Consider the following 57,259-nt stretch of genomic DNA (forward strand, 5'->3'; position numbering starts at 1 on the left):
CATCCAGACGCCGCCGACGCCGATCGACAGCTTGTCGCGGTCCGCCGGTTCGCCGGCCTTGCCTACCGCCATGACGATGCGGCCCCAGTTGGCGTCCTCGCCGGCAATCGCGGTCTTCACCAGCGGCGAATTGGCCACCGCCATGGCGATCCGCTTGGCCGAGCGCGGGGTGGTCGCACCGGTGACGTCGATGCGCACCAGCTTCTGCGCCCCCTCCCCGTCGCGCACCACCTGCAGCGCCAGGTCCATCAGCACCTCGTCCAGCGCGCGGGCAAAGTCACGCAGCATCGGCCCGCCCTCGGCCGGCACGCGCGCATGCTTCGTCGCACCGGTGGCGAACAGCAACACGGTGTCGGAGGTGGAGGTATCAGAATCCACCGTCGTGCTGTTGAACGAGCCGTCCACGCCCTTCTTCAACAGCGCCTGCAGCACGGGCGCGGGAATCTTCGCGTCGGTGAACACGAAGCACAGCATGGTCGCCATGTCCGGCGCGATCATGCCGCTGCCCTTGGCGATACCGCTGATCCGGACGGTGGCATCGCCGATCTGCGCGCTGCGGGACGCCGCCTTGGGGAACGTATCGGTCGTCATGATGCCGCGCGCCGCCGCCTCCCAGGCATCCTCGCTCAAACTGTCCCGCAGGCCCGGCAGCGCGGCGACCAGCTTCTCGTGCGGCAGCACCTCGCCGATCACGCCGGTCGAAGCGACGAAGACCTGTTTCGGCGGACATCCGGCCAGCTTGGCCGCCGCCGCCGCGGTGGCGGCACAGGCCTCTCGCCCGGCCTTGCCGGTGAAGACATTGGCATTGCCGGCATTGACGATGACCATGCGCGCCCGACCGCTCTTCAGCGCCGCTCGGCACCAATCCACCGGCGCGCCGGGACACTTGTTGGAGGTGAACACCCCGGCGACCGTCGAGCCGCTGGGCACCTCCATCATCACCACGTCGGTGCGCCCCTTATAGCGGATTCCCGCTTCCGCGGCGGCCAGCCGGACCCCGGCCAGCGGCGGCAAAGCTGGCAGCGGAACGGCCAGCGGCGAGACCTTGCCCGTCATCTTCATCCCCCCTTCCTGAGCGAGCCCGCCCGGCACCGCAGGCGTGGATCGCGCATTGAACACAACGCGGATGGCACGAGGCCGGAAGACCGGACGCGAGTCCGCCCGGCCCCGCCGGGGACCGGTCCGGCTTCCGGGCCGTGCGGCTATTTCGCAGCCGGTGGCGGCTCCGCCGTGTCGGTCGCCTTTACCGGTGAGCCGTCCATGTTGAAAGTCTCGATCTTCACGCCGGCCCGAGCCTTGTTGACGGCCTGCTGGATGGCGTCCTGGATCATCTTCTGGCGCAGCTCGTCCTTCACGTCGTCAAACTTCGGCGGCGGCGCGGTGCGATGTCCCAGCACCTGGATCACGTGGTAACCGAACTGCGTCTTCACCGGAGTCGGCGAGATCTCACCATCCTTCAGGGCGAAGGCGGCGGTGGCGAATTCCGGTACCATGTCGGTCTTCTTGAAGAAGCCCAGATCGCCGCCCTGCTGGGCCGCGCCGGGGTCCTTGCTGTACTGCTTCGACAAGGCGGCGAAATCGCCGCCCTTCTTCAGCTCCGCGATGATCTTCTTCGCGGTGGCCTCATCCGGCACCAGGATGTGCCTGGCGTGCACCTCCTCCTCGCCCTTGGCGTTGGCATTGTCCTTGTCGAACTTCGCCTGCACGGCGGCGTCCGTGACCTGCGGCCGGACCTCCTTGCCCAGCATCGCGGTCACCAGGGCGCGGTCCGCCGCCGCCTGCATCTGCTTCGCCACCGCCGGGTCCTTGTCGAGACCGGCCTTGCGCGCCTCGATCAGCAGGGCCTTGGAGTCGACCAGCTGCGACAGCAGCATCGGGTAGAGCTGCTGCGGCGGCAGCTGGCGCGCCTGCGCCGGCAGCGTCTCGGCGGCCATGTTCAGGTCGCTCATGTGGATCGGCTCGCCATCGACGGTCGCCAGCACCGGGTCGGCGGGTGCCGTCGCGGTCCCGGCGGCGGGCGGCTTCGCCGGGGTTTGCGGGGTGGGAGCCCGCAGGGTGGGCGCCTGCTGTGCGGGCGTCTGCTGTGCGGGCGTCTGCTGTGCCTGGGCCTGTGGCGGCAGCACCGGGACGGTCCCGACGGCAAGAATGAACGCGAGTGCGCGAGCCGGGGCCCGCAGAGAGCAGTCCGGACGGAGTGCCATGCATACCTCTGGAAAAACTGCGGCCTTATGACCGAAGCGCCACACTGTCACAAGGCAGGTTGGGCATTTGTCATACGGCCTCCATCAATGCGGCAGGATCGTCGTCGCCGCGGTATCGCCCGGCCCGGTCATCGGCATTTCCGTTCCGTCGACGTTGTAACGCCGTATCAGTGCGTCCTCGCGAGCCTGACGGATGACGGAACGAACCGCCTCGGCCAGAAGTTCCCGCCGGATATCCTCCCGCACGTCATCCAGGTTCGGGGTCGGCGCCAGCCGCTTCTCCTCCACCTTGATCACGTGCCAGCCGAATTCGTTCTTCACCGGATCGGGGCTGACCTGGCCGGGAGCCAGGCTGAACGCGACATCGGCCAGGCTGGGCCAAAGGTCGCTGCGCCGCACGAACCCGATATCGCCGCCGCGATCGGCATCCGGGTCCTTGCTGTCGATCCGGGCCAGGGCGGCGAAATCGGCCCCCTTGCGCAACTGCTCGATGATCGAGCGGGCCTCGGCCTCGGTGCCGACCAGGATGTGGCGGAGATGAACTTCCTCGGTCACCGTGCGGCGGCCATAGAGCTGCTCATAGCGCTTGCGGATCGCCGCCTCGGTCACCATCGGCACCGCCTTCTGCGCCAGATAGGCGCCTTCCAGAATCCGGTCGGTCGCCGCCAGGATGTCCCGCTGCACCTCCGGCCGGCTTTCCAGCCCCGCTCGGCGCGCCGCCATCGACAGCGCCGCGTGGTCGATCACCCGGTTCAGCAGGTCCGGGTACAGGCGGTCGAACGGCAGGGCGCGCAAGGACGGGGGCAGCGTCTGCACCACCCGGCCGATATCGCTCATGCGGATCTGGCGGCCATCGACGCTGGCCACAATCGTGTCGTCGCCACCCGGTGGCGCGGCGGGCGGCGGAACGATCGTCGGCGGCGGCACCGCCGGCTTCGGCTGCGCCAGCGCCACGCCGGCACCGACACCCCAGCCACCGGCACCCCAACCCCAGCCACCGGCACCCCAGCCACCGGCACCCCAGGGGGCGGGCGCCATCCAGACCTGGACCGCCACCGCCGCCGCCAGCACCCGGGCCAGCACCGTCGGAGCCGCGAAGATCGGGGCCGCAAATATCCGGGCCGCCGACGCCGAACGCGCGCGCCGCGGCAGGCGCCAACGGCTCATCCGAGCAGCGCCAGCAGACCCTGCAGCAACTGCCTGGGCGTCGGCGGGCAACCGCGAATCACCAGGTCCACCGGGACCACGCCGGACACGCCCCCCGCCACGGCGTAGCTGCCGGCGAACACCCCGCCATCGGCGGCACAATCACCGATCGCGACAACCCATTTCGGATCGGGGATCGCCCGCCAGGTGCGCTCCAGCGCTTCCCGCATGTTCTTCGTCACCGGCCCGGTCACCGTCAGCACGTCCGCATGCCGCGGCGAGGCGACGAAGCGGAGCCCGTACCGTTCCAGGTCATGGAAGGCGTTGTTGAGCGCGTGGATCTCCAGCTCGCAGCCATTGCAGGAGCCGGCATCGACCGCGCGGATCGACAGGCTCCGCCCCAGCCGGCGGCGGGCGGCCTGGTCCAGCGTGGCCGCCATCGCCGCCAGCTCCGGGTCGGGCGGCGGCGGCGGTTCGGTCAGCGGCGGGCGCAGCCCCTGCAGCAGGTGGCGCAGCATCGCCTACAGCATCCGCTGCAGGATCAGCTTCTGCACATCGGATGTACCCTCGTAGATCTGGCAGACACGGACGTCGCGGTAGATCCGCTCCACCGGGTAGTCGGCCAGGAAGCCGTAGCCGCCCAGGGTCTGGATCGAGGCGGTGCAGACCGCCTCCGCGGCCTCCGAGGCGAACAGCTTCGCCATGCAGGCCGCCTCCAGCGCCGGCTGGCCGTCGGCCTTCAGCCGAGCGGCGTGCAGCGTCAGCTGGCGGGCCGCCTCCAGCCGGGTCTTGGCGTCGGCCAGGCGGAAGCCGACCGCCTGCATGTCGATGATCGCGGTGCCGAACGCCTTGCGCTCCCGCGCATAGCCAATCGCGTATTCCAGCGCCGCGCGGGCCATGCCGACGCTCTGCGCGGCGATGCCGATGCGGCCGCTCTCCAGGGTGGACAGGGCGATCTTGTAGCCCTCCCCTTCGGCGCCGATGCGCTGGTCCTCGGGGACCTCCACATCCTCGAAGGTCAGGGCGCAGGTGTCCGATGCCTTCTGGCCCAGCTTCTCCTCGGTGCGGGCGACCTGGAAGCCCGGCGTGGCCTTGTCGATGACGAAGGCGGACAGGCCGCGCTTGCCGGCCGATGGGTCGGTGACGGCAAAGAACACCAGGCTGCCGGGGTGGGTGGCATTGCTGATGAACTGCTTGGCGCCGTTGACGATGTAGCGGTCGCCCTTCTTCACCGCCCGCGTGCGCAGGTTGGACGCATCGGACCCCGCCTGCGGCTCGGTCAGCCCGAAGGAGCCGACATGCTCCGCCGTTGCCAGCTTGCGCAGCCAGCGGTCCTTCTGCGCGTCGGTGCCGTAATTGTTGATGACGATGCAGGTCGGTGAATTATGCACCGAGATCATGGTGGAGATCGAACCGTCGCCGGCGGCGATCTCCTCCAGCGCCAGGGCGTAGGTGACGGGATCGATCTCCGCCCCGTCCCACTCGGCCGGCGTGGTCGCACCGAACATGCCCAGCCCACCCAGCTCGCGGATGACCTCGGGCTCGATGCGCTTGTTCCTTTCCCGCTCCGCCGCCAGCGGGGCGAGACGCTCCTGCGAGAAGCGGCGCACCATGTCGATGATCATGGTATCGCCGTGCGGAGAGATGCTGTCGGCCATGGCGGCTAACCCTCGGTTGCGGACCTTGCTGGGATGGCCCGTTTACACCCGCCGGGGCCGGCCGGTCCATGGCGCAGGTGGCGGCGATTTCCTAGCGGGGGTGGGAGTCGCGGGCCGGGGAGTGGCGGGCGGCCATGGGGCGGAAGCCGCAAGGCGGCGGCCCGCGCATCGATGGCCGCGCACGGTCCGTTGCGAAAGCGGTATGGACCATGCCGCACCAGCCTGTCATGGCACGCCCGGCGCCGGGTCGCGCACCCGCCGGTCAGGCAACGGCCGGCAGGCTCTCCGCCGCCGCCGAGGTGGCATTCTGGCGCGCCTGCCGGCGGAGCTGGGCCAGCTTCATCCGCGTCGTGTCGACGATGCGCTGCTGCGCGCGGATCTGCTGGGCGGCGGGGCTGTGTGGTGACGGCGCGCCCTTGTAGCGCGCCTTCATCGTGGTGAGCAGGTGCTCGGCCGCGGCCGCCATGGCCTCGGCCCTGGCGAGCGCCGAGGCGGGACAATCGTCGCGATCCTCGGCGGCGTCGGCGCCAGGCGTTGCGGCGGGGCTGGCCTGGCCGGCTTCCGGATCGGCGGCGGAGTGTGCCGCCGAGGCGTCACATCCCTCCCCCGCTGCCGCATGGGCGGACTGGCCGCCAGCCTCTGCCGTGTCAGGCACGGCGGGGCTGGTGTCTGCCGGCGGGGCCGCCATCGGCCGCGCCGGTTCAGGGTCCCGCCCAGGAGCGATCGCCGACGGATGCGATGCGGCGGCGATATCGCCGGCGGGTTCCGGCGTCGCCCGCCGCGCCTGGCAGAACTGACGCTCCGCCGACAATCCGGCGCGCACCACGCCGGAGACCCAGCGCCGAACCTCCTTCAGGCTTCCCGCCGGATCGTCCTGCTGATGCGCGGCATCGGCCAGCGCCCGCAAGCCGTTCAGGCTCAGCCCGATGGCGGTCCCGGCGAGACGAAGCTCCCGCCCGCTGCGCGGCTGGTAGTCGGCGAGCATCCGGATCGCCGCGTCGCGCGCGGCCGCCCGATCGAGAGCCAGGATCGGCATGATCATGCGGACCAGGAGGCCGACGACCATCTCCACGACGGGTGCAGGCAGGGCGGCGGCCAGGGCGGCGGGCAGAGCGGCGGTAAGAGACATCGGCATGGTCGCTTTTTGTTGCTCAAATGTTCTTTCCTTCATACGCGGGAAGCCGCCCTGGGTCAAACTTATTTTCCTAGAAAACGGCTGCGCCGCCGCCTGACCCCGCCGCCCCGCCCCCATGGGCCGGCGCGCTTGCCGTGTCCCGCCATCGAAGCCTCGGTGGCGTCAGGCGACCTGTCGCAGGCAAGGGCGGACCAGCCGGCTGACCGACCGCACGCCCACCACCTGCCGCAGATTGCCCTCGACCAGGTGCACCATGTCGGCCGGCATCGCCTCCATCGCGATCTCGACATGCATCGTCTCGCCGGAGCGGTGCGACCACATGCGGTCGGGTGTCAGGTCGCGCTTGGCATAGGGCTGCAGCAGGCGCGACAGCAGCCCGGGCGAACTGTCAGCGTCGAGCAGGAAACGGACGGCCATATCGGGTACCGCCGTTTCAGGCATGGCTGTCACGGGTGCGGAATATGCGGACGAAGCATCGGACATCGATCGGAACTCCAGGCAGGCAAACGGAAAAAGCGGGACGACTCCCCGGCTGCTCAGGCAGCCGGGCCACTAATTCGTTTGCTGCGGGTTCCCGTGCGCATGGGCCCTCATAACATCATTGATGCGACCAGTCGAGTTCCGGCAGCCGCAAAAGCGGCACCTGTCGCATCGACAAAGTGCGGTACTGCAATGTCAGCGGCACATCGACGGAGCTGGGCTCGTCGCCGGCGGCGCTGCCCGCCAGCAGGGACAGCACCGCCTTCGCCGCGGTCGCGGCGGATTTCGTCATCACCCCGCCGGCCGCCAGACGGTCCAGCGCCTCGGCGAAGCCCAGCAGCCGGACAGTGCCGCTGCCCATCGGCTGCAACTCCTCATCCAGCGCCAGGGTCGCCCCGCCGGTCACGCCCAGCGGTCCCCATCCCATCGCGAAATGGGAAATCTCCAGCGACCCGCCATTGTCGCGCCACGCCGCGGCCCAGCCGGCCATGTCGCGTTCGGACCGGTCGGCGGGCACCGACCCGCTGAACTTCCCATCCGTCGCCAGCGAGGACAGCGTCGGACCCAGCGCCCAGCGGACCGAGCTGGGAAGCCCGATCGCCTCGGCGCTCAAGGAAAAGCGCACCGGCGGGGTAGTCGGGTCCGGCGCCTCCGCGATCTCGATATCCATGCTCAGCAGCCCCGCGGTGGCATGCCAGCCCCCGCCAGCCGGCTCAAGCCGCAGGCCCCGCGCGCGCAACGTCAGCGGCAGCGTCGTGCGGGTGGCCAGCAGGTCGACGCTCCAGTCCAGCGCCTCCCCCGTGATCACCATGTCCTGGGCGTCGCCCAACTGGACATGCTGCGGCCCCTCCAGCCGGATGGTCAGGCCGGTGGGCTGATACAGCGGCATCGACAGCATCACCGACGCCGAGGCCCAGCGGACGTCGCCCGGCATCGCCGGCCCCCGGTGCCGCAGCGACAGGTTCGGCACGGTCAGGCTGGCGGCATAGGGCCAGCCGCCCCTGGACGGCTGACCCATCGCCACCTCCCACCCCTCGGCCCGGCGCGCGGCGACCCAGTCTCGCAGCCCGGCGCGCAGGCGGGAGACGCCGTATTGCCAGTAGGCCAGGTCACCCGCCAGCAGCAGCACGGGAATCGCCGCCAGAATGATCCAGGTCTTCCGCCTCATGACACCTCAGGGATGGAGATCGTGCCGTCGAGTCGGCGGCGTGGATCATAGACCGGCGGCAATGGGATGCCGATGCCGGGACGATGGGGCAGGTCGGGCCGGAAACCGTGGAAGCGCGCCGATCAGGTCCGCCAGCCACAGCCGGAGCGAGAGTTTTATTTTCTTAATACAACCGAACTTTTTGCAAGATTTTGTTATCCCCAAACGGAATATTCCTATTTCGTCTCCCAGCCCGCCCTTGACAAGAAGGGATTTCAATATGTTATGCTGCCATGCTGATGCGTGGCACGAGCATTTGCCCACATTGTCCCACAGAGTTATCCACACCCCTGGTCAAACAGCAGATTTCGACGGCGCGTCCAGCACGCTCATGCCTTGCGCAAGACTCCGCATGAGGGCAGCCCTGGGCGTAGAAGCGGGGATCGGCTCGCCGATCACGATGCGGATCACGCCCGGTCGCTTGCGGAAGGCGCGGCGGCCCCAGAACAGGCCGGAATTGGTCGAGACCGGGATCACCGGCTGGCCAAGCCTGGCTGCCAGGGCCGCGATACCCGGCTGCAGTGATCCGATCCGGCCCGGCGGCGCCCGCGTGCCCTCGGGGAAAATGACGATCTGGCGCTGCTCGCGCACCGCCCGCTCGCCTTCCCGCAGCAGGCTGCGCAGCGCAGCGCCGCCAGCCTCCCGGTCCACCGCGATCATCCCGGCATGCAGCATCAACGGCCCGAACAGCGGGATGCGCAGCAGCTCCCGCTTCAGCACGTAGCAGCATTTCGGCACCAGGGTCAGCCAGACGAAGATGTCGAAGGCCGATTGGTGGCGCGACGCGATCAGCGCCGCGCCGGGCGGGACGTTCTCCAGCCCCGTCACCTCCACCCGGATGCCGCAGATCCAGCGCAGCAGGCGCAGGTTCAGCCTGGCCCAGAACATCGGCACGACCAGGCCATGGGCCGGACCGCGCAGCCGCATCGCCTCGGCCACGAAGGTCAGCAGGAAGGTGATGGTGAAGAAGACGATATTGAACAGGATCGACCGAAGCAGAACCATTCCCGGACTCAGACCCCCGCGGACAGCGCCGCTTCGCGGTGCGGGAACCAGGACGACAGTCCGGCCACGACCAGCAGGTATTTCGAATACTCTTCCGCGCGCAGCCGCAGACTGGGCTGCGCGGCGTGCGCGTCCACCTCCTCCACGCCGACCGGCAGCGGATACAGGGCCACGTCCGGCAGCGCTCGGCGCAGTTCCACGAGCGCGCGGGGCATGTGCCACGCCGCGGTCACCACGATCAAGGAGCGGATGCGGTTCTGGGTCGCCCAGGCCGCGGTTTCCACCGCATTGCCGTAGGTCGAGGCGGCGAAGCGCCCCAGCGTGATCCGTGTGGCGAGCGGCGTCAGGTCCACGCCGGACAGGTGCGCGATGGCGCCGAGATCGGCATTGCCGCCGATGCCGGTGATCAGCAGCTTGCCGGCGCCGCCGTCGGCCAGCAGATGGACGGCGGCCCCGACCCGGCCGGCACCGCCGGTCAGCGCCACGACGCCGTCGACATGCGGCGGCGGCGGCGGCGGGACGCGCTGGATGTCGCCAAGGAACCAGGCGAAGCCGGCGCCCCAGGCCAGCACGACGAGCAGCGGGGCCGCGAGCAACAGACGCAGCAGCGCATGGCGCCTGGTCGTCGTCGCACCGCCGGTCACGGCAACCGCCGCAGCCACCGCCGCACCGTACCCTGCGCGGTCAGGAAGCCGATCGCCGCCGCCAGGACCGGCAGGCACGGCAGCGAGGCCCACATCGCCGCCGGCACCGTGGTCAGGGCGGTGGTCCAGTCGCCGAGATCGGCCGACTGGCTGCCGAACGGCGCCGCCAGATTGGCCAGCACCAGCAGGACCGGCAGCGCGACCAGCCCGCCGCCCGCCGCACCCGCCGCCGCCAGCCAGGTGACGCGGGACGCAAAGCGGCCGGCGATGTAGGAGTCGCTGGCGCCCAGCCCGTGCACGATCTCGATCGCCTCCCGCCGGCGGGTCAGCCCGGCCCGTGTCGCCACCGCCACCACCGCGGCCGCCACCGCGGCCACGATCACCAGGGCAAGCCCGGCGCAGGCCTGCAGGCTGCGGGTCAACAGGGTCAGGCGGCGAATCCAGACATTGTGGTCCTCCACCATCGTGCCGGGCGCCGCCTGCTCCAGCCGCCGAGCCATCGGGCCGACATCGAGCGCCGGCTGGTTGAGCCGCACGGCGATCACCGCCGGGACGGGCACCGCGAGCTGAGTCGAGGCAGCGGCGTTGCCAAGCCAGGGACGCAGCAGCGCGGCGAGCTCCTCATTGGTCAGGGCATGGGCCGAGGTCACCCCAGGCGTGCCGGTCAGCAGGTTCAGCACGGCGGCAAGGCGGGTGGTGTCGCCATCCGCCGCCTTGTCCTGGGCGTCCGGCACCTGGACGGTCAGCGCCGATCCGGCACCCTCGCGCCAGTGCCGCGACAGCGCGGCGATCCCGAACCAGCCAGCCAGCGCCAGCGCCGCCAGGAAGGTCATCGCCGCCACCAGCAGCGGCAGCATCCGGTCGGACAGCGCTCGGCGCAGCCCCAGCTCATCGAAGCCGGATGGGCGCAGCGAAATCACCGCGGACGCGTCCCGGCGCGGCGGCGCGGCCAGGGATGGCACATGCCGCCGGCTCCCGGTACACGCGGACCGGCGGTGCCGATCGTGGCATCGGTCACGGTTTCATTCATGCGCGACCGGCCGCAGGTCGTACGCGTCAGGCCGCATGTCGCGATCCTCGCGGTCCATGGAGATCAGCCGGCCCTCGGACAGGCGCAGCGCCGGCGCGGGATGGCGGGCGACCAGAGCCTCGTTATGCGTGGCGACGATGACGGTGGTGCCGATCCGGTTCAGCTCCTTGAACAGGTGCATCAGGCGCTCCGCCTGCACATCATCCAGGTTGCCGGTCGGTTCGTCCGCCAGCAGCAGCGCCGGACGGGTGATCACGGCCCGGGCGATGGCGACACGCTGCTGCTCGCCGCCTGACAGCGACGCCGGCGACAGATGCAGGTAGCGGGACAGGCCGACCCATTTCAGCAGCTCCGTGACATCGGCGCGGATCTGGCCCTCCGGCCGTCCGGCCAGGCGCAGCGGCAGCGCAACGTTGTCGAACGCGGACAGGTGCTGCAGCAGGCGAAAATCCTGGAAGACCACGCCGATGCGCCGGCGCAGGGCCGGCAGCGCGGCACGCGGCGCTGTGGTGACGTCGGTGCCCAACAGCGTCAGCCGTCCGCGCGTCGGCCGCACCGCCAGATACATCAGCCGCATCATGCTGGATTTGCCGGCACCGGACGGACCCAGCAGCCAGCGGAATGCGCCGGCATGCAAATGGAAGGTGATGTCGTGCAGCACCTCGGGGGAGGCACCACGTCCCATGCGACGCCCCTCCTCCCGCCGGTCGCCCTTTCCCGGCTCGCCGCGGCCGAAGACGGCGCCGCCACGCCCGGTCCGCACCGAGGGCATGAAGCCGACCGGTGCGTAGCGCAACCCGACCATGTCGAATCGAAGCATGACATCATGTCTAGCCGAGGCGGCGTCGCCTTGTCATACGCCCGCTCGCCGCATGGCTGCCCGCCACTCGGACCGCCCGCTTCAGGCCGAGCGGCGGGGTAAAAGCATTGCTGTGCGCACGGGCCGAGAGAATTTCGTGATTCGGCCGGCCGCGACGCCTGATCCCTGTTGCACCGGCCGGGGTCGATCGCCGATATGACGCACTCTGTCCAATCGTGTCGATCATGCATCTGACCTGCCCGCATTGCGCCGCCGTCTATGAGGTCCCCGAGGGCAGCCTGCGGCCCGGGCGGCGGGCGCAATGCGCGCGCTGCGGCACGCGTTGGGTGCCGGCACAGGATGAAACGCCGTCGCCGCAGGCAGACGCCGAACTGACACTCGCGGATCCTCAGGCCGAGGAGGTCCCCGCCCATGACCCCGCGCCACAGGCGGCGGCCGAGTCGCCTGCCGCCACGCCGCCGAGCGCGCCGCCGGAGACGGCGGTGACGGTGCCGGCGGCGACGGTGCCGGCGGGGCCGACCGCCATGGACCGGCTGGTCGCGCAGGCGCCGCATACGTCCCAGGTGGGGCTGCGCGCCGCCTGGATGGCGTCGATCCTGGTGCTGGCCGCCGCCGTCGCCGCCGCCTTCATCTGGCGCGCCGACATCACCACCGCCTGGCCTCCGGCCGTTCGGGTTCTCGGCGGCGCGGCCGCTTCCGCCGTGGAGGCGCCGCGGCCGGGCATCGATCCGCCGGCGCCGGCATCCGGCCAGGCAGCCGATCCACGGCATGCCGGCACGCAGCCCCCCGACTCGGAGCGTACTGGCGCGCCACGCCGTTGATTGGCCGGCGACACTTGCTTATTTTAACGACAAATAGACCAAAATGTAATCATTTGGAGCCGTCTGCCATCGCAATAAGCAGCCATACTTCACGAATGGTTGAGCGGTGGTACGGACTATGCTTTCGTCCACGCTCCCGATGATTGAAGAGAGAAGGTGACCAGCGTGGTGCTCGAACTGGAGATGGCGGCGAGGACCGAGGATGACCTGGGGGGTCTCGTCGGCGGCGGCGATGACGCGGTCGCGCAGCTTCAGACCGCCATCCTGGACAAGCTGCGCTACGCCGTTGGTAAGCGCCAGGCCATCGCCACGGAGCGGGACTGGCTGATGGCCACGGCGATCGCGGTGCGGGACCGGATCGTCGATCGCTGGCAGGCCGGCAACGAGCTGACGTACCAGAAGGGCCAGAAGCGGGTCTACTACCTGTCGCTGGAGTTCCTGATCGGGCGGCTGCTGTTCGACAACCTGAACAACACGCAGACTCTGGAGACGATGCGCGCGGCGCTGGCCGGGCTGAACGTCGACCTGGACAAGTTGCGGGCGCTGGAGCCGGATGCCGCGCTGGGCAATGGCGGCCTGGGGCGGCTGGCCGCCTGCTTCATGGAAAGCATGGCGACCCTGGATATCCCGGCCTATGGCTACGGAATCCGGTACGACCACGGCCTGTTCCGCCAGGTGATGAAGAACGGCTGGCAGCAGGAATACCCCGAGGACTGGCTGTCGCTGGGCAACCCGTGGGAGTTCCACCGGCCGGAGGTGGTCTATGACATCGGCTTCGGCGGCTCGATCGAGGTCGTGCCGATCTCGGAAGCGGCGGTGCGGCATGTCTGGCATCCGGCCGAGACGATCGAGGCGGTGGCCTATGACACCCCGACCGTGGGCTGGCGCGCCAACCGGGTGAACACGCTGCGGCTCTGGTCGGCGCACGCCGCCGACCCGTTGCGGCTGGACGCGTTCAATCGCGGCGACCATATCGACGCGCTGGCGGACCAGGTGCGCGCGGCGTCGATCTCCAAGGTCCTGTACCCGTCGGACGCGACGCCGGCGGGCCAGGAACTGCGGCTGCGGCAAGAGTATTTCTTCGTCTCCGCCTCCCTGCAGGACCTGGTCCGGCGGCACATCCGCACCTTCGGCCATGTCGCCACCCTGGCCGACAAGACGGCGATCCAGCTGAACGACACCCACCCGGCGATCGCGGTGGCGGAGATGATGCGCATCCTGCTGGACGTGCACCACATGGCCTGGGACGACGCGTGGCGGATCACCTGGTCGACCTTCAGCTATACGAACCACACCCTGCTGCCCGAGGCGCTGGAGGTCTGGCCGGTCCCGTTGATGGAGCGCCTGCTGCCGCGCCACATGCAGATCATCTACCTGCTGAACGCGCTGCATCTGGGCGCGGTGCGGCGGCAGTTCCCGCACGACGACCGGCTGCTGTCCTCGGTGTCGATCATCGACGAAAGCCAGGGCCGCCGCGTGCGCATGAGCCACCTGGCCTTCCTGGGCTCGCATCACGTGAACGGCGTGTCCGCGCTGCACACCGACCTGATGCGGGAGACGGTGTTCCACGACCTGCACGCGGTGTTCCCGGACCGGATCGTCAACGTCACCAACGGCATCGCCTTCCGCCGCTGGCTACATGAGGCGAACCCGCGCCTGACCCGCCTGCTGGTCGACGCGGTCGGACCGTCGGTGCTGGACAATGAGGCGAAGCTGACCGATCTGCGCGCCCTGGCCACCGATATCGGCTTCCAGAAGCGCATCGCCGCCGCCCGCTATATGAACAAGCTGGCGCTGACCGAGGTGATCCGGCGGGAGCTGGAGATTCGCGTCGACCCGGCGGCGCTGTTCGACGTGCAGATCAAGCGCATGCACGAATACAAGCGGCAATTGCTGAACATCCTGGAAGCGATCGCGCTGTACAATGCGATCCGGGCGCGGCCGATGGACGACTGGACGCCGCGGGTGAAGGTGTTCGCCGGCAAGGCGGCGGCGAGCTACCACCAGGCCAAGCTGATCATCAAGCTGATCCACGACGTCGCCCGCGTCGTCAACAGCGACCCGACCGTGCGGGACACGCTGAAGATCGTCTTCCTGCCGAACTATTCCGTCAGCCTCGCCGAGGTGATCATTCCGGCCGCCGATTTGTCGGAGCAGATCTCGACCGCCGGCATGGAGGCGTCGGGCACCGGCAACATGAAGCTTGCCCTGAACGGCGCGCTGACGGTCGGCACGCTGGATGGCGCGAATGTCGAGATCAGTGAGCGGGTGGGCGAGGACAATATCTTCATCTTCGGCCTGACCGCCGACCAGGTGTCGGACCGGCGGGCGCACCAGGGCATCGATTCCAGCGACATCATCGCCCGGTCGCCGGTGCTGGCCGAGGTCCTGTCCAGCGTCGAATCCGGCGTGTTCTCACCCGACCAGCCCGACCGCTACCAGGGCCTGGTGAACAGCCTGCGCGGCCATGACTACTTCATGGTTTGCGCGGATTTCGACGACTACTACGCGACCCAGCGGCGGATCGCGGAGCTGTGGCGCCAACCGGAGCACTGGTGGAAGGCATCGATCCTGAACACGGCGAATGTCGGCTGGTTCTCCTCCGACCGTTCGATCCGGGAATACGCGGCGGAAATCTGGAACGTCCCGACCCGCGCGCCGGGCTGAGGGGCGCCTGAAGCATGGCAGGGCCAGGTTGACCCTGTCATGCTCTATCACTTCTTTGATCCAGGAATGCGATCCACGCCCTCCCGCCGCCGGCTTCAGGCGATCGCGTTCTAGAAGCGCTGGGTCAGCCCGGCCAGCACCGTCCGCCGCAACCCATATTGCGGCGCCCCGACGCCGACGCCCGTGCCGTTCCGGATCTGGTACACCGTGTCGCCGACATTCAGCACGTCCAGCCGCAGCTCCGTGCCTGTCGGCAGGCGCTGAACGACCGAGAGGTTGACGACGCCATAGGCCGGCAGCGCCACGCCGTTCGGTACGGCGGCGGTGCTGGCGCGCAATCCGCTTTGCAGCAGCGCGTCGACCGAGAAGCGGGTCGGATGGTCGGTATCGTGGTTGAGCGCATAGGCGGCGCCGGCCGATCCGGTCCAGGTCTGATTGTGGTCCAGGTAGATGTAATTGCCGGCGATATAGGCCAGCTCGTCCGGATCGAAATTGAACTGCGCGGAAACGATCCGGGTGCCGATCGCGCGTGCCCAGGCGATGTTGCCGTACAGGGACAGCGGCCCGCGTTCATAGTTGACGCTGAGCTGGGTGCCCAGCTGGCGGCCATGAGCATAGTTGAAGGCGGTCAGGACGACCGGCGCGCCGAACTGGCCTTCATCCAGCAGGTGGTTGCTGATCTTGTAATACGTGTCGACGCCGATGGTCAGCCCGGGAATCACCACCTGGTTCAGCGCCACATCGAAATAGTTCGATCGCTCCGCCCGCACCGGATCATTCCGGGTCACCGCCGGGGCAGCGGTGGTGCCGGCGAACTGCTGTACGACATCGGGGGACACCAGCTCGAACGGCGGCGGGACGAAATAGCGGGCGTAACCCGCGGTCAACGTGGTGGTCGGGGCCGGCTTCCACACCACGTTCAGCCGTGGGCTGACCTGCGTTTCGTTGGTGAACTCGGCGACGCCGTCAAATCGCAGCCCGCCGTTGATCGTCACGGTCGGCAGGACGCGCCACTCGTCCTGCACATACATCCCGTACAGGCCGCCGGTCTTGCTGAAGCTGTTGGCCACCCCGATCGGCACCTCCGTGGTCGGGCTGCCGTCGCTGTCCGTCGGCAGCACCTGGGCATAGGACTTGCCGCCGGCGATCGCCTGCTGCACCAGGAAGCCGGCGCGCAGCGTATGGGAATCGTTGATGCGCCAGCTGCCGTCCGACTGGATGCCATAGGCGATGTTCGACCGACGGGCCTGCTGCGCGATCCCGTTGAACAGCAGGTCGCCCAGCCAGTCGGGTGAGAAGTTCAGCCAGCTGTAACGGGTATAGGCCGAGACCTGCAGATCGACGTCGTTGACGTGCTTCTGCAGTGACAGGATGGCGAAATCGTTCCGCTCCCACTGGTTTTCGTCCAGCCTGGCGCTGTTGAAGCTGGAGACGCCGTTGACCGGGAAGCCCAGCGTCTGCTGACCGGGGTTGTTGGGGATCTGGAACTGCCCCTCGAAGCTGCCCAGGATCATGCTGATCCGGGTGTCGGGATCGACGATGCCGGAGACATAGGCCAGCCCGTGCCATTGGTTCGTGGTGTCGTGGATGGCGTCCCGGGTGGGTGCCGGGTTCTCGATCCCGCGGGTGTTGTGCATGACGTCGCCGGTGATGTACCAGTCCACCGGCCCCGCGTGGCCGCCGTACTCGAAGGACGGCTGCAGCCAGCTCGATTGCCCGCCATACATGCTCACCGCCAGGCCGGGGTTGCCGAGACCGGTCTTGGTCTGGATGTCGACCACGCCCGCGGTCTGGAACCCGTACTGCGCCGGCAGCGCGCCGGTGACCAGCGACATGCTTTGCGCGAAGCGGGATTCGATCGCCTGGCCGAACATCGACAGCCCGTCCGGCAGCTGCACCCCGTTGATGCGGTATTGCAGGTTGGCGTGCTCCCCACGGACATGGATCTGGCCGAAACTGTCCTGCACCACGCCGGGCGCCTGCAGCAGCACCTGGTTCAGCGGTGCGTTCTCCCCTTGCGGGACGGCCTGCAGCGCGTCCGGCGAAAAACGATACACGCTGGCGCCCAGGCTGGGTTGAATCCGCTGGCGCGCCTCGTCCAGCCGCTTGGACACCACGTCGATGTCGATGATGAGGTCATTGCCGTCGGGCCCGTTGTCCGCATGCGCGGACGGATTGGACCCGTTGTCCGCATGCGCGGACGGGGCGGCGACGGCGACGGCAAGCCCGACGGCGCCCAGCAAGGCGGCTCGATTCAAACCCATGAATTCCCCCTTTGCAGAACCGCGCCGATCCGCGAGACTGCCAGTAATGTTATGTTATAACGTACCAATTCGACCAGGGGAGCAAGACAGGAATCGTTGGCGCGGCCCGGCGCCGACCCGCATGCCGGTCGCCGCCTGGATTGTCAGCCTGGGTCTGCATGCGTCCCTGCTCGGACTGGCGCTCGCAGGGGTCTCGGGCACCCGGCCGGTCGCAACGCCAGCAGAACAAGCCGTCGCGATGGCGTTTGCGCCATCCACCCCCGCCGGCATGGCGAACGGACCGGGACCGGCTGCGGAGGCGCCAGCGGAACCGCACCCACCGATCGAACCGCCCCCACTAATCGAACCGCCCCCACCGGCGGCCGGTGCGGCGCCGGAACATGCGCCAGCGATGCCGCCGGCGCCGCCCGTCGAACCGGCCGCGGAACCGGCTCTGCCACCAGCCCCCGCCTTGCCCGCGGGGCTGGAGGTCGCGCGCCCCACCCTCTTCGCGGAGCCCGAGTCCGCGCCGGATACCTCACGGTCAGCCCCGCCACCGGAGCCCGCCGCCATGCCGCCACCAAAGCAGGAGCCGCAACCGGAGCCGGATCGAGCGCCGCGCTCCACCGCCGCTCAACCACCCCTCACACGCCCCACTGGCACACGCCCGACTGGCACACACCCGACTGGCACACACCCGACTGGCACGCGTCAGGCGCCCATCCGCCAGACAGCCGCCCGCCAGACAACCGCCCGACAAACACCTGCCCGAGAGACACCTGCCCGAGAGACACCTGCCCGGCCGGCGCCGGAACGGGCCGCGACCGGAAGGCCGCCCCCACGCGGGGGCGGAATGCCGCCCGCGGCCGGGACCCCTCGGTCCACGGGGCCGGCGGCGGCCGAACCGGGCGCCGCCTCCGCTTCCGCGCCGTCCCCATCCGCCGTGCCCGCGGCCGCCGGCGCGCCGATGCCCGCCGCCGCGTCACCCGATCCGGCGGCCGCAGCGGCCTGGCGCCGCGCCCTCGCCGCCTGGCTTGCCCGGCATAAGACCTATCCCGAAACGGCACGGCGAGACGGCGCCGAGGGCACCGTGGAACTGCGCTTTACCCTGGACCGTTCCGGCCGTGTCCTGGCGGTGGCGGTGTCGCATGGTTCCGGCTTCGCCGTGCTCGACGAAGCCGCCGCGGCCCTGCTGCGAGCCGCGCTGTTGCCCGCACCGCCGAACGGAGCGGAGCCGATCACGGTGACGGTGCGGATACAGTACGTCCTGACCGATTGAACAGTACGTCCTGACCGAGTGAAGCGATCGGCCGACGCCGCGCGCCACGGCCGCTGCCGACCTCTGCTACCGGCCCGGCGGCAGTGTCCCCAGTGCAGTGTCCCCGGTATGGACCGATAAGCACCGACGCCGGCGATCCGCGGCCACGCGGCCATGCCGCACGCCATCCAGACCGGCCGCTCTGGAGGCAGCGGGCCCGCCGGCGGAGCGCCGAGCTTATTCGCTGACCGTATCGATATCCGACCCGCCGGCGGCGGACAGGATCGCGCGCGCCCGCGCCGCATCCTCGGGCGTCAGGGTCCGTACCGTCAGCATGAGATGGCCGCGATCGGCCTCCTCCTCCCGCGACTCCTGCTCCGCCTGTACGCCGGCATCCGCCGCGGCGTAGGTTGCCCCGCCCGCCGCGGCGCCGGCGGCGACCGCGCCCGCCACCGCCGGAGCCGCCGCGCCACCGGTCGCCACGATGACCCCGGCCGCCGCGAGGGCCGCCGCCGCCGCGGCCGTGCTGGTGCCCAAGGTCCGCGCCTGCCGCGCATCGTCCTCGGTCGTCGCCGGCTTGCCGATGCGGGCGCTGGTCTTCTCGTCCAGCGAATGGCCCGGCAACGGCAGCGTCAGCGCCGCCCTGTCGAACCCGGCCTGCATCAATGTCTGAACTGCCTCGTTCATCCGATCCGGATCCGGAAATCGTGCCCGTACCTCGTGCAGATGACTGAGGTCGCCTGCGTGCCCGCTCATCAGCCAGCCTCCTGGGTCAGTGGGAATGCGAGGCCTGGACCACCCTTGCGGCCCGCCTCGGTAGTTTTCTGCCGGTCCTGGGCATGCCGGGGCTGCCGTCATGCTTGCCACCACTCCGGACTCGGGTCGCCATAACCGAACCTCCTTCGGTCGCGTGGGCCGTCAGGCGCCGCTCCGAACCGTTGGTCGACGCGGCGCTCCGGACTCAACGGCCAATGAAGGGGCGAGGTTGCCTTCACGACTGTCGTGACAGCGGCGATGAGCCGTCGCGCTATTTCATGACATGCGCTTCCAGGAACCACAGGGCCTTGTCCAGCGACCTGGACGCCGCGGTGAAGATGTCGGCCGCATCGGGATCGCCGGCCTCGTCCGCCTGCTCGATCGCGGCGCGCACACTGTTCGCGGCCTTGCCGTAGCGCTCGATCAGCGCCTTCAGGTGATCCGGGACGGCGTAGATATCGGTGGGATACGGCGCCAGCGAGGTCGCCTTCTCGGTCGTCTGCACCGTGCCCAGCGCGGTGCCGCCCAGCTGGATGATCCGCTCCGCCATCGTATCGACATGGATGTCGATCTGGGTGCGGAAGCCGTCCAGCATTTCATGCACCGCGATGAAGTCGGGCCCGCGCAGGTTCCAATGGGCCTGCTTCGTGATCAGCGCCAGATCGATGCAGTCGGCCACGCGGGCGTTCAGCAGGTCGATCACCACGGATTTTCCGTTGGCGGGCAGGTCGTTCCTGGTCGCATGCAGCTTCATCCTGTGTCTCTCCATTGACAGGGGTCCGAGGAGAACATGGGGACGGTGCCAGGCGGGCGGGGCCGCGCCGTGTTCACCAACGGTTTACGCGGCGTCGCCTCGCGTATCGTTGATGCGCGGGCTCAGGCGTGGATGCGCGGGCTCAGGCGTGACCCCGCTTCTCCGCGACCTGGTAGGCCGCGCCGGCGAGCCGCAGGTGATCGCGCTCGACCGCCTGGGCGAGATGGTCCTGCGGGTTCACCGCCAGGAGACGGGCCGGCCGCTCCACGTCGTGCTGGAACACGGTCAGCGCCGCCAGCAGCCGCTTGTCGTCCTCCGACAGCCGGACGACCTCACGCAGATGCTCCGTCCAGCTTTCCATCGACCAGACCTCGACCCAATGCTCCGGATGCGCAACGTCGCTGTATAGCTGCCAGAATGTCGCGCCGGTCCTGCCGCGCAGCTGATGCACCTCATTCATCAGGCGCAGGAACTCGGTGCGCTGGCCGCCCTCCACCCGGTAATAGGCCATCTCCATCACCGACCCGCGGGCATGCCGCAGGATCGGAACGAATTCCGGCGCCGGCGCTTCGGGAAGCGGCGCGATCACCTCGGACGGCTTCGGCGCGGCCCGCACGATCGCCTCGATGCTGAAGAAGCGGACCAGCAGCATCAGCACGATCCCGACGGCGGCCGAGGCCAGGAATGTCTGCGACAGGCCGATCTGGTCGCCGATCCAGCCCCAGGCGAAGGACCCCACGGTCAACGCCCCGTTCTGCGCCAGCTGGAAGATCGACAATGCCCGCGCCCGTACCCAGGGCGGGCACACGAGCTGCGCCGCCGCCTGGATCGTGGCGAAGGCCGAGGTCCAGCCCAGGCCGAACAGCAGCATGCCGCCCGCGGTGGGCAGCCAATGATGCGACAGCCCGACGATGACCATGCCGATGCAGGACAGCGTGGTACAGGCCATCACGGTGCCGCCGCGCGACAGCTTGCCACGGACCTTCGGCAGCAGCAGGCCGGAGGTGACGCCGCCGATCCCCATCGCCCCCAGGATGAGGCCGTACATGCCGGCGCCCAGTTGCAGGTCGTGGCGCACGAACAGCGGCAGCAGCGCCCAGGGCGCCGAGGCCGGGATCGAGTAGGCCATGGTGCGCACCATCGCCGACTGGATCGCCGGCGTGTTGCGCACGAACCGCATGCCGGCCCGCATCGCGGGCAGAAAATTCTCCCGCGGCAGGCCGGTGAAATGGCGGCTGTTGCGTTGCCAGAAAAGCAGCGCGGCGATCGGTGCCAGGATCGCCAGCGCATAGGCCGAGAAGGTCAGGCCCGATCCGCCCACCAGGATCAGGAACCCTGCCAGCGCCGGTCCCACCGCTCTGGTCAGGTTGAAGCCGATGCCGTTCAGGGCGATCGCCTGCACCAGATCCTCGCGCGGCACCAGCTCAGGAATCACCGCGTTCCAGGCCGGGTTGACCAGCGCGTTGCCGATACCGATCGCGAAGGTCAGCGCCAGCAGCCACCAGGCCGTCATGGACCCGGTGATGGTCAGCACCGCCAGCAGCGCCGCGGCAGCAAACGTCCAGCATTGGCACGCCGTCAGAAAGATTCGGCGATCGACGATGTCGGCCAGGGCGCCGCCGGGCAGCGCCAGCAGGAACACCGGCATGATCGTGGCGGCCTGCACCGCCGCCACGATCACCGGGTTCGGCGCCAGCGAGGTCATCAGCCAGCCGGCGCCGGTGTTCTGCAGCCAGGTGCCCAGCCAGCCGATGACGGTGGCGACCCACAGGTGGCGGAAGACACCGTTGCGCAGCGGAACGAGAGCGGTCGGAAGCTGCATCACGGAAGCCCCGCGGTCGTCCGGAGTCTGGATGGCGGGCGGCCGGTCATCGCAGGATGCGCCTCAAGCATTCGCAACGCGGCCGCCGATGCAACCGCCTTGCGCTTCATAGCCCATCGCGCCGGCAGGCTGGGGCGATTTTTTCATGGCAGGCGGTGGCGGCATCGCGATCGTTCCAGGCCGTTGCGTCGTGCGGGACCGATCCCGTTCTGCAAGCGGTTTCAGGCGGTTTCGTGGGCGTTCCATTGGGGCGTTCCATTGGGCCGTTCCATTGGGCCGTTCCATTAGGCCGTTCCAGCGGCCCTTCTATCGGGCCGTTCCATTGGGCCGTCGCTTTCGGGCTGCCTGTCGGGTCGTGCATTCCGGCCGCCCGCGGCACCTGGCCGGCGGCTGGTCAGGCCGGCCGCTTTCCCGCATGATCGGGGTGACCGAACGCATGTATGAGGGCGGAGCCGTGGCTGTCGAAAAGCAAGCATATCGAGAGGCGATGGCGCATCTGGGCGCGGCGGTGAACGTGATCACCACCGATGGGCCCGCAGGCAAGGCGGGCTTCACCGCCAGTGCCGTCACCAGCGTGACGGACTCGCCGCCAACCCTGCTGGTCTGCGCCAACCGGACCAACGACTCCTATCCGGCGATGAAGGCGAACGGCGTGCTGTGCGTCAACACGCTGCGTCAGTCGCAGCAAGACCTGTCACCGGTCTTTGCCGGCATGACGGAGCATACCATGGACCAGCGCTTCAGCGGCTACACCTGGCACCAGCTGGAAACCGGCGCTCCCGCCCTGGACCAGGCCGAGGTCGTGTTTGATTGCCGCATCACCCAGGTGGTGGAATGCGGCACCCACGACGTCTTCTTCTGCACCGTGGAGGCGGTCCGCACCTCCGAGGAATATGAGGGTCTGATCTATTACGGCCGCGACTACCACAAGGTCGCCATCAAGAAAGTGACGATCGACAAATAATCGCCTGCCGAAAACGATACCGATCGGCACCAAGGTTGACCGGTACCAGGGTTGACTGGTCACGCACTGCGCCTGAGGCCCGACAGGGCCGACCCGATTTAGCCTTTCCCCGCGCGTGATCGGGCGGAAGGGTTGCCGGTCCGAGCGTTTCTTGCGTTCGAATGAGGCCGGTCAGCCGCCGGTCACGCTCATGTGCCGCGGCACCGCGGGCTTGTCGTGCCGGCGGTCGATGATGAAGTCATGGCCTTTCGGCTTGCGGGCGATCGCTTCCTGGATGGCCGCCTCCAGCGCCGCATCGGTCGCCCCGGCCCGCAGCAAGGTGCGGAAATCCGCGGAATCCTCCTGCCCGAGGCACATGTACAGCGTGCCGGTACAGGTCAGGCGGACCCGGTTGCAGCTTTCGCAGAAATTATGGGTCATCGGCGTGATGAAGCCGATCCGCCGGCCGGTCTCGGCGACGTCGAAATACCGGGCGGGACCGCCGGTGCGATAGTCGGTATCCTGCAGGGTCCAGGTCTTGCGCAGGCGGGCACGGACGATCGACAGCGGCAGATACTGGTCGGTGCGGTCGCCGGAGATGTCGCCCATCGGCATGGTTTCGATCAGGCACAGGTCGAACCCGTGTTCGCCGCACCAGGCCAGCATGGCGTCGAACTCGTCCTCGTTCACGCCCTTCATCGCCACGGCATTGATCTTCACCGCCAGCCCGGCGGCCTTGGCGGCAAAAATCCCGTCCAGCGTCTGCTCGATCCGGCCCCAGCGGGTCATCCGGGTGAACCGCGCCGGGTCCAGCGTGTCCAGCGAGACATTGATGCGCTTCACGCCGCTGGCGGCCAGAGCCTCGGCGTGACGGGCGAGCTGGGTGCCGTTGGTGGTGACCGTCAGCTCCTCCAGCCCCTGCCCGATGCGGCTGCCCAGAGCGCCGAACAGGCGCATGACGTCGCGCCGCACCAGCGGTTCCCCGCCGGTGATGCGCAGCTTCGTGGTGCCCAGCCGGATGAAGGCGGCGCACAGGCGCTCGAGCTCCTCCAGCGTCAGCAGATCGCGCTTGGGCAGGAAGCTCATGTCCTCGGCCATGCAGTAGACGCAGCGAAGATCGCAGCGATCCGTGACCGACACGCGCAGGTACGTGATCTTTCTGCCGAACGGATCGATCATCGTCGCGTCAACGTCCTTTTCATCACGGGGACTCCGGCGTTCGCGAATCCCGCACCGCACGAGCGTCGCGGCCGGTTCCGTCCATGCACCCTATATTGCCCGTATCGCCGTCAGTTGCACCCTCCGGCTTCCGTGTTCAAGGCAGGCATTCCTGATTTCGGCGCAACCTGCGGTCGCTCGACAGAGTCGACCGTTCCGCCCATCGTGCCGCCCGCCCGCCGTCCCTCCGCCGTGGAGACCCGCCTTGCCTGTGAGCGAGACGCGCCGCCTGATCAACCTGACACTGGCGCGGCTGCGCGAGATGGAAGGGGCCGGGTCCGCCTTGTGCCAGGCGGCATGGGGCGCATGCAGCGACGGGCTGCCGGCGGATCACCTGCCTGCGCTGGCGGCGGAACTGCCGGGGCCGGTCCGTCTGGACCTGTCCGGCCTGGCGCCGGGATGCCGGTTCCCGCCGGACCGCGGGCGCATCCTGCTGAATTTGCTGATCTTGGCGGCCGCCAGCCTGCCCGCGGGCGGCGTGCTGCGGCTGGCCGGGTCGGATCGGGACCTGTTCCTGCAATTGGATGGGACAGGCGCGGCATGGCCGCCGGGCCTGGGCGGCTACCTGGTGGATGAGGCCGCCGCATGCGCGGCGCTGCGGGGCGGCGATGCCGTGCTCACGCCGCTGACGGCGCTGCTGGCCCATGACGCGGGCGTGCGGCTATCGCTGCTGCTGGGCCTCGGCGACCGGCCCGGACCGGCGATGCTGCGGCTGGGCGGATAGAGTGCGGCGGCGGGTGCACCCCGGCCGCTACGCCGGGCCAGAGAATCTGCCGGTTCCGCTCAGCGCGGCTCGGGTCGCGACGGGCGCGACGTCGCCCAAGGCCGCGATCGCCGTGCGCGCGGCACGCTGGCCGCTGATCCAGGCGCCGGCGACGGTGCCGGCAAAGCCGACATGGCAGGCTTCCCCGGCGAACATCAGATGCCCGCCCGATACCGGCGCCGCCAGCGTGTGCCGCGCATCCGCATGGCCCGGCGTCGCATAGCAATAGGCGCCGCGGATCCAGGGATCCTGGTCCCACTGCGTCACCAGGCTGGCGCCTCCGCCGAACAGCCGGTCGACGCGACCGCCGAACAGCCGCCGCAGGTAACTCACCGCGAAATCGACGCAGGCCGCCTGGCCTAGCCGCGCCAGCTCCCAGGCCGGCGACCCGCCGATCCAGCCCTGCACATAGTCGCGGCCGAACGGCCAGCATTGCACCGGCATCAGCACATCGCCGCTCTGCCCCACCCGCCGGTCCACCGAGGTATGGGAGGCCAGCCCCAGCCGGTCGGGCCCGGTGGCGCCCAAGACGACCTTGATCGCCAGTCCCATCGGCAGGTCGTGCACGGCGTCCGTCACCACGGCGGGGAGCGCCGGGTCGAAGCACAGCGCCCCCGATCCCAGCACGCCGGTGGATACGGTGACGATGCAGGCACCGGCGGTCAGGGTTCCGGCATCCGTCTCCACGGTCACCCGCCCGCCCGGCCCACCCCAGCGGACGGTTCGGGCGGGCGTGCGCAGGCGGATATCCAAACCGCCGGTCAGCCGCCGCGCGACGAAGGCGCCGATGCCGCCATCCGGCACCAGGTTGCTGCCGCCCAGCGCATTGCGCCGCCAATCCAGCGCGCTGAATTGATCGGCATCGGCGGCGCAGATCACCGGCCCTTCCCAGGCTTCCACCGTCGCCGCCCACGGATCGTCCGGCAGATGCCGGGCGACCTCGGCCAACGGCACGTCGCCGCGGTCGGCCAGCAGCGCGTCGGCCTTTGCCTCGAACCGCGGCCACGCCGCGGCGTACTCGGCCAGTTCCACCGGCGTCGCCGGCCGGTCGCCCACGAAAGTCAGCTCCTGACGCAACGCATCCGAGCACAGGAGCGTGTCGCCGGCGGCTTGGGCGATGCCGGTCAGCGGGTTGTGTTCGGCGTCGTGGAACCAGATCGCGCCCATGTCGAACCACTGGCCGCCGAACTGCGGCGGACCGGTCGTCCAGGCGCGGCCGCCGACCCGGCCGGATGCCTCCAGCACCACGGCGCGCCGGCCTGCATCCCGGGCGGCGGCGGCGGCACCAAGTCCGGCGAGGCCGGCGCCGATGATGACGATCTCGGTATCAGTCACGCGGCCCCCTTTTGCCCAGCCGGTCCCCGCCACCGGCGGCGTGACGGGGCGGTCAGGTGGCGCCCGGGTCGATCCAGCCGATATGCCCGTCCGGACGGCGATACACGACATTCAGCACCCCCGAGGTGCTGTTGCGGAACATCATCACCATCTGGTCGGCGAGGTCCATGCGCATCACCGCCTCCCCCACCGTCAGGGAAGCGATTTCCATCTGCGCCTCGGCGATCACGGTGGCATAGGCCTCGGCCAGAGTGCGTCCGTTCGCCTCGCCGGCCGGGGCCTCGGCGTCCACCGGAGCGTCCTCTTCCCTCAGGATGACCTGGCGCGCCTTTTCAGGCCGGGCCCGGCCGGCCATGTCGCGCGCATGGTCGTTGACACGGCGGCGGTAGCGCCGCAGGCGCTTGGCGATATGCTCCGCCGCGTCGTCAAACGCGGCATTGGCGTCGGCGGCTTCCCCCTCACCGCGCAATTGCAGGCCGCGCCCCGCATGCACATTGATATCGCACGTAAAAAAGCTCCGCGCTCGGCTGAACGTGACGTTCGCTTCAAGCGCGTGGTCGAAATATTTCGAAGCGATCGTCTCCAACTGCGTGGAAACGCGCGTGCGCAATGCATCCGACAAATCGACCTGCTTGCCGGAGACCGTGATTTGCATGCCTCTCTCCTGAACATTCGGCGGCCGGTGCCCGCGGTCCGTGCGACACCGTCCGTCCGCATTTGGGCACGCTCGTTGACATGGTGTCCACTAGGATATTCCCGTAACCACCCGGCCACGCAGCCGTGACAAGGACGCCCTGGAATGCCCCCGCAAAAGCGCGCCGGGAGCGTTTCCTGTCTGAAAAACGGTTCGGAGATCAGGTGGTTGCGGCCGGCTCTCGTCGCGGCCGGCGCCGGGAGGACACGGCCGGTCGGGAAGCCGGTCAGGCCGGCACGGCCTTCTCCCGCCGGCGCTGCACCGAGTTCGGGATGCGCAGCGCCTCCCGATACTTGGCGACGGTACGGCGCGCGATATCCACCCCTTCCTCCCGCAGCACGGCGACGATGGCGTCGTCGGACAGGACATCATTCGCCGGTTCGGCGTCGATCAGCGTGCGAATGCGGTGGCGCACCGCCTCGGCGCTATGGGTGTCACCGCCATGGGTGCCCTGGATGGCGGTGGTGAAGAAATATTTCAGTTCGAACGTGCCGCGCGGCGTGGCGATGTACTTGTTGGCGGTGACGCGGCTGACGGTGCTTTCATGCAGTTCCACCGCCTCGGCCACGTCGCGCAGGATCAGCGGCCGCAGATGGGCGACGCCATGGCGCAGGAAACCGTCCTGCTGACGGATGATCTCGGCGGCGACCTTCAGGATGGTCTGGGCGCGCTGCTGCAGGGAGCGGACCAGCCAGTTGGCGTTGGCCAGGCGTTCGGTCAGGAAGACCTTTTCCTCCTTGCGCGCGCTGGGAGCGACCTTGGCATAGAAGCGCTCATTCACCAGGACGCGGGGCATCGTGTCGGGGTTCAGCTCGATCATCCAGCTGCCGTCCGGCGTGCGCTGCATGATCAGGTCGGGGACGACGGGTGGCGCCGGGCTGCTGTCGTATGTTGCCGCCGGCTTCGGGTCCAGCGCCCGGATTTCGGAGATCATCTCGGCCAGGTCTTCGGCATCGACGCCACAGACCGCCATCAGCCGCTTGGAATCCCGCCTTGCCAGCAGCTCCAGATTATCCAGCATCGCCTGCATGGCCGGATCCAGCCGGTTGCGGTCGGCCAGCTGGGCGGCCAGGCATTCCTTCAGGTCGCGGGCGAACAGGCCGACCGGATCGAAACGCATCATCCGCGCCCGCACCGCCTCGATGCGCTCCAGCGGCAGGTTCATCGCGGCGGCGATGGCGTCCGGGTCCGCGGTCAGCCGGCCGGCCGGGCACAGCAGCGCGATCAGATGCGCGCCGATGATCCGGTCCACCGGATCGCCAAAGGTGAGGCGGAGCTGCTCACCCAGATGGTCGCGCAGCGGCGGCAGCGCGTCGGCGAAATCGTCGATGCCCCGGTCGTCGCTCTCGAAGCTGTGCGACCCGCCGGAGCCGCCCATCTGGCCCAGCAGCGGTGCCCCGTCGCCGGCGCCGCCGGCATCGTAGGTGTTGGACATATCCGCATCCAGCGGCGTCACCGCCTCGGCCGGGATGGTCTCGGCGTTCGCCGCCTCGGCGGTGTCCATCGGCCGCTCCGCCCGCGGCTCGATCTGGTCCACCGCCGCGCGTTCGGCGGGGGGCAGGTCGGTGCGCTCATCACGCTCCAGCAGCGGGTTCCGTTCCAGCTCCTCCTCGACGAAGGAGGTGGCTTCCAGGTTGGAATACTGCAGCAGCTTGATCGCCTGACGCAGTTGCGGCGTCATGACGAGTGTCTGGCTCTGGCGCAGGTCGAGACGTGGAGCAAGACGTGGGGGAGCAAGACGTGGGGCAATTGCCATGCCAACGCGCATATCGGGCCGGGTTGGCGCGGTCAATTGTTTTGGCGATCGGGTTGGCCGTTTGGATGCAAAAACTGTGCTAGACCACCTGCGCTTGCATGATCAGGACGCGGATCGCGCGCGGCATGGAGGCTGAAATCTGGCCGCCAGGCATGCCCGCGACAGCCGTGACCGGCGCCGAGGATCAGGACATGCCTGACTCAACGACTGGCTCAGCGCCGCCACCGGTGCCCCGGCGGCGCTGGATGCCGTCAACCTCGGCGGCGGGATGGGATGACGTGCCGGGCCGGGTAGCGCATGGCGGCGCGCGGCGAACCCGCGACAACCCCGGCACCGGATGGCCCGTATTCCTCGGTCCGTGAGGGCGGAGGCGCGATCTTCAGCAGCTTGCTAGAGGCTGAACTTCTCACCCAGATAGACGCGCCGCACATCCTCATGCGCGACAACCTCGCTGGGCACGCCTTCCATCAGCACCTGGCCGTCATGCATGATGTAGGCGCGGTCGATGATGTCCAGCGTCTCTCGTACGTTGTGGTCGGTGATCAGCACGCCGATGCCGCGATCCTTCAGATGCTTCACCAGATCGCGGATCTCTCCCACCGCGATCGGGTCGATGCCGGCCAGCGGCTCGTCCAGCAGGATGTAGGAAGGTTGGGTGGCCAGCGCCCGCGCGATCTCCACACGGCGCCGTTCACCGCCGGACAGCGCCAGCGCGGGGGTACGGCGCAGATGGCTGATGCCGAACTCGGCCAGCAGTTCCGCCAGCATCATGTCGCGGGCGCCGGCGTCGGGCTCCGCCACCTCCAGCGCCGCCATCACGTTCTGTTCCACGTTCAGGCCGCGGAACACGCTGGCTTCCTGCGGCAGGTAGCCGATGCCCAGCCGGGCGCGGCGATACATCGGCAGGCGGGTGATGTCGGCACCGTCCAGGCTGATCGCGCCGGTATCCGGCTTCACCAGGCCGACGATCATGTAGAAGGTCGTGGTCTTGCCGGCGCCATTGGGGCCCAGCAGCCCGACCGCCTCGCCGCGGTGCAGGGTCACCGATACGTTCCGCACCACCGGCCGGCCCTTGTAGGTCTTGCCGACGCCGGTCGCGGTCAGGCCGCCGGGGCGGGCCACCACGCGCAGGTCGGGCCGGGATTCGGGGGACAACCGCGTGACTCGCAATTCGTTCATCGGCGCGATCCTGACGATGGGCGCGCCGGCGGTTCCGCCGGCGGGTTGGCGACTGAATCGCGGTCCAATGTCTTGTTGCTTTCGTCGTTCGGCAGCACCAGGCCGGCCACGCGGCCTTTCGGCGGGGCCAGCAGCCGAGCCACGCCCGTCTTCATGTTCACGTCCGCCTCGGCACCGTTCAACTGGTTCTGTCCGCGGGTGATCCGGACATTGCCGGCCAGCCGAGCCATGCCGGTATCGGGAACGTAGACGGCCCGGTCGCCGGTGACGATGTCGGTGGGCGTGCGGATCGAAACATGGCCGAACGCCTCCACCCGCTCCACCTTGCCGGACGAGCCCAGCGGATCGGTCACCGCGTCGGTCTTGGTGCCGGCGGGAGCGCCAGAGGAGGGACTGCCAGAAGAGGGACCGCCGGAGGGGGTGCCGGCAGGCGATCTGGCGGCATGGTCGGGCGGCGGGTTGTCGCGCGTATAGGCGACCAGCGTATCGGCGGCGACGCGTTTCGCATCGCTGGTCACCACCACCGCGTCACCGCGAGCGACCGCCATGTGCTTCTGCGGCCAGTATTCCAGGTCGTCACGGGCGGTCAGCACATCGTTCGGCGTGGTCAGCCGCAAATCACGCCCCGTCATCACCAGCACGGCCTGATCCAGGTCGTAGACAGCCTTGTCGCCTTGGGCGTGATCGGTCTGGGTGAAGATATGCACATTGCCGTCGGCCTGCAGCCGATAGATTTCATTCCCGCCGGACTCGGTGTCGGGACCAAGACCCAGGGAAGCCGGTTGCGCGGAGGCGGGCTGGGCGGAGGCGGGCTGCGCGGCACCGGAAGCCGCGGCGCCGGGTTGCGGCGCCTTCTGATCGGCGCCGTCCGCGGTGGCCTTCTTGCGATACCAGGCGGTCAGCCGGTCGGCGGTCACGGTCACCGCGCCGCGCACCGCCCTGGCGTCGCCGCGGGCGATCACCTGCTTCTCGGCCTGCCGCCATTCGATTCCATCGCGCGCGGTAATGTCGATCGGGCCGCCCTGCGTCAGGTCCAGCTGCTGTGCTCGGACCGCGTGCGCCGACAGCAGCAAGCCGAGCCCCAGCAGGCAGCCGAGCAGCAGGCGGGTGGGCAGCGGGTGGACGGGCAGTGCGCGGGCGGGCGATCGCCGCCGTCCAGAGCGATGGCGTCGCCGTGTCACGGCCTGGTGCCGTTGAGAACCAGGTGGGCGGGGCCGCTGAAGTCGACAGCGGAGCCCCTGTCCATCAACGTGAAGCCGCCCTGCGCATCCAATGTGCCGAACGGGCCCTCGGCGTGCACCGGGGTGAAGCTGGCGGCCGCCCCCGCCTTCACATCGACAGTGGCGGCCTGGGTCCGCATCGTGGTGCCGTCATCACGGTACAGCGTCACGTCATTCACCAGGTCGAGCTGGTTCGCCTTCTGCACATAGGTGCCGCCGCGCGCGGTCACCATCAGCCAGGTGCCATTCTCCAGCGTGATGTCGCCCTTCGGCATGGTCAGGACGATCCGGTCCGTGTCCACCTGCCTCGCCGATTCCGCCGTCACCGTGTAGGGCCGGCCTTTCTCATCGACGCCGTTGTAGCGCAGGTCCACCATGCGACCGCCTTCCAACTCACCGCTGAGTTGTCCGCCGTGAATCCGCGTCTGGATCGTCGTCCGCTCAAGCTCCGGCCACAGCGCCACCATGGCGAGCAGGGCCATTGCGCACAGCGGCAGCAGCCACTTGGTCAAGGTGATCAGAACCCGGCGGCGGGCGATGCGACCCGGCGTCGGCAGACTGCGCCGCGCGGCGGTGGCCTGCATCATATAGGCGCCGGCGCGGCGGTCCGGCTGGCCGCTGGCAAGCGGTGGGGCGGTCATCGGGCGCTCCTCATGCCAGGCCCGCCCGCAGCAGGTCGTGGACGTGCAGGATTCCGACCGGCTGCTGGTCATCGGCGACGACGAACAGCGCCGTCACCGGTCGCTCGCGGGCGTTCATCACGTGCAGGGCCTCGGCCGCCAGGGCGTCGGGACCGATGGTGCGGGGGGACAGGGTCATGATGTCGCGCACCCGCCGCGAGAGCAGGTCCGGCCCCATCGCCCGACGCAGATCGCCGTCGGTGACGATACCGACCAACCGGCCGTCGGCGTCTCTGACGCCCAGGCAACCGAAACGCTTTTCCGTCATCAGCACCAGCGCGGCCGCCATGTGCATATCGGGATCCGCGACCGGGACCGCATGGCCGGTGTGCATCAGGTCGCGCACACGCCGCAGCCGGGCGCCCAGGCGGCCACCGGGATGGAAGGACTGAAAATCCGCCGCGGTGAAGCCGCGGCGGGTCAGCAGCGCCACCGCGACCGCGTCGCCCAGCGCCAGCTGCATGGTGGTGGAGGTGGTCGGCGCCAGCCCCATCGGGCACGCCTCGGCCGCGCGCGGCAGGATCAGCGCCACATCGGCGGCCAGCGCCAGCGTGGAGTCCGGCCGGCCGGTGATCGCCACCAGCGGCAGCGCGAAACGCCGCGCATGCGCCACCAGGTCCGCCAGCTCCGCCGTCTCCCCCGAATTCGACAGCGCCAACACCGCATCGCCGGGAATGATCATGCCCAGGTCGCCATGCGACGCCTCGGCGGGATGGACAAACAGGGCCGGCGTGCCGGTGGAAGCCAGGGTGGCGGCAATCTTCCGGCCCACCAGGCCCGACTTTCCCATCCCGGAGACAACCACCCGGCCGGTCGCGGTGGCCAGGCGCGCGACCGCATCCGCGAAGGAATCGCCCAGCGACGCCGCCAACGCCCGCAGGCCGGCAGCCTCCGTGGTCAGAACCTCCCGCGCGACGGACAGATCATCCCGCGGATCATCCCGTCTGGCCGCGGACAACCCGGCCGATTCGGGATCAGCCGCCGGATCGATGGTTGCGGCAGAGGATTGGCTCAAGCTCGATTCTACTTCTTCTACTATGGCGACAAGCTCTATGGGCCGTCCGGGATCGACTGGTCAACCCATTGAACTTTATCAATCAGTTTCCATGCTGCGACGCATCGACACAACGGAGACACAGGATATTGGCGGCGGTTTGCGCCGGCATCATGGCAGGAAAAGGATGACCCGGCCGCTTTCGCCTCAGGACTGATGCGCGAAAATGTCGGGCTGCTCGTAACCCAGCAAATCCAGCTGCCCGCGCGCCGGCAGGAAGGCAAAGCATTGCTCGGCCAGCTCCAGCCGGCCTTCGCGGATCAGCAGCGCCTCCAGCTTCGCCCATAGCGCGTGCAGGTGCAGCACGTCGGAGGCGGCATAGGCCAGTTGTTCCGGCGTCAGTTCCATCGCGCCCCAGTCGGAGCTTTGCTGCTGCTTCGACAGTTCAACGCCCAGCAGCTCCTTGCACAGATCCTTCAGCCCGTGCCTGTCGGTGAAGGTGCGCACCAGCTTGGCGGCGATCTTCGTGCACTTCACCGGGCGGACGGCGATGCCCAGGGAATGCTGCAGCACCCCCACGTCGAACCGGGCGAAATGCATCAGCTTGACGATACCGGGATCGGCCAGCAGCCGCTTCAGGTTCGGGCAGGCGAAACCCAGGCCGCCACGCTCCGGCGGGATCAGCTGGACCATGTGGCTGTGCCCGTCCCCGGCCGAGAGCTGCACCAGGCACAGCCGGTCGCGATGCGGGTTGAGGCCCATGGTTTCCGTGTCGACCGCGACCACCGGACCCAGCGACACGGTCTCGGGCAGGTCGTTACGGTGCAGGTGAATGGCGCCGTTGGGCATGAATTGCGTGATCGCCACCGTCACGGGGTCCCCGGTTTAGGTCTTCCTCTGGTATCGGCCTGGCGTCCGCCGAAGACACTCCCCGCGGGCGCATTCCATTGTCGGGGCCCCTGTGTGGGGTCCCCGCATGGTGCCCAGGAGAAGACTCGAACTTCCACGACATTGCTGCCACAGGTACCTGAAACCTGCGCGTCTACCAATTCCGCCACCTGGGCAAGGAGGGGACCGCCGCCGCCATCGAGGCGTCGGCAGGGCGGGCCATGTAGCCGCCGGCCGCGGCGGCGTCAACCACCCGTTTTCGCCACCCGGCGCTTTTCTGCGCGACGCGCCTTGAGGCCGAGCCGCGGGCGGCTTATCAGGCCCCGGTGTCTCGGGAGAGCAGTGGCATGGCGACACGCAAGGTGGCGACGGTTTTCGGCGGGTCCGGCTTCATCGGCCGCTATGTGGTCAAGCGGTTGGCGCAACGCGGCTATGTGGTGCGCGTGGCGGTGCGGGACCCTGAAAGGGCGCTGTTCCTGAAGCCGGCCGGTGCCGTGGGGCAGATCGTGCCGCTGTTCGCCCCGGTGACCAACAAGGCCGCGGTGCAGCGCGCGGTGGCGGACGCGGATGTCGTGGTGAACTGCGTCGGCATCCTGGCCGAGACCGGCGGCCGCACCTTCGCCGGCGTGCATACCGACGGGGCCGGCAGCATCGCCGCCGAATCGGCCGCGGCGGGCGTGCGACGCCTGGTGCATCTGTCCGCCATCGGCGCCGACCCGAACGCCAGAAGCCGCTATGCCGCCACCAAGGGCCAGGGCGAGCAGGCGGTGCTGGCCGCCTTTCCGCGTGCCACCATCCTGCGTCCGTCGATCGTGTTCGGACCCGAGGACCGTTTCTTCAACCGCTTCGCCGAGATCGCCCGGCTGTCGCCGTTCATGCCGGTGATCGCGGGCGCCACCAAGATGCAGCCGGTCTACGTCGCCGATGTCGCCGACGCGGTGATGGCGGCGCTGGCCGACCCGGCGACCGAAGGCAAGATCTATGAGCTGGGTGGCCCCGAGGTCTTGAGCTTCCGCGAGATCCTGCAGCGCGTGCTGAAGCAGACCAACCGGGACCGGCGCATGGTGGCCATCCCGCGCGGGCTCGCCCACCTGCAGGCGGCGATCATGCAGTGCCTGCCCGGCAAGCCGCTGACGACGGATCAGCTGGAGATGCTGTCGCACGACAACGTCGTGGCGCCGGGCGCGCCAGGGCTGAAGGACCTGGGCATCGTGCCGACGCCGATCGATCTGGTGACGCCGGGCTACCTGGCCCGGTTCCAGCCGGGTGGCGGGCGCCGGCCACTGATCCCGGCCGAGGAGTAGCAACCCGCGTTGTCCTGCTGGCTGCGTCCGGCATCGGAAAGGATACCGGCCGAAGGGTGGCAGCCCGTGGCGCGGCGCCGCTGACCCCAACGCGGCGGCTTGGCCCGCCCCGACGCGGCGGCATGGCCCGGAGGGGGCCCCCGCCAGAACGGTCCGGCCGCGGAAAGCACGCCAGCCGTGCCGCGCATGGCGGGCTGATCGCCTTGACCTTGCATCCGGCAAATATCATGTTCCCGGCCACCTGCAACATTGCTACGGGGACTGATGTCAAAAGAAGATATGATCGAATTCAGCGGCACGGTGATGGAGCTTCTGCCCAACGCCATGTTCCGCGTGAAGTTGGACAATGAGCATTCGATCCTGGCCCACACCAGCGGCAAGATGCGCAAGAACCGGATTCGCGTCCTGGCCGGTGATCGGGTCAATGTCGAAATGACCCCGTACGACCTCACCAAGGGCCGTATCACGTTCCGCTTCAAGTAAGACCCGTTTGCGGTCCGATTGTGCCCCCACCGCTTGTCCTGGCCTCGTCCAGTCCGCGGCGGCTGATGCTGCTGGCTCAGATCGGACTGACCCCCGACCGCGTCATCACCCCCGATGTCAATGAAGCCGCGCGGCCCGGCGAACTGCCGCGCCCCTATGCCGTTCGCATGGCGCGAGACAAGGCGGCCGCCATTCCCTGCCCCGGCAGCCTGGTGCTGGCCGCCGACACCGTGGTCGCCGTCGGTCGCCGCATTCTGCCGAAAGCCGAAACCATGGACGACGTGCGGTCCTGCCTGCGGTTGGTGTCGGGCCGCCGCCACCGCGTGCTGACCGCGGTGGCGCTGATCGCCACCAACGGGAAGCGCAGCGAGCGCCTGTCGGAAAGCACCGTCACCTTCAATCGCCTGACCGAAGAGCAGATCGAGCGCTATGCCGCGTGCGGCGAGGGCCTGGGCAAGGCCGGCGGCTATGCCATCAACGGCCAGGTGGCGAGCCTGGTCAGAGCCATGACGGGCAGCTTCTCCGGTATCGTCGGACTGCCCCTGTTCGAGACGGCACAATTGCTGCGCGCGCACGGTTACCGGATTCCGTGACCGAGACGATCCATGTCGACTCCAGCCCGGGCGAGGTGCGCATCGCCGTTGAACGCGACGGTGCGCTGATCGACTACGCGCTGTGGCGACCGGGCGCGCCGGATGGCGTCGGCGACCTGCACCGGGGACGCGTGGTCGGCGTGGTGCCGGCGATGGCGGGCGTGTTCGTGGCACTGGATGGCGCCGAGGGTTTCCTGCCGGACAGCGAGGGCGGCAAGGGCCTGACCGTCGGCACCGTCCTTGGCGTGCGGGTGATCAGAGCGGCGCAGGGGCACAAGGGTCCGCGGCTGACGGCCCGGCTGTCCGAAGCGGAGCACCGGGTCATCGGCACCGGATCGGCGGCGCTGGTGCGCCGCGGACCGGACCCGCTGCACCGGCTGGCGGAGCGCTACAAGCGAGCCGAGGTGCTGACCGCCGACACTGCGCTGGCGGCGGCGCTGCGCCCTGCCCTGGGCGCGCGGTTGCGGCTGAGCCTGGACGCCACCCTTCCCGACCCGGTCGGCGCCGCCGTCGACGCGCTGGCGGAGCCGGTTGTCGCGCTGGCGAATGGCGCCCGGCTGTCCATCTGGCCGACACCGGCGCTGGTAGCAATCGACATCGACGCGGGCGCCGCCGCCGGAGACCGTAAATCCGGGCACGAGGCGATCAACCGCGCAATCCTGCCTGCGCTGGCGGCGCAGATCCGGCTGCGGAACCTGTCGGGGGCCATCGTCGTCGATCTGGCGGGCCTGTCGGCTCGGCGCCGGGCGGCTCTGGGACCGGACCTGGAGCACGCCCTGGCCTCCGATCCGCTGCGGCCGCGCTTCCTCGGCTTCACCGCCCTGGGCCTGGCGGAGATCGTGCGGCCGCGAATCCATCCCCCGCTACACGAACTGGCGGAAGGGCCGCTGGCCGCCGGCCTGGCGGCGCTGCGCGCCGTGCTGCGGGAGCAGGCCGGCCCGCACGGCCACGGACCCGCGGCACGGTCGCCAATGCGGGGATTGCCGATGCCGCGGTTGCCGGTGGCGCGCTGGCCGGTGGCGTGTTGGCCGGTGTTGCGGGCCGCGCCCTCAGTGGTGGCGGCGTTGCAGGCCGATCCGGCCGCGCTGCCCGATCTTGTCCGGCGCACCGGGCACAACCTTATAGTCAGATCAGACCCGTCCCTGCCCGGTTGTACCTGGGTGCTGGAGTATGACCATGCGTAAACCGATGTCTCGCTGTCCGATCTGCGGGCGGCCGTCCTCGGCCGAGAACCAACCGTTCTGCAGCCCGCGCTGCAAGGAAGTCGACCTGGGCCGCTGGCTGACCGGTGTCTACCGGATCCCCGGCCCGGAGGCGGGGCTGGACGACGACCCGCCACCGGCTCCGGAAGCGGCTTGATCCCCGTAGAGGGTTGGGCTACACACCCGCTCCCGGTCGAGCCCAGGGGTTGGCTTGCATCCTCGGGGTCGCCGCTTGGTGCCCAGGTAGCTCAGTTGGTAGAGCATGCGACTGAAAATCGCAGTGTCGGTGGTTCGATTCCGCCCCTGGGCACCACTTGCTCTTCCCAGAGCATCTCATCAACTAGATAAATCAATGAGCTAGTTGGTTCTGGCTGCTCATGATGACCCTCCCATACCATTGCAGCGCATCGATTTGTGGGTAGTGGTCCTCCCGGGTATCACCCATTGTCCGGGAGGACCGTTGCCCATGTCGCTCTCGACTTTGCCTGCAAGAACGCCAAGCCTAACCCGGATATCGAAGGGAAATTTCGTGTCGCCTATCTCTGGGCCGACCAGCCCGAAGAACGGGCGATTTCTTCCGCGATATCTTCTCGACATCATCGGGCTCGACATCATCGGGCGGTTTCTCCACCTCAACGGCAAGGAAGCGCTGATCTTTCCGCGTTTCCATCAGATCGCCGCGGTTCTGAAGATGCTGGCCCATGCTTGCGCCAACGGCAGCGGCAACAATTATCCGATCCGGCATTCGGCGGGATCGGGAAAATCCAATACGATCGCCTGGACGGCGCATCGGCTGGTGACGTTGCACGATCCATCCGGCCAGCCGGTTTTCGACACCGCGATCGTGGTCACGGATCGGCGACCTGTTCGATGAGTTGTTCGGCCCCGGCGGCTGATGCTCCAGGCGTCGAAATCGGCGTAGAAATCCGCCCTTCAATGGATTACATGTAGTCACGTATGACTACATATGGAGGCGCGACATGCTGACCGTCAACCTCAGAGACGCCAAGGCCGGATTTTCCAGCCTCGTTGATGAAGCCGTCAAAGGAGAGATCGTGACCATCACCCGTCATGGCAAGCCCGTTGCGGCCCTGGTTTCGGTCGAGGCGGCGGAGATCGCGCGCAAGGCGCTGACGCGCAAACGGGCGGGCCTCGTCAGCTATCTCAGGACGTTCCCAGGCGGAGAGTTCCCGCGCAACCGCAAACCATCACGGGATATCGAGCTTTGAGCGGCTTCCTTCTCGACACCAACGTCGTCTCCGTGCTGGCGGCGTCGAAGGCGGAAGCATCCGCTGACTTCCTCATCTGGCTGGACCGCATGGACGCTGATGGACGGCTATTTCTGTCGGTCGTCTCCATCCATGAGATCGAGAAGGGAATCGCGCTCCTCGACCACAAGGGGGCAACGGCGAGGGCCGCGAGCCTGAAAGCATGGCTCAGTGGCCTTGTCTCCACATACGATGACAAGATCATTGGCTTCGATGCGCAGGCCGCCGCAATCGGCGGACGGCTGGAAGCGAAGGCGCTTGCGGCCGGTCACGACCCCGGCATGGCGAACGCCGTGATTGCCGGGACCGCCGCAGCGCATGAACTCGTCATCGTCACCCGCAACACGAAGCATTTCCTGCCATTCGGTATCGCCGTGTTGTCGCCTGACGAGGCTGCCGCACAAGGAGGCCCGGCATAACCGCTTCCACAATCTCCCCGCGCGCCCCCCCTACCTGCGCGTCTTGACGGCGCGGCAGGCCGAGCATGACGTTTCGATGCCCGACCAGAAGCGGCAGGGCGGGGCTTATTGCGGGTCCGCACCTTCGCCAAGACCACCCGCCAACGCATCCGCCTCGAAGGCGGCGGCTATCGCCGCAACCATTTGCGCGCACTTGCCCAGCGCGTCGAGGTCGCGGACGGCTAGGTTCGGATCATGGGATCGAAGACCCGGCTGCTCCAAGCGCTCACCGGAAAAAACGGCGTAGACTCAGTGCCCACTCAGGGACTGAAGTGGCGGGCCAACCGGCCTGTGCAGCGACGCCCTTCCGCGGATTACGTGAACCCGGCCGAGAGGGTGATCACGCCGCCGCCAACGCTGCCTGGCAGCACATGATCGTCGCGACATGCAGTTTGTGGGCTTGGCGTCCCGTAGGGGATTCGAACCCCTGTTGCCGCCGTGAAAGGGCGGTGTCCTAGGCCTCTAGACGAACGGGACAGGCCAGGGCGCGGACACAGGCGCCGCGGTGCCGACGTCCGTAGCGGAGCGGGGCGAACCGGTCAAGCGCACTCTCCGACCCCGGTACCGTCCCGCCGCATCATGCCAATGCGGCATCGGTCACCACGAAACACGGGTTCGTCGATCCGTTCCACGCCTCGGCCCGCAGGTGGCCGGCAAGGTGCAGCGGCAGCCCCTCGCCCCGCCCCAGCAGCGTATCCGTCAGCCGGCCTTCACGCGCTCTGAACAGCATCACCTTCAGCCGCGGGCCGCTTCCCTCGCCCTCGACGAACATCCGCACCGACCCCGCATCCTTGCCGACCCGGTCAGCCCGCAGCACCCGCGCGCGGTGCAGGACCAGCGTCGGCTCCTCGTTGCCGGCCCCAAACGGGGCCAGCCGTTCCAACGCCTGGGCCACATCCGTCGTGGCCCCCTGCACCGCCAGCGTCGCCTCCACCGTCAGCGCCGCCGCGCCGGGCAGCGCCGAAGCCGCGGACAGCCGCTCATTCAGGAACATCCTGAAGGCCTCGACACGCTCCGCCCGCAGCGAGAACCCGGCCGCCATGGGATGGCCGCCCCCCGTCTCCAGGATGCCGGCCTGCCGCGCCGCGATCACCGCCGCTCCCAGGTCCAGGCCAGGCACCGACCGGCCGGACCCCTTGCCCAGGCCGTCCGCGATCCCGGCCACACAGGCGGGCCGGTTCAGCCGTTCCTTGATCCGCCCGGCGACGATGCCAACCACGCCGGGATGCCAGGCCTCGCCGGCCACCACCACCACGGCATCCCCGGCGGCCACCTGCGCCTCGGCGGAGCGCATGGCGGCATCCAGGATCCCGGCCTCCACTTCCTGGCGCTGGCGATTGACCGCGTCCAGCCGCTCCGCCAGCGCCAGGGCTTCGACGCGATCCTCGCTCAGCAGCAGCCGCACACCCAGATCGGCCTGGCTGATGCGGCCGCCCGCGTTGATGCGCGGTCCCAGCGCGAAGCCGCAGGTGAAGGCGTTCAGCTTCTCGCGCGCCTGCGTGACGTCCAGCAGCGCGGCAATGCCCACCCGCGACCGCCGCGCCATGACCTTCAAGCCCTGGCAGACCAGCGCCCGGTTGACCCCGGTCAGCGGCATCACGTCGCAGACCGTCGCCAGGGCCACAAGGTCCAACAGGCCCAACAGGTCCGGCTCCGGCCGCTGAGCGAAGAAGCCTCGCCGGCGCAAGGCGCGGACGGTGGCCACCGCGGTCATGAACGCGACGCCAGCCGCGCACAGCGCCGTCAACCCCGACCCGCAATCCAGCCGATTGGGATTGACGGTCGCCAGGATCGGCGGCGGCGGCCCCTCCGCCTTGTGATGATCCAGCACCACCACATCCGCCTGGCCGGCGATCGCGGCCAGGGTCGCCGCCGCGGCCGTCCCGCAATCGACACAGACGATCAGCCGGGCACCGCGCGCCACCAGCGCCAGCAAGGCGGGCTCGTTCGGGCCGTACCCCTCCAGCATGCGGTCGGGTACGTGAAAATAGACCGTGCAGCCCAGGGCCCGCAGGAAGCTGACCATCAGGGCAGAGCTGCAGGCGCCGTCGACGTCGTAATCGCCGAACACCGCGACCGTCTCGCTTTGCGCCACCGCATGCGCCAGTCGGTCCGCGGCGACATCCATATCGATCAGGGTCGACGGGTTCGGCAGCAGCGCCCGCAAGGTCGGTTCCAGGAAATCGGCCGCCGCCTCGATCCCGACGCCGCGGCCGGCGAGCAGGCGGCCGACGATCTCCGGCACCTCCAGCTTCTGGCTGATGCCGAACGCCACCCGGTCTTCGCCGCGCCGCCACTCCCACCGGCGCCCCGACAGGCTGCTGGCCACCCCCAGGACCGGTCCCTCGGATGGCCCCGTTGCGATCGCAGCGTCGTTCAACGCATCGGCCTCAGGTCGGAGTCCAGGTCTTCTGGGCGAAGTTATGGTGCCCCTCGATGAAGCGGACAGTGCCGGAGTGGCTCCGCATCACGATCGAATGCGTCACCGCCCCCGCGCCGGCGCGGCGCACGCCGCGCAGCATGGCCCCGCTGGTCACGCCGGTGGCGGCGAACATCACGTCGCCCTTCGCCATTTCCTCGCAGTTGAAGACGCGCTTTGGATCGGTGTGGCCCATGGTCCGCACGCGCTCGATCTGGTCTTCGCTTTCGTACAGCAGCCGGCCCTGCATCTGACCGCCGACGCAGCGCAGGGCCGCCGCGGCCAGCACGCCTTCTGGCGCCCCGCCGGAGCCCAGGTAGATGTCGATCTGTGAATCCGGCATCGCCGTGGCGATCACGCCGCTGACATCGCCGTCGCTGATCAGCACGACCCGAGCGCCGGCCTCCCGGCAATGGGCGATCAGGTCCTTGTGGCGGTCGCGGTCCAGCATGCAGACGACGAGGTCGGAACGATCGCAGCGCTTGGCCCGCGCCAGGTTGCGCAGGTTCGACGCAACCGTGTCGTCCAGGTTCACCACGCCCTCCGGCAGGCCGCCGCCGACGGCGATCTTGTCCATGTAGATATCGGGGGCGTGCAGGAAATGGCCGTGATCGGCCAGCGCCAAGGTCGCCATGGCGTTCGGACCACCCTTGGCGGTCAGCGTGGTGCCCTCCAGCGGGTCCACCGCGATATCCATCTTCGGTCCGCCGAAGCCGACCTTCTCGCCGATATACAGCATCGGCGCCTCATCCATCTCACCTTCGCCGATCACCACCGTGCCGTCGATCGCGACGGCGTCGAACGCCATCCGCATCGCCTCTACCGCCGCGCCGTCGGCGGCGTTCTTGTCGCCCAGCCCGATCCAGCGCGAAGCCGCCAGTGCCGCCGCCTCGGTCACCCGCACCAGCTCCAGCGCGAGGTTGCGATCGGTCATCGAGCCGGGTGCGGGCCGGGTCTTGGGGGGAGCCATGGTTTCCTCCTGCGAAGGTCGAGTCGTTCGTGCTTTAGCATGGCCGGACGGCGGACGCATCGGAGCACCCGGCCCTTCGGGTCCGCCAGGGGATGGGCTAGACTCGCGCCAGCCGGCCAGCCACCCCGATGCATCCATCCCCGCCGGCCTGCAAACGACTCGGAGACGACCTCATGACCATGGTCCGCCCAACCCCGGCTGGTCCAACCTCGGCTGGTCCAGCCCCGATTGGTCCCACCCCGATCGGCCCCCCATTGGCCCGCCGCAGCCTGCTCGCCACCGCCCTGGGCCTGTTGGCGGCGCCCGCCATCGTGCGTGCGCAAGGGGACGCGCCGATCCGCATCGGCGAGATCAACTCCTATACCGCGATCCCGTCCTTCACCCTGCCCTATCGCAACGGCTGGCAGCTCGCCGTCGACCAGGTCAACGCCGCCGGCGGCGTCCTCGGCCGCAAGATCGAGGTGATCAGCCGCGATGACGCGGGCAAGCCGCAGGATGCGATCCGCCTCGCCGGCGAATTGTTGAACGAGCAGAAAGTGGACCTGCTGGCGGGCGCCTATCTGTCGAATATCGGCCTCGCGCTGAGCGACTACGCGCTGCAGAACAAGGCGCTGTTCGTCGCCGGGGAGCCATTGACCGACGCGCTGGTCTGGGAAAAGGGCAACCGGTACACCTACCGGCTGCGCCCCTCCACGTATATGCAGGCCGCCATGCTGGTCGAGGACGCGGCGAAGCTGAACGCGAAACGCTGGGTCACGGTCGCACCGAACTACGAATACGGCCAATCGGCGGTGAAATGGTTCAAGCTGCTGCTGGCCCTGAAGCAGCCGGATGTGCGGTTCGTCGCGGAACAATGGCCGGCGCTGGGAAAAATCGATGCCGGCGCCACCGTCGCCGCGCTGGCGCAGGAAAAGCCGGATGCCATCCTGAACGTCACCTTCGGTCCCGACCTGACCAATTTCGTCCGCCAGGGCAATACGCGCGGCCTGTTCGAGGGCCGCGGCGTGGTCTCCATCCTGACCGGGGAGCCGGAATATCTGGAGCCGCTGGGCGATGAGACGCCGGATGGCTGGATCGTCACCGGCTATCCGGTCACCAGCGTCACCGATCCGGCGAACCGGGCATTCATCACCGCCTACCAGGCGAGGTTCAACGAGCTGCCGAAGATGGGCTCCGTCGTCGGCGCCGGGCTGATCCGGGCAATCGTTGCCGGCATCAAACAGTCTGGCTCCGTGGCGACGGAAAAGATGGCCGACGGTTTCGCCAATGCCGGCTTCGACACACCGTTCGGCAAGGCGAGCTGGCGCGGCATCGATCATCAGGGCACCCTGGGCACCTATGTCGGCAGAACCGCGCTGCGGGACGGCAAGGGCGTCATGGTCGATTGGCGGTATATCGACGGCGCCGACGCCCTGCCCTCCGACGCCGAGGTGCGGAAGCTGCGGCCGGCATAGTCCCGCTCGGCGCAGTCCCATTTGGCGTGACCTGACCCCGCTGGCTGGAGCTGCCATTTGAACGTTCTGCTGATCCAGTCGCTGACCGGGCTGGCGACCGCGTCGTCGCTGTTCCTGCTGGCCGCCGGACTGACCGTCATCTTCGGCGTGACGCGGGTGGTGAATTTCGCGCACGGCTCGCTGTTCATGCTGGGCGCCTATGGCGGCTGGACCATCCTGTCCGCGCTGCCGCGCACGCCGGTCTGGTTCGCCGCCGGCATCGTCCTGACCGGACTCGCGGTGGCGGCGATCGGGGGCCTGATCGAGGTCATGTTACTGCGGCGTATCTACCACGCGCCCGAGCTGCTGCAGTTGCTGGCGACGTTCGGCGTGGTCCTGGTGCTGCAGGACCTCACGCTGATGATCTGGGGCCCGAACGATCTCAGCCTGTCGCGACCGCCCTGGCTGCGCGGTTTCGCCACGATCGGCGGCAGCCGCATGCCGCTTTACGATCTGTGGCTGACCGCCATCGGCCCCGCCGTCCTCCTCGTGCTGTGGCTGCTGTTCACGCGCACGCGCTGGGGCACGCTGGTGCGGGCCGCGACACAGGACCGGGAGATGGTCGCCGCGCTGGGCGTGAGCCAGCATTGGCTGTTCACCTCGGTCTTCGCCCTGGGTGCCTTCCTGGCCGGCGCAGGCGGCGCGCTGACGCTACCGGATGCGTCGGCGAACCTGCAGATCGACCTGACCTCGATCGTCGATGCATTTGTCGTCGTGGTTGTCGGCGGCCTGGGCAGCCTGGGGGGGGCCTTTCTGGCCAGCCTGCTGATCGGCCTGTTGCAGGCCTTCGGCATTCTGCTGCTGCCGCAGGCGACCCTGGCCCTCACATTCGTCATCATGGCCATCGTCCTGATCCTACGGCCCAACGGGCTGCTGGGCCGTCCCCAGGCCGATGTGCGCCAGGAAGCGGAAACGGTGTCCCTGATCGGACCGGCCGAACCGATCGTGCGCCGGCTGGGGCTGGCTGTGCTGCTGGCAGCCATCGTCGCCCCGCTGGCGGTCGGCCCGTTCCTGCTGTCGGTGCTGACCGAGATGCTGATCGCGGCGCTGTTCGCCGCCTCACTGCACGCGATCATGGGCCCCGGCGGCATGCCCAGCTTCGGTCAGGCCGCTTGGTTCGGCATTGGCGCCTATGCCGCGGCCTTCGCGGTGAAATCCCTGGCGCTGCCGATAGGCGCCGGACTCCTGGCCGGCACCTGCGCCGCCGGCCTGATCGCCGTCATCGTCGGCGCGTTCCTGGTCCGGCTGTCCGGCGTCTATCTGGCGATGCTCACCCTGGCCTTCGCGCAGATCGTCTGGGCCATAGCGTTTCAGGCCGTCGACCTGACCGGCGGCGACAACGGGATCCTGGGCGTCTGGCCGCCCGCCTGGGCTGCCTCGCCGGCGGCGTTCTACTGGCTGACCCTGGCGCTGTGCGTCATGGCAATCCTGCTGCTGCGGCACATCCTGCAGACCCCGTTCGGCTATGGGCTGCGCGCGGCGCGCGACTCCGCGCAACGAGCGGCGGCGATCGGGCTGAACGGTCCGGCCTTGCGGCTGATGGCCCTGGCGCTGTCGGGCGCCGCGGCAGGGCTGGCCGGCGCGCTGACCGCGTTCAGCAAGGGCAGCGTGTTCCCGACCTATATCTCGATCGGCCGCTCCGTCGACGCCCTGATCATGGTGCTGCTGGGCGGCATCCAGACCATGAGCGGCCCGATCGTCGGAGCGCTGGTCTATACCGGGCTGTTCGATGCCCTGCTGCTGGTCACCGACCTGTGGCGCCTTGTCCTCGGCCTTGTCATCATCGTCCTCGTCCTGGCGTTTCCGCTGGGCATCGCCGGTACCGTCCAGCGTCTGTCGCGGCAGGGACAACGGGCATGACCCCGGTGCTGGACGCCGCCGGGCTGCGAAAGTCCTTTGGCGGCCAGACGGCCGTCGACGATGTCTCCTTTCGTGTCGGCGCGGGGGAAATCCGAGCGCTGATCGGGCCGAACGGCGCTGGGAAATCCACCTGCTTCAACCTGTTGAACGGGCAGCTCCGCCCGGATGGCGGCAGCGTCCGCCTGCACGGCCGGGACATCACCGGCCTGCCGCCGTGGCGCATCGCGCGGCTGGGGGTGGGCCGCACCTTCCAGATCACCGCCACCTTCGCCTCCATGACGGTGCGGGAGAACGTGCAGACCGCCCTGCTGTCGCACCGCCGCCGCATCTGGCGTTGCGGCCGGCCCGCCCGATCCCTGTTCCGCGCCGAGGCGGATGGCCTGCTGCGGCAGGTCCATCTGCCGGATCAGGCGGACAGGGCGGCGGGCGTGCTCGCCTATGGCGATCTGAAGCGCCTGGAGCTCGCCATCGCGCTGGCCGGTCAACCGGTCCTGCTGCTGATGGATGAGCCCACCGCCGGCATGGCACCGGCGGAGCGCGGGGCCCTGATGCGGCTGGTCCGCGCGTTGACGCGGCAACAAGCCATCGCCGTGCTGTTCACCGAACACGACATGGACGTGGTGTTCGGCACCGCCGACCGGATCATGGTGCTTGACCACGGCAGGCTGATCGCCGACGGCGACCCTGCGGCGGTCCGGGCGAATCCCAGGGTGCGGGCGGTCTATCTGGGCAGCGTCGGCCCGGGCAGCATCGACCCGGGCAGCATCGACCTGGGCAGCATCGACCCGGGCGGCACCGCGTGCTGACCGTCACCGACCTGCACACCTATTACGGCAGGGCCCATATCCTGCAAGGCCTGTCGTTCAGCCTGGAACCCGGCCAGGTCACCGTGCTGCTGGGCCGCAACGGCGCCGGCAAGAGCACGACGCTGAAATCGCTGATGCACCTGGTCCGCCCCGCGCGCGGCCGGATCCGCTTCGGCGGAACCGACATCACGGGCTGGCCGCCCGACCGCATCGCCAGGGCCGGCATCGGCTATGTCCCGGAAGACCGGCGCATCTTCACGACGTTGACGGTGGCGGAAAACCTCGACGTGGGACGGCAACCGGCCCGCCCCGGCCAGCCTGCCTGGACCGAGGACCGGCTGTTCGCGCTGTTCCCCAACCTCGCGGCGATGCGCCAGCGCCCTGGCGGGCAGATGAGCGGCGGAGAACAGCAGATGCTGGCCATCGCCCGCACGCTGATGGGCAGCCCGACCCTGCTGCTGCTGGACGAGCCGAACGAAGGCCTCGCCCCGATAATCGTCGAGCAGCTCGGCGGCGCGATCCGGGCGCTGAAACAGACCGGCCTGACCGTGCTGCTGGCGGAGCAGAACCTGGCCTTTGCCGCCGCGACGGCCGACCGGGCGCTGGTGATCGAAAGCGGCCGCATCGTCTGGTCCGGCACGATGCGCGCGTTCCTGGACGACGCGGCCGCGCGCACCACCTATCTGGCAATTTGATGAGGGGCCGACTCGGCGGAATCGGGTTACGCTGACGGGCGAAGCGGCAGGTTCGCCAAAAGTTCTTGAGGATCAGGCGAATCTGGAACATAACGGATACACGATCGCATGCGGTGACCGGCTATTCTGATTAGTAGTAATTTGGCGTGCGTATGCACGCATTGGTTGCGTGCACCATCGGCACATGCGATAAGGCGGGAGTAGCTCGGCGTGGCAAAAGCAGACACAGGGATCGTACCGATGGAAAAGAACAAGGCGCTCGACGCCGCCATGGCGCAGATCGAACGCGCTTTCGGCAAGGGCTCCATCATGCGCATGGGCGCCCGTAGCGGCGATGAGCAGATCGAGGTCATTCCGTCCGGTTCCCTCGGCCTCGATCTCGCCCTTGGCATTGGTGGCCTGCCGCGTGGCCGTATCATCGAGATCTACGGGCCGGAAAGCTCCGGCAAGACCACCCTCGCCCTGCATGCCATCGCCGAGGCGCAGAAGCGGGGCGGGACCTGCGCCTTCGTCGACGCCGAACACGCGCTGGACCCCGTCTATGCCCGCAAGCTGGGGGTGGATGTCGACAACCTGCTGATCAGCCAGCCCGATGCCGGCGAACAGGCGCTGGAGATTGCCGATACGCTGGTCCGGTCCGGCGCCATCGACGTGCTGGTGGTGGACAGCGTCGCCGCCCTGGTGCCCCGCGCCGAGCTGGAAGGGGAAATGGGCGACAGCCATATGGGCCTGCATGCCCGGCTGATGAGCCAGGCCCTGCGGAAAATCACCGGCAGCGTCAGCCGGTCGAAGTGCATGCTGATCTTCCTGAACCAGATCCGCATGAAGATCGGCGTGATGTTCGGCAACCCGGAGACCACGACGGGCGGCAACGCGCTGAAGTTCTATGCCTCGATCCGCATGGAAATCCGCCGCATCGGCCAGATCAAGGAGCGTGATGAGGTGGTCGGCAACCAGACGCGCGTGAAGGTGGTGAAGAACAAGCTCGCCCCGCCCTTCCGGCAGGTGGAATTCGATATCATGTATGGCGAGGGCGTCAGCAAGGTCGGTGAACTGCTGGACCTCGGCGTGAAGGCCGGCGTCGTCGAAAAATCCGGCGCGTGGTTCAGCCATGACAGCCAGCGCATCGGCCAGGGACGGGAAAACGCCAAGCAGTTCCTGCGCGACAATCCCGCCATCGCCGACGCGATCGAGGTGAAGGTGCGCGAGCAATCGGGCGTGGTGGCGAACTCCATGATGAGCGCGCCAGATGAAGCCGAGGAGGCTGAAGCGGCCGAATAAGGCCGCACATCCGGTATCCGACGCCCGGACGCCTCCGAAGAAAATATGGCTCCCGCCGCCAGAACAGATGAGCCGGGTGAATGGCGGCGGGGATACCGGTGAGACTGGCGATTGGCTTGGTCGTGGCGCGGGAACGCAAGTTGTGGAACAGTTGGCGCATGAGTCAGCGACGACAGCCATCGCATCGGCCATGCGTGCCAAAATGCCGGGCAAATCCCGCGCGCGTCCTTCACCTTCGGCGTGACGGCGGCCCGGGCGGGCCTGCCGCCGGACATCCAGGGGGACCGCATGACGGTTTCGCCGGATGAAGCTGGACCGGATGAAGCTGGAAAAGCCGAAGCGGCCGCATGGGGCCGGCTTCGAGGACCTGACCCTTTCGGACGATGACCACGCGCTGATCGCGGCCGCGAACGCGGTGCTGGAGCGGCATTACCGGCCATTCTGGCATACCGTCGCCGCCGCGATCCGCAGCCAGGACGGCCGCATCTGGACCGGCATTCACCTCGGTACCACGGTGGGTCGGCTCGCCATCTGCGCCGAGGCGGTGGCTCTGGGTCGCGCCGTGCTCGAGGGCGATGGCAGCATCGCCACCGCCGTCGCCGTCCGCCATCCCAAGCCCGAGGAAGCAGACCGCGAACTGGCGGTGGTTTCCCCCTGCGGCGGCTGTCGCGAAATGATCATGGACCACGCCCCGGAGGCCAGGATCATCCTTCAGGACTCGGGCAGCCTGATCAAATTGCCGATCCGGTCGCTGCTGGTACTGCCCTATCGGCGATAGAACGGAACCCGGCCGGACGACGCCCCGACGAAGCGGCGGCGCGATCGGGCGTGCCGGTTACGCCAGCACTTCACGCCAGCGCTCGGGCCGTCCTTCGTGACCCGCTGTTCGATCGGAAGCTGCTGGCCGATCGTCAAACGCATGTCGTCAAACGCGTGTCGTCAAATGCATCAGGGGAGCCTGTCCGGGATCGCCCATCGGCCAGGATGGCGACAGGCCGCCCATGCACCCATCGTAGACCGAGCCGCCGCTACAACAAATCCAATGGCTGCTTTCGCCGTGGCGGCGGATGCGCCGCGTCGATCGCCCGCAGATCGGCCTCGGTCAGCACCAGGTCGGCGGCGCCCGCGTTCTCCCGCACATGCGCCGCATCCGCGGCCTTGGGGATCGAGATCACGTTCGGCTGCCGCATTCCCCAGGCCAGCGCAACCTGGGCCGGGGTGGCGCCATGCCGCTGCGCCACCGCCCGCAAGGCCGCCGATCCCAGCAACCGGCGCACATGATGGCCCAGCGGCGAATATGCCATCACCGGCACCCCGCGCCGGTCGCACCAGGGCAGCAGATCGAACTCGATGCCACGGCTGTCCGGATGATACAGCACCTGATCCGCGGCGCAGCCGGAGCCGCCCGGCAGGGCAAACACCTCCGCCATGTCGTCGGCGTCGAAATTGGACACGCCCCAGTAACGGATCTTGCCGTGCCGCTTCAGATCCTCGAACGCGCCCACTGTCTCCGCCAGCGGATGACCGCCGCGCCAGTGCAACAGGTAGAGATCGATACGATCGGTCTTCAGTCGTTTCAGGCTGCGCTCGCAAGCCGCCGCCACCCCGCTGCGCGAGGCATTGCTGGGCAGCACCTTGCTGACGATGAACAGCTTGTCGCGCTGGCCGGCCGCGGCATCCGCCACCACCGTCTCGGCACCGCCATTGGCGTACATCTCGGCGGTGTCGATCAGGGTCATGCCGAGGTCGATGCCCAGCCGCAGCGCATCCGCCTCCCGCTTCGCGGCGCCCCGGTTCTCCCCCATGTACCAGGTGCCCTGCCCAAGGGCCGGCACCGTCTCCCCACCCGGCAGCGTAACCCAGCGCATCAGTCCGCGATCCTTTCCGCCTCCCGCATCACGCGGAGGAAATTGCCGCCCCACAGTTTCTGCAGCGCACCGCAATCATAGCCGCGACGTAATAATTCCGCCGTCACGTTCGGGCAGTCGGCCGCGCTGGTCCAGTCGCGGATCCAGCCGCCGCCGTCGAAATCCGAGGAAATTCCCACATGATCGATGCCGATCCGCTTCACCGCATAGTCCACATGGTCGCAGAAATCGGCGACCGTGACGTCCTCGGGCTTGGCATTCGGCTTCAGGAAAGCGGCGACGGCGGTGATCTGGATCACCCCTTTGACGTCGCGGATCACATCCAGCTGCCAGTCGGCCATGTTGCGCGAATGGTCGCACAGCGCGCTGACGCAGGAATGGGTGGAGACGATCGGGGAGCGTGACACCTCGGCCGCCTGCAGCATCGTATCGCGGGAGGTGTGCGCGACATCGACCAGCATGCCCAGCCTGTTCATCACCGCGATGGCGGACTTGCCCAGCGCGGAAAGGCCGCCATGCTCGACCTCCCGGTCACCCAGGTCGCGGCGCGGATTGCAGCTGTCGGCCAGGCCGTTATGGCCGTTATGGGTCAATGTCATGTAGACCGCGCCGCGCTTGCGAAACTCCGCCAGCCGGCCGAGGTCGGAGCCGATCGCGTAGCCGTTCTCCACGCACGGCACGGCGGCCAGGGCACCCTCGCGCTTCGCCGTTTCGATCGCATCGGCGTTGGGCGTGGTACGGATTTTGATGTCGGAGACGGTGTCCTGCATCGCCCCGATCCGGTCCAGCATGGCGATGGCGCGGTTATAGGCCGCGTCCTCGGCTGTCATCTGGCGCGTGTTCTGTGGCACATAGGCGACGAAGCACCCCGCCGAGAGGCCGCCGCGCACCATCTTGGGCAGGTCGACGCGGCGCGTGCCCTCCTGGAACGGGTCGGGACCGATCGGCCAAGGGATGTCGATATGGGTATCGAGGGTGACGACCTGCTGGTGGATCGCAAGCGCCGCATCCAGCGCGCCATCGTCCTGGCCCCGCTCGGGGGTGTGCACGGCATCGTTCATGCAGGCTAGGCTTACAGATATCCGCGCGGTGCGGAAGAGGCCATGGGCCGTCCTGCCATGGGCTGCGGCAGGACTGTGCGCCGCCGCGCCGGCGCCCGAGGTGATCGGCACCTGGCGGCTGATCTGCGCGCCCGGCCCATCCGAGGGCTGCCTGCTGCGGCACCGTGACGCTGATCTGCGCCTTGGTCCGTACCGCATCGCCGTCGAAGTCCGGTCGGTCTCCGGCGTCCTGGTACCGGTGGTCGCCGTCCATGGCGTGCCGGCGCAGAAGGTGGTCGGGTCGGTACTCGGGATCGTGATCGGACTGCGGCTGGATGGCGGCAACTGGCTGGAGCTGCCTTGCGCCCCCACCCTGCTATGCACCCCGACCGCGGAGCTTGCCCCGGCCCTGGCCACCGCCTTCCCGGGTGCCGCGTCGATGCGCCTCCGGCTGCAGGTCACCTTGCCGAACGGCGATACCCTGCCGCGGCCGGAGCACGCGTTCGACCTGCGCGCCACCAGTGCGGCGCTCGGCCGGCTGACATCCGGCGGCGTGATCGCCACCGCCAGCCCGGCCCCGTCGGCATCGGACTGGATGGGGATGCTGCGGGCACTGGTCGGGCGGCGCTGATCCTCGGCGGGTCAGCGCGCCGGCATCGCATCCAGCAACGCGGCGCAATTCCGGAAATCAGCCCGCAGCGCCTCGGGGACCGGTGCCAGGGCGGCAAGGCCGGACCGCAGCCGCTTCAGGTCGATATCGATATAGAAGGCGGCCCTGGGCAGATCGACAATCAGCCGTTCCGCCACCGTTTCGCGCGGCCGGTGGATCGTGGTGCGCGCCACATCCTTGTCCCTGGCCATGCCCGGATAGGGAAAATGGACCGAGGTGACGAAGGGAAACAGGCAGCCGGCGGTGATGGAGCCGTCCTTCACCAGCCGGGCGAGATACAGGTCCACCGGCTGACGCATCCCCGCCTGCTCCTCCTGGCGCAGCAGGCCCGCCAGCTTGCCGGCCGCGCCGGGATGCACGACATAGGACGCCATGCAGGCCCAGTAGGTGCCGGCGAAAACATTGAACGCGCCGGTCGACCGGTGGTCGCGGTAATAGGCCAGGCAGTCGCGGGTGAATTCCGGGTTGCCGGGCAGCAACATATCGGTGAAGACGATGTCGAAATGGTCCAACACCCGGTCGACGATCATGGCCAGGTGCCTGGCGAAGCCGCGGCACAGCAGCGCGTCATCCTCCAGCACGTGAACCGGCCGGCCGGAGGCGGCGCCGGCTTCGATCGCGCCCAGATGCGACAGGAAACACCCGGCCTCACCGGGTGTCACGGCGTAACGGCCGGCCGGCAGCATCGCCCCGTCGATCCCGGGAAAGCGACGATAGCGGCCGGCCAGTCCCGCTCGGGCTATCTCCGCCTCGACCGCGCGCCGCCGTTGCGGGCTGCGATCGAGGTTGATGTAGAAGCCCTGCGCCGGGGCCATGGCAATCGGCACGGACCGGTCAGATGACGCCCTCCTCCGCCAGGCGTTCGATGTCCGAGGCACTCATGCCCAACAGGTTCGTGAACAGCCACACATTGTCCTCGCCATAGCCGGGCGCGCCGCGGTCGATCGGACCACCGATATAGGCGGGGGTACGGGACAGTTTCATCGGCAACTCATAGACCGGCCAGGTGCCGATCTTGGTGCCGGTGACCTCGGTAAGCCATTTCAGGTGGCGCAGCTGCGGGTCGTTGTCGCACCGGTCCTCGGCATTCTGGCAGACACCGGCGGGCACGCCGGCATTCTGCAGCGCGATCATCACGTCCTCCGCGGTGCGGGTGGCGGTCCAGGCGGACACGGCCTGATCCAGCGCGTCCTGATGTGCCAGGCGATCGGCCAGGGTGGCGAACCGCCTGTCCTCCAGCCAGGACGATTGGCCGGACACGCGGCACAGGGCCTGCCATTCCGCTTCATCGAAGCAGGCGACCGCCACCCAGCGGTCGGTGCCCTTGCAGCGATAGGCCCCATGCGGCGCCGCCGGCTTGTAGGGTGAGCGGTTGCCGTACCGGGTCCACACGCGATCGTTCGCCGACCAGTCCAGGATCGATGTCCCGGTCAGGAACAAGCCGGATTCGCACTGGGAGGCGTCGATCCACTGTCCCTCCCCGGTGCGGTCGCGGTGATACAGCGCGCCCAGCAACGCCAGCGCGTAGCCGTAGGCACCCATCCAGTCCAGATAGGAGTATCCCCAGCCGACCGGCATGGCCGGTTCCGGCAGGCCCGACATCTCCGACTGGCCGCCGAACGCCGCCGCCACCGGCCCGACCGTGCGCATCCGCCCATAGGTGCCGTGCGCGCCCATGCCGGCCTGCTGGATGTAGATGATATCCGGCCGGATCTTCTTCATTACGTCATAGCCGAGACCCAGGCGCTGCAGCACCCCGGGGGAGAACCCCTCGGCCACAATGTCGCAGATGCGGACCAGGTCCTTGGCGATCTGCAACCCTTTCGGGTGACGAATATTCAGGGAGATGCCGCGCTTGCCGGCGTTCTTGTTGTTGAACTGCCCGCCCATGTCGGGGTCTTTCACCCCCGGCAGCGGTCCGGTCGCCTTGTCGCGCGCCGCGCGGCCGCCGACCGGCGCCATCGCGGCAAGGCGGGTATCCGGGTTGTCCTTCCATTCCACCTTGTAGCTTTCCGCCCCCATCGCGGCGAGGAACCGTGTGCCGCCGGCCGAGGCCAGGAACCAGGCGAAATCCAGGATTTTCACGCCCTGCAACGGGAAGGCCTTGCCATGCAGGGCGGATGTCAGCGGATTGGCGTCGGGCCTGGCCTGGGCTGGCACCGCGGGCTGCCTGGCCGGGGCGCCCAGGACGGCTTCGGAATCCTCGCCCAGCAGCGGCGCGCGGCGGCCGACCTGCCAGCTGGTACGGTTGGTCAGCCATTTGCTGGTCGGATAGCAGAACGACCGTCCCTGTTCGGGGTGATAAACCTCGGCGAAGGATTTGCGGGCGATCCAGTGCGGATCCAGCGCGTTTTCGTGTGGTTTCCGCAACGGGGCCCACAGCAGCCCGGCCTCCTGCGCCTCCAGCCAGGGCATGTCCTGATAGGTCCAGGCGCGGGCGAAGCGCTGCACCACGTCGATCATGTGCGCCTTGGACTCGTCGCTGGCCGTGCTGCCCGGCACCGCACGCGCCTTCAGGTCCGCATCCGGTGGCGGCGGCTGCAGGTCCGCCTGCATGCCGTATTTCGTCAGCAGCGGCACCAGGTTCTTCAGATCGCGCGCGCCCATCCCGTGGGAGATGAACCAGCGCCCATCCTTGGTGTGCATGATGGACGGCGACGCGTTCGGCGTCTCCAGCGCGTGCCGGCAGGTCAGCCGCCACAGCGGCACCCGCCGCATCACCCAATGCATGATGTCCAGTTCCGGGTTCTTCGACACCGCCTCGTGCACCGCCACAGAAACGTCCTGGCCTTCGCCGGTGCGGTGGCGGGCGATCAGCGCGGCCAGGATGCCGGTGGCGAGCTGTTCACCGGCGATATGATAGGCGTGCCAGACCTGCGGCGCGATTGGCGGTGTGTCGTATTCGCCGTTCGGGTTCGGGTCGTAGCCGCAATTCATCATGATCCCGCCCAGGGCGAGGTGGATCAGGTCGGAGCCCTTGAAATCCGCCCAAGGCCCGTCATCGCCGAACGGCGTCATGCGGGCGGTGACCAGTTTCGGGAAGCGGGCGTTCAGCGCGGCGCGGTCCAGCCCGAGCGCCGTGTTCAGCGCGCCGCAGGACGAATCCAGCAGGATATCGGCACCGTCCAGCAGCCGCAGGAAATCGGCGTTGCGCTGCTGGATGTCCAGGACGACGGACTTCTTGTTCCGGTTATAGTTCCAGAAGAACAGGGACCGTTCCGGACCCGGGCTGTCTTCCAGGAACGGGCCGATGCGGCGGGTGGCGCTGCCTTCCGGCGGCTCGACCTTGATCACCTCGGCGCCCAGGCCGGCCAGCAGCAGGCCGGTATACTCGGCGCGCTCATCGGCCACCTCGATCACCCGCAGCCCTTCGAGCATGCCGGGTCCGGCGTTGCCCATCATCTCGCCCGGGCCGGTCGTCAGTTCGGTCATGGATCGTTTCCTTCAGGATTTGGGCCGTGTGCGACCCAGCATGTCCAGCAGCGCGGGATTGACGAAGTCCGGCGACTCATAGGCCGCCCAGTGACCGGTCTTCGGAATCAGCCTGATATCCGCGTCCGGTTTGTGTTTGCGCAGCGTCTCCACCCGCTCCGGCCCCTTGGGATTGGCCGGGGCGTCGAACTCGCCCCACATGCCGTTCAGCGGCGATTGCAGCCGGTCGATCGCTCGCATGATCGCGCCGCTACGGGAAATCTGCGGCGTGCGCAGGCGGGACCGCACCGTGTTCCAGTCCTGGATCACGACAGCGAGGTCATCGATCTTGTCCGGATCGGCGATCATCAGGCGCGAGAGGTTGACGCGGTGCGTGTCCCACCGCTCCTGCCCTTCCAGATGGCGCACCTTCTCCAGCTTCACCTGCGAGCCCAGCGCGCCGACGCCGGAAGAGCCGATGATGGTGACGGACCGCACCCGTTTGCCGCGCAGCGCGCCGACGCAGGCGGCCATGGTGCCGCCGAAGGAGAAACCGACGACGTCGTAGCTCGTTTCGGGGCCGATGATACGGTCGATACCATCCGCCACCACGGCGGCGATGGCGTCGGCATCATCCGGTTCGGGTGGCATGTCGGATTCGCCCAGGCCCGGCAGGTCCGGCACCAGCACACGCCAGGCCGGCAGCAGCGCCGGGATGGTGCGGATCCAGTGGCGCCAGGACCCGGCGCCGCCATGGAACAGGACGGCGACAGGCGCGGTGCCGCCGGATTCATCCCACAGATGCCAGACCATCCGGCCTTCCCCGCATGGCGTTTCGTGGCGCGTGGCCCGGGCTTGAAGATGGTCGATGATGGCCTGCGGGTGGTCAGCGTGGTCGTTCATCCTGGGCGGCATCCTGTGTTCGGCTTGAACGCCAGTTTACAGGCCGGCGGCCGGTGTCGCCAAATCCACCCGCCACGTGGTAGGCTGGACCGGCAAGCCATACCCAATAACCCCGAACGCCGCGGCGGCCCGAACGGCCCGGCCGCGGTCACGATGGAATCTGTCGCTTGAAGATCGGTATCGTCTCGGACCTGCACTGCAATATCCATGGACTGGATCTGGCGTTGGACGCCATGGGCGATGTCGATGAGCTGCTGTGCTGCGGCGACGCGATATTCGAATACAAATTCTCGAACGAGGTGGTGACACGGCTGATCGAGCGGAAGGCGCATATCATCCAAGGCAACCACGAAGAAGTCTTTCTCTCCTCCGCCGGCGTCCGTGCTCGGGAGCGTCCGGGGATCGACCCCGACCTGGTGCGGTTCCTGGCGGAGCAACCGCCCCGCCGGTACTTGCAGTTCGGCAACAAGCGCATCCTGATGGTGCACTCGACACCCTGGGAGCCGCGCGGCGAATATGTCCATCCGCACAGCACCAAGTTGCGCCGCTTCGCCGAGGCCGACGCCGATATCGTGCTGTATGGCCATACCCATTGCCAGACGGTGCAACGCATCGGCAACGTCCTGATCGTCAACCCCGGCTCCGCGGGGGATGCCAGGGACAGCAGCAATGACCGTCAGCTCAGCTGCGCCGTGCTGGATACCGCGACGGATGAAGTCGACATCATCAACTATCCTGATCCCCGCTATGCCGCGGGTTGATGCCGGCTGAGGCGCGATCGCCCGAAGCCGGCGGTTGAAGGGCGTGAACCGTGCTTGTGAATCAAAGAGTTGATAGAGCACGACAGGATCAACCTGACCCTGTCGTGCATTAGAGATATTCGTCCGCCAGCGCCAGGTCGCGGATCACGTCGACCGGGCCGCCGCGCCTGACCTCGCCGCCGCGCATGACATAGCCGCTGGTGGCGAGCTTCAGCGCCGGCCGAGCCATTTGTTCGGTCATGAGGACGGTGGTGCCGCGGGCCCGAAGCTGCCCGATGGCTTCCGCGATCTGGCGGATCCACACCGGCGCCAGGCCCAGGAACGGCTCATCGAGCAACAGCAATTTCGGAAACGATGCCATGGCCCGGCTGAGCGCGACGATCTGCTGCTGCCCGCCCGAGAGCTGGCCGGCCGGCTGGTCGGCGCGCTCCACCAGCAGCGGGAAGACCGACCGCAG

The 57,259-nt window shown here is 68.7% G+C and carries 54 protein-coding genes and 3 tRNA genes (1 of these 57 cut by a window edge); 22 read left to right on the forward strand and 35 right to left on the reverse strand.

The annotated features are described in order from the left end of the window. The 12 genes from argJ to VHC04_RS18175 all read right to left on the reverse strand — a co-directional run. On the reverse strand, positions 1–1,056 hold a 1,056-nt coding region (gene argJ, locus VHC04_RS18120), incomplete at its 3' end, for a bifunctional glutamate N-acetyltransferase/amino-acid acetyltransferase ArgJ (protein ID WP_325684078.1). A 146-nt stretch (positions 1,057–1,202) separates the two neighbouring features. Next, complete coding sequence (locus tag VHC04_RS18125; RefSeq protein ID WP_325683888.1) at positions 1,203–2,201, reverse strand: peptidylprolyl isomerase; 999 nt, start codon at positions 2,199–2,201, stop codon at positions 1,203–1,205. An 84-nt stretch (positions 2,202–2,285) separates the two neighbouring features. Further along, entirely contained in the window at positions 2,286–3,368 is a 1,083-nt protein-coding gene (locus VHC04_RS18130; protein ID WP_325683890.1) for a peptidylprolyl isomerase, read from the reverse strand. After that, on the reverse strand, positions 3,365–3,865 hold the full coding sequence (locus VHC04_RS18135) for an NADH-quinone oxidoreductase subunit B family protein (RefSeq protein WP_325683892.1): 501 nt from the start codon (positions 3,863–3,865) through the stop codon (positions 3,365–3,367). The genes VHC04_RS18130 and VHC04_RS18135 overlap by 4 nt, the downstream gene beginning before the upstream one ends. A 3-nt stretch (positions 3,866–3,868) precedes the next feature. Further along, positions 3,869–5,005, reverse strand: coding sequence for an acyl-CoA dehydrogenase family protein (locus tag VHC04_RS18140; protein WP_325683894.1), 1,137 nt, complete (start codon positions 5,003–5,005; stop codon positions 3,869–3,871). Positions 5,006–5,267: 262 nt separating this feature from the next. Further along, the gene (locus VHC04_RS18145; RefSeq protein ID WP_325683896.1) at positions 5,268–6,140 is read right to left on the reverse strand and encodes a hypothetical protein; all 873 of its coding nucleotides are present in this window, start codon (positions 6,138–6,140) and stop codon (positions 5,268–5,270) included. A 162-nt stretch (positions 6,141–6,302) separates the two neighbouring features. Beyond that, positions 6,303–6,557: a hypothetical protein gene (locus tag VHC04_RS18150; protein WP_325683897.1), complete on the reverse strand. Its 255-nt coding sequence runs from the start codon at positions 6,555–6,557 to the stop codon at positions 6,303–6,305. 181 nt (positions 6,558–6,738) lie between these two features. Continuing rightward, positions 6,739–7,788: a DUF2125 domain-containing protein gene (locus tag VHC04_RS18155; protein WP_325683899.1), complete on the reverse strand. Its 1,050-nt coding sequence runs from the start codon at positions 7,786–7,788 to the stop codon at positions 6,739–6,741. Between the two features lie 333 nt (positions 7,789–8,121). Next, entirely contained in the window at positions 8,122–8,832 is a 711-nt protein-coding gene (locus tag VHC04_RS18160) for a lysophospholipid acyltransferase family protein (RefSeq protein WP_325683901.1), read from the reverse strand. Positions 8,833–8,840: 8 nt separating this feature from the next. Continuing rightward, complete coding sequence (locus tag VHC04_RS18165) at positions 8,841–9,476, reverse strand: YdcF family protein (RefSeq protein WP_325683903.1); 636 nt, start codon at positions 9,474–9,476, stop codon at positions 8,841–8,843. After that, positions 9,473–10,438, reverse strand: a complete 966-nt coding sequence (locus VHC04_RS18170; protein WP_325683905.1) for a cell division protein FtsX — start codon at positions 10,436–10,438, stop codon at positions 9,473–9,475. Before VHC04_RS18170 ends, VHC04_RS18165 begins: the two co-directional genes overlap by 4 nt. Positions 10,439–10,498: 60 nt before the next feature. Then, entirely contained in the window at positions 10,499–11,326 is an 828-nt protein-coding gene (locus tag VHC04_RS18175) for a cell division ATP-binding protein FtsE (protein WP_408903831.1), read from the reverse strand. Between the two features lie 224 nt (positions 11,327–11,550). Between VHC04_RS18175 and VHC04_RS18180 the strand changes: the two genes are divergently transcribed. Further along, the gene (locus VHC04_RS18180; protein ID WP_325684082.1) at positions 11,551–12,147 is read left to right on the forward strand and encodes a zinc-ribbon domain-containing protein; all 597 of its coding nucleotides are present in this window, start codon (positions 11,551–11,553) and stop codon (positions 12,145–12,147) included. Positions 12,148–12,303: 156 nt separating this feature from the next. Next, positions 12,304–14,814: a glycogen/starch/alpha-glucan phosphorylase gene (locus VHC04_RS18185; protein ID WP_413789124.1), complete on the forward strand. Its 2,511-nt coding sequence runs from the start codon at positions 12,304–12,306 to the stop codon at positions 14,812–14,814. Between the two features lie 110 nt (positions 14,815–14,924). Here VHC04_RS18185 and VHC04_RS18190 read toward each other — a convergent pair whose 3' ends face one another. Then, on the reverse strand, positions 14,925–17,078 hold the full coding sequence (locus VHC04_RS18190; RefSeq protein WP_325683907.1) for a TonB-dependent receptor: 2,154 nt from the start codon (positions 17,076–17,078) through the stop codon (positions 14,925–14,927). Positions 17,079–18,024: 946 nt separating this feature from the next. Here VHC04_RS18190 and VHC04_RS18195 point away from each other — a divergent pair. Continuing rightward, positions 18,025–18,336: an energy transducer TonB gene (locus VHC04_RS18195; RefSeq protein ID WP_325683909.1), complete on the forward strand. Its 312-nt coding sequence runs from the start codon at positions 18,025–18,027 to the stop codon at positions 18,334–18,336. Positions 18,337–18,552: 216 nt separating this feature from the next. On the opposite strand, the gene VHC04_RS18200 is transcribed toward VHC04_RS18195, so the two are convergent. The 3 genes from VHC04_RS18200 to VHC04_RS18210 form a co-directional block, all read right to left on the reverse strand. Then, entirely contained in the window at positions 18,553–19,071 is a 519-nt protein-coding gene (locus tag VHC04_RS18200) for a hypothetical protein (protein WP_325683911.1), read from the reverse strand. A gap of 271 nt (positions 19,072–19,342) precedes the next feature. Then, entirely contained in the window at positions 19,343–19,840 is a 498-nt protein-coding gene (gene dps, locus VHC04_RS18205; protein ID WP_408903832.1) for a DNA starvation/stationary phase protection protein Dps, read from the reverse strand. A 127-nt stretch (positions 19,841–19,967) separates the two neighbouring features. Further along, positions 19,968–21,647, reverse strand: a complete 1,680-nt coding sequence (locus tag VHC04_RS18210; RefSeq protein ID WP_325683915.1) for an MFS transporter — start codon at positions 21,645–21,647, stop codon at positions 19,968–19,970. A 436-nt stretch (positions 21,648–22,083) separates the two neighbouring features. On the opposite strand from VHC04_RS18210, the gene VHC04_RS18215 reads away from it, so the two are divergent. Then, a complete protein-coding gene (locus VHC04_RS18215; protein WP_408903834.1) occupies positions 22,084–22,611 on the forward strand; it encodes a flavin reductase in 528 nt (175 codons plus the stop codon). A gap of 171 nt (positions 22,612–22,782) precedes the next feature. Here VHC04_RS18215 and moaA read toward each other — a convergent pair whose 3' ends face one another. Continuing rightward, positions 22,783–23,769: a GTP 3',8-cyclase MoaA gene (gene moaA, locus VHC04_RS18220; RefSeq protein WP_325683919.1), complete on the reverse strand. Its 987-nt coding sequence runs from the start codon at positions 23,767–23,769 to the stop codon at positions 22,783–22,785. A 250-nt stretch (positions 23,770–24,019) separates the two neighbouring features. Between moaA and VHC04_RS18225 the strand changes: the two genes are divergently transcribed. Next, complete coding sequence (locus VHC04_RS18225; RefSeq protein ID WP_325683921.1) at positions 24,020–24,532, forward strand: histidine phosphotransferase family protein; 513 nt, start codon at positions 24,020–24,022, stop codon at positions 24,530–24,532. A gap of 27 nt (positions 24,533–24,559) precedes the next feature. On the opposite strand, the gene VHC04_RS18230 is transcribed toward VHC04_RS18225, so the two are convergent. The 9 genes from VHC04_RS18230 to VHC04_RS18270 all read right to left on the reverse strand — a co-directional run bounded on the left by VHC04_RS18230 (position 24,560) and on the right by VHC04_RS18270 (position 33,493). Then, positions 24,560–25,906 carry a flavin monoamine oxidase family protein gene (locus VHC04_RS18230; protein WP_325683923.1) on the reverse strand — a complete coding sequence of 449 codons (1,347 nt, stop codon included), beginning with the start codon at positions 25,904–25,906 and terminating at the stop codon, positions 24,560–24,562. A 52-nt stretch (positions 25,907–25,958) separates the two neighbouring features. Beyond that, the gene (gene hpf / locus VHC04_RS18235) at positions 25,959–26,561 is read right to left on the reverse strand and encodes a ribosome hibernation-promoting factor, HPF/YfiA family (protein ID WP_325683925.1); all 603 of its coding nucleotides are present in this window, start codon (positions 26,559–26,561) and stop codon (positions 25,959–25,961) included. Between the two features lie 265 nt (positions 26,562–26,826). Then, the gene (gene rpoN / locus VHC04_RS18240; RefSeq protein ID WP_325683926.1) at positions 26,827–28,356 is read right to left on the reverse strand and encodes an RNA polymerase factor sigma-54; all 1,530 of its coding nucleotides are present in this window, start codon (positions 28,354–28,356) and stop codon (positions 26,827–26,829) included. A 390-nt stretch (positions 28,357–28,746) separates the two neighbouring features. After that, positions 28,747–29,535: an LPS export ABC transporter ATP-binding protein gene (gene lptB, locus VHC04_RS18245; protein ID WP_325683927.1), complete on the reverse strand. Its 789-nt coding sequence runs from the start codon at positions 29,533–29,535 to the stop codon at positions 28,747–28,749. After that, positions 29,532–30,716 (reverse strand): LptA/OstA family protein, encoded by a 1,185-nt coding sequence (locus tag VHC04_RS18250; RefSeq protein ID WP_325683928.1) that lies wholly within the window; start codon positions 30,714–30,716, stop codon positions 29,532–29,534. The genes lptB and VHC04_RS18250 overlap by 4 nt, the downstream gene beginning before the upstream one ends. Next, complete coding sequence (lptC, locus tag VHC04_RS18255) at positions 30,713–31,396, reverse strand: LPS export ABC transporter periplasmic protein LptC (protein ID WP_325683930.1); 684 nt, start codon at positions 31,394–31,396, stop codon at positions 30,713–30,715. The genes VHC04_RS18250 and lptC overlap by 4 nt, the downstream gene beginning before the upstream one ends. A gap of 10 nt (positions 31,397–31,406) precedes the next feature. Further along, positions 31,407–32,393 (reverse strand): KpsF/GutQ family sugar-phosphate isomerase, encoded by a 987-nt coding sequence (locus VHC04_RS18260; protein ID WP_325684087.1) that lies wholly within the window; start codon positions 32,391–32,393, stop codon positions 31,407–31,409. 243 nt (positions 32,394–32,636) lie between these two features. After that, positions 32,637–33,278 (reverse strand): ribonuclease D, encoded by a 642-nt coding sequence (locus VHC04_RS18265; RefSeq protein ID WP_325684089.1) that lies wholly within the window; start codon positions 33,276–33,278, stop codon positions 32,637–32,639. A 128-nt stretch (positions 33,279–33,406) separates the two neighbouring features. Further along, positions 33,407–33,493, reverse strand: a tRNA-Leu gene (locus VHC04_RS18270). A 171-nt stretch (positions 33,494–33,664) separates the two neighbouring features. Between VHC04_RS18270 and VHC04_RS18275 the strand changes: the two genes are divergently transcribed. The 9 genes from VHC04_RS18275 (at position 33,665) to VHC04_RS18315 (ending at position 38,586) form a co-directional block, all read left to right on the forward strand. Further along, positions 33,665–34,621 (forward strand): complex I NDUFA9 subunit family protein, encoded by a 957-nt coding sequence (locus VHC04_RS18275; RefSeq protein WP_325683932.1) that lies wholly within the window; start codon positions 33,665–33,667, stop codon positions 34,619–34,621. 264 nt (positions 34,622–34,885) lie between these two features. Further along, positions 34,886–35,104: a translation initiation factor IF-1 gene (gene infA, locus VHC04_RS18280; protein ID WP_011631737.1), complete on the forward strand. Its 219-nt coding sequence runs from the start codon at positions 34,886–34,888 to the stop codon at positions 35,102–35,104. A gap of 20 nt (positions 35,105–35,124) precedes the next feature. Next, positions 35,125–35,697, forward strand: a complete 573-nt coding sequence (locus VHC04_RS18285) for a Maf family protein (protein WP_325683934.1) — start codon at positions 35,125–35,127, stop codon at positions 35,695–35,697. Further along, positions 35,694–36,881, forward strand: coding sequence for a ribonuclease E/G (locus VHC04_RS18290; RefSeq protein ID WP_325683936.1), 1,188 nt, complete (start codon positions 35,694–35,696; stop codon positions 36,879–36,881). The genes VHC04_RS18285 and VHC04_RS18290 overlap by 4 nt, the downstream gene beginning before the upstream one ends. Next, positions 36,874–37,056: a DNA gyrase inhibitor YacG gene (gene yacG, locus VHC04_RS18295; RefSeq protein ID WP_325683938.1), complete on the forward strand. Its 183-nt coding sequence runs from the start codon at positions 36,874–36,876 to the stop codon at positions 37,054–37,056. Before VHC04_RS18290 ends, yacG begins: the two co-directional genes overlap by 8 nt. Positions 37,057–37,136: 80 nt before the next feature. Beyond that, positions 37,137–37,212 (forward strand) — tRNA-Phe (locus tag VHC04_RS18300). A gap of 153 nt (positions 37,213–37,365) precedes the next feature. Continuing rightward, on the forward strand, positions 37,366–37,773 hold the full coding sequence (locus VHC04_RS18305; RefSeq protein ID WP_325683940.1) for a hypothetical protein: 408 nt from the start codon (positions 37,366–37,368) through the stop codon (positions 37,771–37,773). A gap of 106 nt (positions 37,774–37,879) precedes the next feature. Further along, complete coding sequence (locus VHC04_RS18310; protein ID WP_325683942.1) at positions 37,880–38,128, forward strand: type II toxin-antitoxin system Phd/YefM family antitoxin; 249 nt, start codon at positions 37,880–37,882, stop codon at positions 38,126–38,128. Continuing rightward, positions 38,125–38,586, forward strand: a complete 462-nt coding sequence (locus VHC04_RS18315; RefSeq protein WP_325683944.1) for a type II toxin-antitoxin system VapC family toxin — start codon at positions 38,125–38,127, stop codon at positions 38,584–38,586. Before VHC04_RS18310 ends, VHC04_RS18315 begins: the two co-directional genes overlap by 4 nt. A gap of 440 nt (positions 38,587–39,026) precedes the next feature. Here VHC04_RS18315 and VHC04_RS18320 read toward each other — a convergent pair. The 3 genes from VHC04_RS18320 to glpX all read right to left on the reverse strand — a co-directional run bounded on the left by VHC04_RS18320 (position 39,027) and on the right by glpX (position 42,014). Next, positions 39,027–39,102, reverse strand: a tRNA-Glu gene (locus tag VHC04_RS18320). A gap of 100 nt (positions 39,103–39,202) precedes the next feature. Further along, a complete protein-coding gene (gene recJ, locus VHC04_RS18325; protein ID WP_325683946.1) occupies positions 39,203–41,005 on the reverse strand; it encodes a single-stranded-DNA-specific exonuclease RecJ in 1,803 nt (600 codons plus the stop codon). Between the two features lie 10 nt (positions 41,006–41,015). Then, positions 41,016–42,014 (reverse strand): class II fructose-bisphosphatase, encoded by a 999-nt coding sequence (gene glpX / locus VHC04_RS18330; RefSeq protein ID WP_325683948.1) that lies wholly within the window; start codon positions 42,012–42,014, stop codon positions 41,016–41,018. Between the two features lie 254 nt (positions 42,015–42,268). On the opposite strand from glpX, the gene VHC04_RS18335 reads away from it, so the two are divergent. The 6 genes from VHC04_RS18335 to VHC04_RS18360 all read left to right on the forward strand — a co-directional run bounded on the left by VHC04_RS18335 (position 42,269) and on the right by VHC04_RS18360 (position 48,927). Further along, complete coding sequence (locus tag VHC04_RS18335; RefSeq protein ID WP_325683950.1) at positions 42,269–43,468, forward strand: ABC transporter substrate-binding protein; 1,200 nt, start codon at positions 42,269–42,271, stop codon at positions 43,466–43,468. Between the two features lie 57 nt (positions 43,469–43,525). Further along, positions 43,526–45,367 carry an ABC transporter permease gene (locus VHC04_RS18340; RefSeq protein ID WP_325683952.1) on the forward strand — a complete coding sequence of 614 codons (1,842 nt, stop codon included), beginning with the start codon at positions 43,526–43,528 and terminating at the stop codon, positions 45,365–45,367. Beyond that, a complete protein-coding gene (locus tag VHC04_RS18345; protein ID WP_325683954.1) occupies positions 45,364–46,173 on the forward strand; it encodes an ABC transporter ATP-binding protein in 810 nt (269 codons plus the stop codon). Before VHC04_RS18340 ends, VHC04_RS18345 begins: the two co-directional genes overlap by 4 nt. Continuing rightward, positions 46,167–46,868: an ABC transporter ATP-binding protein gene (locus tag VHC04_RS18350; RefSeq protein WP_325683956.1), complete on the forward strand. Its 702-nt coding sequence runs from the start codon at positions 46,167–46,169 to the stop codon at positions 46,866–46,868. The genes VHC04_RS18345 and VHC04_RS18350 overlap by 7 nt, the downstream gene beginning before the upstream one ends. 240 nt (positions 46,869–47,108) lie before the next feature. Then, on the forward strand, positions 47,109–48,149 hold the full coding sequence (gene recA / locus VHC04_RS18355; RefSeq protein WP_325683958.1) for a recombinase RecA: 1,041 nt from the start codon (positions 47,109–47,111) through the stop codon (positions 48,147–48,149). 304 nt (positions 48,150–48,453) lie between these two features. After that, positions 48,454–48,927 (forward strand): cytidine deaminase, encoded by a 474-nt coding sequence (locus tag VHC04_RS18360; protein ID WP_325683960.1) that lies wholly within the window; start codon positions 48,454–48,456, stop codon positions 48,925–48,927. A gap of 250 nt (positions 48,928–49,177) precedes the next feature. Here the strand turns inward: VHC04_RS18360 and VHC04_RS18365 are convergent, their stop codons facing one another. Together VHC04_RS18365 and VHC04_RS18370 are read right to left on the reverse strand one after the other, a co-directional pair. After that, positions 49,178–50,017, reverse strand: coding sequence for an aldo/keto reductase (locus tag VHC04_RS18365; RefSeq protein ID WP_325683962.1), 840 nt, complete (start codon positions 50,015–50,017; stop codon positions 49,178–49,180). Then, positions 50,017–51,078: a dipeptidase gene (locus VHC04_RS18370; RefSeq protein ID WP_325683964.1), complete on the reverse strand. Its 1,062-nt coding sequence runs from the start codon at positions 51,076–51,078 to the stop codon at positions 50,017–50,019. Before VHC04_RS18370 ends, VHC04_RS18365 begins: the two co-directional genes overlap by 1 nt. Before the next feature lie 28 nt (positions 51,079–51,106). On the opposite strand from VHC04_RS18370, the gene VHC04_RS18375 reads away from it, so the two are divergent. Next, positions 51,107–51,688 (forward strand): hypothetical protein, encoded by a 582-nt coding sequence (locus VHC04_RS18375; protein ID WP_325683966.1) that lies wholly within the window; start codon positions 51,107–51,109, stop codon positions 51,686–51,688. Between the two features lie 11 nt (positions 51,689–51,699). Here the strand turns inward: VHC04_RS18375 and VHC04_RS18380 are convergent, their stop codons facing one another. From VHC04_RS18380 to VHC04_RS18390, 3 genes are read right to left on the reverse strand one after another with little or no spacing between them, the layout of a single operon-like run. Further along, positions 51,700–52,554 carry a glycosyltransferase family 25 protein gene (locus tag VHC04_RS18380; RefSeq protein WP_325683968.1) on the reverse strand — a complete coding sequence of 285 codons (855 nt, stop codon included), beginning with the start codon at positions 52,552–52,554 and terminating at the stop codon, positions 51,700–51,702. Positions 52,555–52,561: 7 nt separating this feature from the next. Then, complete coding sequence (locus tag VHC04_RS18385; protein WP_325683970.1) at positions 52,562–55,159, reverse strand: CaiB/BaiF CoA transferase family protein; 2,598 nt, start codon at positions 55,157–55,159, stop codon at positions 52,562–52,564. A 12-nt stretch (positions 55,160–55,171) separates the two neighbouring features. Further along, positions 55,172–56,041 carry an alpha/beta fold hydrolase gene (locus VHC04_RS18390; protein ID WP_325683972.1) on the reverse strand — a complete coding sequence of 290 codons (870 nt, stop codon included), beginning with the start codon at positions 56,039–56,041 and terminating at the stop codon, positions 55,172–55,174. Between the two features lie 167 nt (positions 56,042–56,208). Between VHC04_RS18390 and VHC04_RS18395 the strand changes: the two genes are divergently transcribed. Beyond that, positions 56,209–56,802 carry a metallophosphoesterase family protein gene (locus VHC04_RS18395; protein WP_325683974.1) on the forward strand — a complete coding sequence of 198 codons (594 nt, stop codon included), beginning with the start codon at positions 56,209–56,211 and terminating at the stop codon, positions 56,800–56,802. A 109-nt stretch (positions 56,803–56,911) separates the two neighbouring features. Here the strand turns inward: VHC04_RS18395 and VHC04_RS18400 are convergent, their stop codons facing one another. Then, positions 56,912–57,259 carry the final stretch of an ABC transporter ATP-binding protein gene (locus tag VHC04_RS18400; RefSeq protein WP_325683976.1) on the reverse strand. 348 nt of this gene lie beyond the right edge of the window, so 348 of the gene's 696 nt are visible here — the last part of the coding sequence; the start codon falls outside the window, past its right edge — the gene reads right to left on this strand; the stop codon is at positions 56,912–56,914.

Origin of the sequence: Rhodopila sp. (genome assembly GCF_035548095.1) — a bacterium.
Classification (GTDB): domain Bacteria; phylum Pseudomonadota; class Alphaproteobacteria; order Acetobacterales; family Acetobacteraceae; genus Rhodopila.

Bases quoted from the DNA above. Each gene is read 5' to 3' on its own strand.
- VHC04_RS18215 (WP_408903834.1), top strand. From the start codon at position 22,084: ATGTATGAGGGCGGAGCCGTGGCTGTCGAAAAGCAAGCATATCGAGAG.
- VHC04_RS18390 (WP_325683972.1), bottom strand. From the start codon at position 56,041: ATGAACGACCACGCTGACCACCCGCAGGCCATCATCGACCATCTTCAA.
- VHC04_RS18310 (WP_325683942.1), top strand. From the start codon at position 37,880: ATGCTGACCGTCAACCTCAGAGACGCCAAGGCCGGATTTTCCAGCCTC.
- lptC (WP_325683930.1), bottom strand. From the start codon at position 31,396: ATGACCGCCCCACCGCTTGCCAGCGGCCAGCCGGACCGCCGCGCCGGC.
- dps (WP_408903832.1), bottom strand. From the start codon at position 19,840: ATGGAGAGACACAGGATGAAGCTGCATGCGACCAGGAACGACCTGCCC.
- VHC04_RS18200 (WP_325683911.1), bottom strand. From the start codon at position 19,071: ATGAGCGGGCACGCAGGCGACCTCAGTCATCTGCACGAGGTACGGGCA.
- VHC04_RS18265 (WP_325684089.1), bottom strand. From the start codon at position 33,278: ATGCCCAACGGCGCCATTCACCTGCACCGTAACGACCTGCCCGAGACC.
- VHC04_RS18190 (WP_325683907.1), bottom strand. From the start codon at position 17,078: ATGGGTTTGAATCGAGCCGCCTTGCTGGGCGCCGTCGGGCTTGCCGTC.
- VHC04_RS18365 (WP_325683962.1), bottom strand. From the start codon at position 50,017: ATGCGCTGGGTTACGCTGCCGGGTGGGGAGACGGTGCCGGCCCTTGGG.
- VHC04_RS18150 (WP_325683897.1), bottom strand. From the start codon at position 6,557: ATGGCCGTCCGTTTCCTGCTCGACGCTGACAGTTCGCCCGGGCTGCTG.
- VHC04_RS18145 (WP_325683896.1), bottom strand. From the start codon at position 6,140: ATGCCGATGTCTCTTACCGCCGCTCTGCCCGCCGCCCTGGCCGCCGCC.
- VHC04_RS18385 (WP_325683970.1), bottom strand. From the start codon at position 55,159: ATGACCGAACTGACGACCGGCCCGGGCGAGATGATGGGCAACGCCGGA.
- VHC04_RS18180 (WP_325684082.1), top strand. From the start codon at position 11,551: ATGCATCTGACCTGCCCGCATTGCGCCGCCGTCTATGAGGTCCCCGAG.
- infA (WP_011631737.1), top strand. From the start codon at position 34,886: ATGTCAAAAGAAGATATGATCGAATTCAGCGGCACGGTGATGGAGCTT.
- hpf (WP_325683925.1), bottom strand. From the start codon at position 26,561: ATGCAAATCACGGTCTCCGGCAAGCAGGTCGATTTGTCGGATGCATTG.
- moaA (WP_325683919.1), bottom strand. From the start codon at position 23,769: ATGATCGATCCGTTCGGCAGAAAGATCACGTACCTGCGCGTGTCGGTC.
- VHC04_RS18130 (WP_325683890.1), bottom strand. From the start codon at position 3,368: ATGAGCCGTTGGCGCCTGCCGCGGCGCGCGCGTTCGGCGTCGGCGGCC.
- VHC04_RS18360 (WP_325683960.1), top strand. From the start codon at position 48,454: ATGAAGCTGGACCGGATGAAGCTGGAAAAGCCGAAGCGGCCGCATGGG.
- VHC04_RS18125 (WP_325683888.1), bottom strand. From the start codon at position 2,201: ATGGCACTCCGTCCGGACTGCTCTCTGCGGGCCCCGGCTCGCGCACTC.
- lptB (WP_325683927.1), bottom strand. From the start codon at position 29,535: ATGAACGAATTGCGAGTCACGCGGTTGTCCCCCGAATCCCGGCCCGAC.
- VHC04_RS18210 (WP_325683915.1), bottom strand. From the start codon at position 21,647: ATGCAGCTTCCGACCGCTCTCGTTCCGCTGCGCAACGGTGTCTTCCGC.
- yacG (WP_325683938.1), top strand. From the start codon at position 36,874: ATGCGTAAACCGATGTCTCGCTGTCCGATCTGCGGGCGGCCGTCCTCG.
- glpX (WP_325683948.1), bottom strand. From the start codon at position 42,014: ATGGCTCCCCCCAAGACCCGGCCCGCACCCGGCTCGATGACCGATCGC.
- VHC04_RS18140 (WP_325683894.1), bottom strand. From the start codon at position 5,005: ATGGCCGACAGCATCTCTCCGCACGGCGATACCATGATCATCGACATG.
- VHC04_RS18135 (WP_325683892.1), bottom strand. From the start codon at position 3,865: ATGCTGCGCCACCTGCTGCAGGGGCTGCGCCCGCCGCTGACCGAACCG.
- VHC04_RS18160 (WP_325683901.1), bottom strand. From the start codon at position 8,832: ATGGTTCTGCTTCGGTCGATCCTGTTCAATATCGTCTTCTTCACCATC.
- VHC04_RS18370 (WP_325683964.1), bottom strand. From the start codon at position 51,078: ATGAACGATGCCGTGCACACCCCCGAGCGGGGCCAGGACGATGGCGCG.
- VHC04_RS18275 (WP_325683932.1), top strand. From the start codon at position 33,665: ATGGCGACACGCAAGGTGGCGACGGTTTTCGGCGGGTCCGGCTTCATC.
- rpoN (WP_325683926.1), bottom strand. From the start codon at position 28,356: ATGGCAATTGCCCCACGTCTTGCTCCCCCACGTCTTGCTCCACGTCTC.
- VHC04_RS18195 (WP_325683909.1), top strand. From the start codon at position 18,025: ATGCCCGCCGCCGCGTCACCCGATCCGGCGGCCGCAGCGGCCTGGCGC.
- VHC04_RS18175 (WP_408903831.1), bottom strand. From the start codon at position 11,326: ATGCTTCGATTCGACATGGTCGGGTTGCGCTACGCACCGGTCGGCTTC.
- recA (WP_325683958.1), top strand. From the start codon at position 47,109: ATGGAAAAGAACAAGGCGCTCGACGCCGCCATGGCGCAGATCGAACGC.
- VHC04_RS18345 (WP_325683954.1), top strand. From the start codon at position 45,364: ATGACCCCGGTGCTGGACGCCGCCGGGCTGCGAAAGTCCTTTGGCGGC.
- VHC04_RS18305 (WP_325683940.1), top strand. From the start codon at position 37,366: ATGTCGCTCTCGACTTTGCCTGCAAGAACGCCAAGCCTAACCCGGATA.
- VHC04_RS18155 (WP_325683899.1), bottom strand. From the start codon at position 7,788: ATGAGGCGGAAGACCTGGATCATTCTGGCGGCGATTCCCGTGCTGCTG.